Raw genomic sequence first — 57,671 nt, forward strand, 5'->3', positions numbered from 1 at the left:
AAGGGCGAATCGATGCGCAGACGCGCAACGAAATTGACGACGACAGGGACTTCAGACTAACAATGCAAACCTGCGTCGCTGCGCTCCGACTGCCTGGCCGGATGAGCGTGGAAAGGGTGGCCGGATGGCGTGGAATGCGCACAATGTGAATGTCTCGCTGCACCCCATGGACAAAGATGCCCAGATCTAGGCATTGCGCGAACGCCGCCCACCATTGGTTTCAATCGATTGGTCCCGACAAATCCGGATGGGGAACGGGAGCCGGTACGAACGGAACCCCCTCGGTCATCACCGTTCCCTGAAAGCGGGCGACATGCTACGTGTTGCTGGACTGTCGCGTGGCGAAAAGCTACCGATATCCTACGATACTGGAAGGTCCTCGATGTTTGGCCTCGTAATGTAGCTTCGCAGTTGCTCAACCAGCGATGAGCCTTCTCGTGATCAGGGCTTGGCTGGAGTGCCGCGCGCATGGGGGAGATTTGGCGAAAGTCGCCACCTCCGTCGCGATGCTACACGCCATGGATTACGCGGGTTGTCCCGCTGTCGCCAACCTGTCCACGCTTAGCGTACTGGGAAGACGTTTCGTTCCTTGGTTTGGTTGATCGCAGACGCCGACAGGCTGCCGGTTGCCGCCTTCTGGATGTACGCGCTCCACCACGCCATCATCGGGCGCCGACGGTCGATGTAATCCGCTCGGTTGTAAGCGCTCCGAACTTCATCCTTATCGACATGCGCTAACGCGACCTCAACCAGCTCCGGGTCCCAGCCATGCTCATTCAGGATGGTGCTCGCCATCGAGCGCAAGCCGTGGCTGACGAGACGGTCCTGAAAGCCCATGCGTTTCAACGCCATGTTGGCGGTCTGGCTATTAGCGTGGGTGCGCGGGTTCCTGTCTGAAGGGAATACGTATTCCCTGTTCCCGCTGTGGTGCTTAAGTGTCTCCAACAACGAGAGTGCCTGGTCGGTTAGCGGGATTGTGTGCGGCCGGCGCTTCTTCATGCGCTCTGGGGGAATGGTCCAAATGCGCTTGTCGAAGTCGATGTCTGCCCATCGGGTGGTCGCCGCCTCTGCAGGACGAGTCATCGTGTGCAGTTGCCATTCGATCAGGCAGCGAGTCGTGCGCTTGATGCTGGTGTTCGCGATTTCCATCATGAGTTCGGGCAGCTCCTCGGGTGGTAGCGCGGCCATGTTCTCTTTCTTGGGCTTCTTGAACACCGCTCGAATTCCACTGAGAGGGTTCGCGAATATCAGCCCGGAGTTGACCCCGTAGGTCATGATCTCGTTGAGCCGTTGGCTCAATCGCTTCACCGTTTCGAGACTGCCTTTGGCCTCAATTGGACGGAGGATCTTGATAACCATCGGAGCAGTGATTTGCGAGAGCGGCGTCGTTTTCAAGTTGGGGAAAACATGAAGAGTTAGCGAGCGCCAGATGTCTTCGGCGTAGGCCTTGGTTACGGAGTCTTTCTTCAACTCGAACCAGGCCGTGGCCACCTTCTCGAACGTGTGTTTAGTTTCAGCGAGCTTGGCTTGCCGAACCTCATCGCGTTGGGTTTTGGGATCAATGCCCAGAGCGAGCAACTCACGTGCCTCTACGGCTTTCTTTCGGGCGTTGGCTAACGAGAGGTCTGGGTATGGACCGAGCGCCATATTGATACGGCTTCTGGTTAACGGCTCGCGGTAATTAAAATTCCACATCATCGAGCCGCTGGCGCGTACTCGAAGCTGCAAGCCATCGCCGTCGCTGAGGACGAAGTCTTTACCAGTTGCCTTGACTGCCTTGAGCTGGCGATCGGAGAGGCGTGTTGCGTTAGTAGGCATGGGGGCTACCTCCAGCACCGTTTTGGTATCCTGAAAATAGCATTTGGTAACCCGGGATACCACCTGGGATACCAAAGCGCCTGGAACTCATAAATCCTAAAAAGCCCTCAAAAGAGCTGGAATCCCCGTATTCACTGGACTTCAGGCACAAAAAAAGACGTCCGTGGACGTCTTTAGATGATGAAGTGGTGGAGCCGGGGGGATTTGAACCCCCGTCCGCCAGTACTCCGCTGTCGGTACTACATGCGTAGCCGTTTCTATTAAGTTAACCCTCAGCGACCCGAAGGGCAGGGTGCTTTGGGCGAGTTGTGTAAGTTTTAGCCGATTCGTCCACAACGTACTGCACGGCGATTCTGTTCTATATGACAATCACTTTGGGTTTACAGACATCCCCTGGTGATTGCTGGACCCGAAGGTACCAGAAGCTCAGGGCTAAGGCTGCTTACGCAGCGAGAGCGAATTCCTGGCCGTAGTTTTCGTCATTGGCAACTATAAGAAGTTGCAACAGTGGATTTACGAGTTCTGTTACCAACTCGGCATGCACCTAAAGTTTCGCGACCGGCGTCGAATCCTAAACGGCCCCGTGCTTGTAACTCGTTGTTTCTTAGTGAGTGACAAGCCTGTGCAGTGTACGCCAAACCGTCACGGAAGGCCAACCCGAAGGTTAGCCGTCCCTGACCGTGCTGCCTATTGGCCGCCTTTTTCGCTGTTCTGCAGGTCTTGCAGCGCCTTCGAGGTGATCTCAATGCACTTTTTGTCATCGCCGGCGGCGTGGGCTGCTTTAGCCGAAGACACAGCAGTGTCTATCTCGCCACTTTTACCACTGGTGTCGGTGGCGAGCAGCGCTTTACCGTTGTTGATTTTGTCCAGGTTGATCTGGCACAGGTCTTTATCACCTGCCGCGAAAGCAGGGGACGCCAGCATCGCAGCGGTAATGAACAAGCCAGCAAGAGCGGAACGCTTCATAGGGTATCTCCTTGCGCAAAAGGGCTCGACGCTGCTGGCATTGAACGGCTGCCAGCGACATCAGTGATGAGCCTCGTTTGTCGAGGCCTATGCAGATGACTACACCGGCGCGCAGGGGTTCTGTTTTTTTGCAGGCTCATTTTTGCAGGCTCAGTGGGCGCGAGCCTGCGTGACACGGTCCACCAGGTAGACCAGCCCGTGATAATCAATGCCGCCATGCTGGCTCAGGCCGATCTCGCAGGTGCGGCTGGTGGAGATACCCTCGCTGCAATGCTGCACCGCGTCCTTGAGGGTGCGCAGTGAGTGGGCGTTGAGTTCCGGCGTGGTGAAACCCTTATCGCCAGCAAACCCGCAGCAATGAATGCCTTCCGGGATGACCACGGTGTTAGAGCAGCGCCGGGCCAGGTCGATCAGCGCCTGGCTCTCGCCCAGATGCTGGGTGCTGCAGGTGACGTGCACGGCGATGGGGGCTGCCTGTGGTGTGAAATCGAGGCGATCCATCAGGTGAGTGCGGATAAAACGCACCGGATCGTAAAGATCCAGCCGTGTTTCAGCCAGATCCTGCACCAGACGCAAGGTGCACGGGCTGGTGTCGCAGTAAATCGGGTCGAGCCCGCCGCGGCTGGCGTGGAGCAGGGCGCCGATCAGTTCCTGGCGCTTGTGTTCGGCCTGTTCAGCGTAGCCTTTGGAGGCAAAGGGCTGGCCGCAGCACAGGTTGTCCTGATTGTCGGGGAAGACGACTTGGTAACCGGCCTTTTCCAAGAGGCCGCGGGTTTTGTCGTACAACGACATCTGTTCTTTATCTCCCGCCGCCGGGCCCATGGCGCGTGAGACGCAGGCGGCCAAGTAGACCACTCGTGGCCGCTCGTCCGTGACCGCCGGGCTGAAGCGGATGGCTTTCTCCGGCTGCGGCATGGCGTTTGTCCACTGCGGAATCTGCCCCTTGGACAGCTTGGTGACGGTGGCCGATAGCGTCGCCAGGCGCGGTGCGCCCAGCAGCATGCGTGCGCCGTTGGCGACATGCAGGGTAAAGCGCGCGCCCTGCAGCGCAGTGGCGAAATGATTGGCGAGCCATTCGGCCGTTTTCGTACGGTCGGCGTCACGGCTGCGTAGTTTTTTCACCAGGTCGCCGGTATTGATTCCCACCGGGCAGCGTTGAGCGCAAAGGCCGGTGGCGGCGCAGGTGTCGATGCCTTGATAGTGGTAGGCGGCTTCTAGCTCGGTGGTGTCGACGCCCGCTCGTTTCTTCGCCTGGATATCGCGCCAGATCACGATGCGTTGGCGTGGACTCAAGGTCAGGCCTTTCGACGGGCACACCGGCTCGCAGAAGCCGCATTCGATGCACTTATCCACAAGCTCGTCGGCGGCGGGTAGCGGCTTGAGGTGTTTGAGGTGGATTTGCGGGTCTTCGCTGAGCACCACGTCCGGGTTGAGAATGCCATTGGGGTCGAGCAGGCGTTTGAGTTGCCACATCAATTGATAGGCGTCGCTGCCCCACTCCAACTCAACGAACGGCGCCATGTTGCGGCCGGTACCGTGTTCAGCTTTCAACGAACCACCAAACTCCACCGCCACCAGGTGCGCCACGTCGTCCATGAACGCTTGGTAGCGTGCGACTTCTTCCGCGCTGTTGAAGCCTTGGGTGAACACGAAGTGCAGGTTGCCTTCCAGCGCGTGTCCGAAAAGGATTGCTTCGTCGTAGTGATGTTTGTCGAACAGTTCGATCAAGCGATTTACACCGATTGCCAGTTGCTCGACCGCAAAGGTGACGTCTTCGATGATTACCGTGGTGCCGGTTTTGCGTACGGCGCCGACGGCGGGAAAGGTGTCTTTGCGAATGGCCCACAGGCGCGCATTTTCTACCGGGTCTTCGGTGAAATCGACCTGTTTCTCCACAGGGAAATCGGCCAGGGAGGCCATGATCAGCGCCAATTGCTCATGCAACAAAGACGGCGACGCTGCGCGAGATTCGATCAATAGTGCGCAGGCATTTTCCGATAGATGTTGTACGAAGGCGGGCATTCCCGGCTTGTCTTGAACCGAGCGCATGCTGCGTCGATCCAACAGCTCGACGGCCGAGACCGGTTGGGTCTTGAGGACGGTCACCGCGTTGCAGCAGGTCTCGACATCCGGAAACACAATCAAGGCCGAGGCTTTGTTCGGATGATCGACCACCGTGTCATAGGTGACCGCACTGATAAATCCAAGCGTACCCTCGGAGCCCACCAGCAGATGGCTGAGGATATCCAGCGGCTCATCGAAATCCACCAGGGCATTAAGTGACAGCCCGGTGGTATTTTTCAGGCGGTATTTGTGGCGGATTTTTGCCGCCAATTCAGCGTTTGCCCGCGTCTCGCGGCCCAGTGTCGCCAGGCGTTCCAGCAGCGAGCCGTGTCGTTCGCGAAACGCCGCCACGCTGGCCGCGTCTTCGGTGTCCAGTCGGCTGCCGTCAGCCAGTACCAAGCGGATGCCTGCCAGGGTGTGATAGGTGTTCTGCGCTGTGCCGCAGCACATGCCGCTGGCGTTGTTGGCGACGATGCCGCCGATCTTGCAGGCATTGATCGACGCCGGATCCGGCCCGATCTTGCGCCCAAAAGGCGCGAGCCATGCATTGGCCTGGGCGCCGATCACGCCAGGTTGCAGGCGAATTTGGGTGCCCTGCCCACGAATTTCGCGGCCGTTCCAATTGTCCCCCAGCACGATCAGCACTGAGTCGCTGATGGCTTGGCCAGAAAGGCTGGTGCCGGCTGCGCGGAAGGTGACGGCCACACGGTCGCGTTGGGCGAGTTGCAACAGCGCCACCACCTCGTCTTCCGACTCCACGCGGATCACCAACTGTGGGATCAGTCGGTAAAAACTAGCGTCGGTGCCGAAAGCGAGGGTGGAAAGTGGATCGTCGAAACGCCGATCTTTCGGGATCAGTTGTGCGACGTCGCTCAGAAAAGCAGCAGGCAGGCTCATCGGTCCTCCAGAAATAGCAGACGCCGGAATGGGTGTCCGGCGTCGATTCTTACCCTATTACGTACCGGCCTTAATGCACCAGCATTCCGGTTAACCAGTAGGCCTGAGCCAGGGTGATCAACCCGACGATCGTCGCAAAGAACAGGCTGTGCTTGAGGGTAAAGCGGAACAGGTCGGATTCCTTGCCCACCAACCCCGTGGCGGCGCAGGCCACGGCAATCGATTGTGGCGAGATCATTTTGCCGGTCACACCGCCACTGGTGTTCGCGGCGACCAGCAGCGTGTCGTTGACACCGATCTGATGCGCGGTGGTGGCTTGCAGTGAGCTGAACAGCGCGTTGGACGAGGTGTCGGAGCCTGTCAGGAAAACGCCCAGCCACCCGAGGAATGGCGAGAAGAATGGGAAGGCTGCACCTGTGCCGGCCAATACCAGTGCCATGGTCGAAGACATGCCGGAGTAGTTGGTGACAAAAGCGAAGGCTAGCACCATGCCAATGGACAGAATTGGCCAGCGCAGTTCGTAGAAGGTCTCTTTTAAAGTGGTAAGACCAATTTTTAGGTTGATCTTCAGCACCAGCATTGAGATCAGCGCAGAGAAGAAAATCGCTGTGCCGGTCGCCGAGATGGGGTCCAGCTTGAACACTGCCGCAATGGCAGTGGGGGTGGTCACAATCGGCGCAACTTTGATCACCAGTTGGTCCAGGTGCGGGATCGCGAAGTTGAACACCCAGCTATACATCGAGCCGCCGGCGGCGAACATGGCCTTGAACGGCTTGAGGGTCCAGATAGTGACCAGCACGGTCAGAATAAGGAACGGTGACCAGGCCTTGAAAATTTGCCCCAGGCTGTACGGCGAGACAACCGTGTTGCGTGGCAGACCAAAACCGCCGGCGCTGGCGACGACCGCTGCGCTTGACGTCGCACCGGCAATCTGTGCACCTGCTGTGCGCTTGGGTTGCCAGACTTTCAGGAACAGGGTCAGGGAGATCAAGCTGGCGAGCGCCGAGGTGATGTCCGGCAGTTCCGGGCCGATGAAGTTGGAAGTGAAGTACTGGGTGATGGCAAAGCTCAAGCCTGCTACCAGTGCGGCCGGCCAGGTTTCACGCACGCCGCGCAAGCCGTCCATCATGAACACCAGCCAGAACGGCACGAACATCGACAGTAGGGGCAACTGACGGCCAGTCATGGCGCCGATTTTGAACGCATCGATGCCGGTCACTTGGCCTGCAACGATGATCGGGATACCGAGTGCACCGAAGGCCACGGGGGCGGTGTTGGCAATCAGGCACAGGCCAGCGGCGTACAGTGGATTGAAGCCCAGGCCGACGAGCAGTGCCGCGGTGATTGCCACGGGCGCGCCGAAACCGGCGGCACCCTCCAGGAAGGCGCCGAAGCAAAAGCCGATCAGCAGCACTTGCAGGCGTTGGTCGTCGGTGATCGATAGGACTGAGCTGCGAATGACTTCGAACTGGCCGCTTTTGACGGTCAGTTTGTACAGGAACACGGCCGCGACAATGATCCAGGCGATAGGCCACAGGCCATAGGCAAAGCCGTAACCGGCGGCGGCCAGTGCCATGTCCACCGGCATCTGGAAGGCAAAGATCGCTACCAGGATCGACAGCGCCAAGGTGATGCTGCCGGCTACGTGACCTTTGAGGCGGAACACGGCCAGGGCCAGGAAGAAGAATACGATCGGAATAACCGCCGCCAGTGCGGACAGGCCGAGGCTGCCGAGTGGGCTGTAGAGCTGTTGCCAGGTTTGCATATGGGGTGGCCCCTGATTGTTGTTGTTTGGTCAGCTTGGATAATTGGTAATACCAATTTACAATCGCTGTTGGCTAGAGTAAAAGCCTTGGCAGGCGTGTGTCAATTTGCCGCTCGCGAAACTTTGGTCGTAGGTCCGCGGGCAGGTCGTTCTGATCGGTTGAAACGAGGGCGTTCTGATAGGTGCTGCAAGCGCTGCGATAGGCCAGAATAGAGGCCCCGGCGAGTGGTCGGGATGGTGGAGAGTGAGTTATGGGGTTTGATCAGGTGCGTCAGCGCCGTTTGTCTGACGATATCGTCGAGCAGCTTGAGGGCATGATCCTTGAGGGCACGCTAAAGTCCGGCGAGCGCTTGCCGGCCGAGCGCGCCTTGGCTGAGCAATTTGGTGTGTCGCGCCCTTCCTTGCGGGAGGCGATCCAGAAATTGTCCGCCAAAGGCTTGCTCGTCAGCCGCCAGGGCGGGGGGAACTACGTGGCTGAGTCATTGGGTTCTACTTTCAGTGATCCGCTGCTGCACCTGCTGGAAAACAATCCCGAAGCTCAGCGTGATCTGTTGGAGTTTCGCCAGACCCTTGAGGCATCTTGTGCCTATTACGCAGCGCTGCGCGCCACCGAAGTCGATCGTGAGCGTCTTACGGCGGCTTTCGAAGCGCTACAGGATTGCTACACCCGTTCCGATGAAGTAAGTCGTGCGGAAGAGGGGGCGGCGGATGCGCGGTTTCACTTGGCTATCGCCGAGGCCAGCCACAACGCGGTTTTGCTGCACACCATTCGCGGGCTGTTCGACCTGCTCAAGCGCAACGTGGTGACCAACATCGGTGGCATGTACCAGCAGCGTACGGAAACCCGCGACATGCTGATCAGTCAGCACCGGGATCTGTACCTGGCAATCATCGAGGGGCGGGCCGAGCAGGCGCGAGAAGTTTCCACACGTCACCTGCTGTATGTGCAGGAGGTGTTGGAAGAGGTGCGTCAGGAGGTTCAGCGTGTGGCGCGTGCGGAGCGGCGCAAGGGGATGTAGCCGAGGGGAGCTCCCAAGGCTACTTCGCAGCAAGGGTCAGTCTTCCTTGCCCTTGTTACGCACAGCGCGATGCAGCTCGCGATTGGAATCGCGCTCGCGCTCGGTATCACGCTTGTCGTATTCCTTCTTGCCTTTGCCCAAGGCGATCTCGCACTTGACCAGGTGCTTGCTCCAGTACCAGGACAGGCAGATGCAGGCGTAGCCCTTCTGCTGTACGGCGGAGGCGAGCTTTTCCAGTTCGCGAGCGTTGAGCAGCAGTTTGCGCGTGCGTACCGGGTCGGCAATCACGTGGGTGCTCGCGGTGGTCAGCGGGGTGATATGACTGCCTAGCAGCCACGCCTCGCCATCCTTGAGCAGCACATAACTGTCGACCAGTTGTAGCTTGCTGGCACGCAGACTCTTTACTTCCCAGCCGGCCAGGACCAGACCAGCCTCGAACCGATGCTCGATGAAGTAATCGTGTCGCGCCTTTTTATTTTGCGCGATGGTCCCTGTGGGGTGTTTCTTTTGTTTAGCCATAGGGGCGGCATTATAGGGAGTTGCGAGCGTATCGGCTACGGTCAACCTGCGTGCTTGAGCGTGTTGGACGAATCCCGGACAATGCGGGCAGTTCTCTTGTTTTTTTCTTTCGCGGATCGGGCTGTTCTTTCGCGATGTTTGCCGCTCAGCTGTGGAAATAACGCACACATGACGACGCATATTCAACGTTCGGCCCTGCTGCCTTATCCGGCACAAGCGCTTTATGACCTGGTCAACGACGTGGCGCGTTACCCGGAATTCTTGCCGTGGTGCTCGACAGCCGAAGTGCTGGAGGGCAGCGATGAGTACATGGTCGCCAGCGTTGGGGTCGCGAAGGGCGGCCTCAGTCAGCACTTTGTAACGCGTAATGTGCTGGTGCCCGGGCAATCCATCGAAATGAATTTGCAGGAAGGGCCGTTTACCCAGTTGCATGGTGTCTGGGTATTTAAGGCGCTGACCGATAAGGCCTGCAAAATAAGCCTCGATCTTTCCTTTGATTACGCCGGTCCTGTCGTGCGTGCGACGTTGGGGCCTTTATTCAACCAGGCGGCCAATACGTTGGTGGATGCGTTCTGTCAGCGAGCCAAGCAACTGCATGGTTGAGATTGAGGTGGTATATGCCGCCATGGATCGCCAGGTTTTGCTGGTGGTGAGGGTGCCAGCAGGCACCAGCGTGCGCTCGGCGGTTCAGGCGTCAGGTATTGCCGTGCACTTTCCAGAGCTGGATCTGGCTGACTGCCCTTTGGGGGTATTCGGCAAGGTGGTCGCGAACGCGCAAGTGCATGCCGTGCAGGCGGGTGATCGTATTGAGATTTACCGGCCGCTGCTGGCGGACCCGAAAGAGGTGCGCCGGCTGCGCGCAGCCAAGGCTGCTTTGGCCAAGCAGCGGGGCTCGTAAGCCCTCCAAATGGCAGGCAACAAAAAGCCCGGCATACCGGGCTTTTTGTTGGGCGCCGCAAACTTACTGCGGGCTGGTGTCCAGAGGCTGCGGCGTCGGGACGGGAACAGTTTCCACGCCGTCGATGTCTTTCTGGATCTTGTCGAGCAAAGATCCAGGCTTAGCCGGTACTTCAGACTTCGGCTTCTCGCCTTCCTGCGCAGGTGCGGTCACGTTAGTGCCGTTATCCTTGCCGAGCAGGGCTTCATCACGGCTTACGCCAGGCATGAAGTCGCCGGACAGGCTGACAAGCTGGTCATTGCCATTGAAGCTGACACTGACGCGCTCCTGCTGGCGTTCACCGCCACCTGGCTGCAGGCTGTAGAGATAATCCCAGCGATCGGCGTGGAAAGTGTCGGTCAGCAGGGGGTTACCCATAATAAACCGTACTTGCCGTCGGGTCATTCCGGGGCGTAACTGGTCTATCATGTCCTGCGTGACGACATTGCCCTGCTGGATGTCGATTTTGTAAACCCCGGGGAATGAACAACCGGCGAGTGCGAGCAGTCCCACAAAGGTGAAACTGGTTAGCAAGAGCTTGGTGTTTTGCATCGGTGGGCGACTTCCACTATCTTGGCTGGGACAACGTAAACGCCGATCATACCCGTATTAAGAGAAGCTGCGAAGCAGCATCCGCGAGAAAGCTAACCATGGTTGAAAATAGCGAACTACGCAAAGCCGGTCTTAAAGTGACTCTGCCACGAGTCAAGATTCTACAAATGCTCGATTCTGCTGAGCAGCGCCACATGAGTGCCGAGGATGTCTACAAGGCGCTGATGGAGTCTAACGAGGACGTTGGCCTGGCCACGGTTTACCGTGTGCTGACCCAGTTTGAGGCCGCAGGGCTGGTGGTTCGTCATAATTTCGACGGCGGTCATGCGGTGTTCGAATTGGCTGACGGTGGGCATCATGACCACATGGTTGACCTGGATACCAATGAGGTTATCGAGTTCACCAGCCCGGAGATCGAAGCCCTGCAGCATAAGATTGCTGAGGAGCATGGCTTCGATTTGGTTGACCATAATCTGGTTCTGTACATCCGTAAGAAAAAGTAACAAGCGCTGCAGATTGACGTTGCAAAACGATCGAAGGCGACCTTAGGGTCGCCTTCGTGCTTTCTATAATAGAGAAAACTGTCCGCTTAGGCCTTCGCCGCCACGACCATCTTCTTCGCGTGCGCCAAAGACTCCTTGGTCAAATCGATGCCACCGAGCATGCGCGCGACTTCTTCCACGCGCTCCGACTTATTCAGCTTGGACACGGCTGTGTGTGTTGCATCACTGCCGCGTACCTTATGCACAAACAAATGCTGATGCCCTTGGGCCGCGACTTGCGGCAAGTGAGTCACCGTTAGCACTTGGCCTCGGTCCCCCAGGCGCCGCAGCAACTGGCCAACAATTTCCGCCGTCGGTCCGCCAATACCCACATCGACTTCATCGAATACCAGGGTCGGCACCCGAGAGGTTTGCGCGGTAATTACCTGGATCGCCAGGCTGATCCTCGACAGCTCGCCACCAGATGCCACTTTTGCCAGTGCTTTGAGCGGCTGTCCAGGGTTGGCGCTAACCAGTAGTTCCACCTGTTCCAGGCCGTGGGGCTGCAGTTCGTTGCTGGCGTTGGTGCGCAATTCAATGGTGAAGCGTCCGCCCGGCATACCCAGGCGCTGGATTTCCAACTCCACTGCGCTGGCCAGGCCAGTGGCTGCTTGTTGACGCAGGTCGCTCAGTTCGCGCGCTTTCTCTTGGTAATGACGGGCGAAAGAAGCGAGCTCGTCACCCAGGCGCTCGATAGATTCATCGTTGGCGTTCAGGGTCTCGATTTCATCCAGTAGCTTCTGCTGCATCGTCACTACTTCGGTGGGCTGAATTCGATGTTTGCGCGCCAGGGTATAAATGGTGTCCAGGCGTTCTTCTATGTCCTGCAGGCGTGCCGGGTCGGCATCGAAGTGATCCAGGAAACGGTTCAGTTCGCCTACCGCTTCTTCTACTTGAATCTGTGCACTGGTGAGCAGGGTGGTGGCCTCACTTAGCGACCCGGAAGCGTTGTTCACGCTCGACAAGCGATTGAGGCTGGCAGTCAGTGCGTTGAGCACATTGCCGGAATCGCTCTCGCTACATTGCTCCACCACCTGTCGGCAGATACCCAGCAGGGTTTCTGCGTTGGTGAGGTTCTTATGTTCTTGCTCAAGCTGCTCTAGTTCGGTCTCGCCCAGGCCCAGGCTTTCCAGCTCTTCGAGTTGATAACTGAGCAGCTGATGGCGAGCACGTTGTTCATCGCCGGAATTGGAGAGCCGCTCCAGCTCTTGGCGAGTCTGGCGCCAGCGTTGAGCGGCAAGTTGCACCTGGCGGGCAAGGTCTGTCGCGCCAGCGTATTCGTCGAGCAGGCGGCGATGGGTGTCGGTTTTCAGCAGGGACTGGTGTTCGTGTTGGCTGTGGATATCTATCAGCAACTCGCCCAGAGCTTTAAGGTCGCCCAACGGGCAAGGTGTGCCGTTGATATAGCCACGTGAACGGCCTTCCGCCGTGATGACCCGACGCAGGATGCACGGACCTGCATTATTTAGGTCGCGCTCGGCTAGCCAGACTTCCGCCTCGGGTATGTCTGCCAGGTCGAAGGTGGCCAGGATGTCGGCCTTGTCCGCACCGGGGCGAACCACGCCGCTGTCGGCGCGATCACCCAGGGTCAGGCCCAGGGCGTCTAGCATGATCGACTTGCCGGCGCCGGTTTCGCCTGTGATTACGCTCATCCCGCGATCCAATTCAAGATCCAGGTGTTCAACGATGGCGTAGTTATGTACGGACAGGTGCACGAGCATGTTGGCCGCTCCCAGGCTTTAGGTCTGGTTATTTATACAGTGTTTTCTTTGGCGCTGACAATCCTGACGCTTAGCTCGATTTGCTTGATTCAACGTCTTTTTAAGTGCTGCCAGGAATTAATGGGCAGGAATTGATGAAGGTCAGTCGAAAGACTTTTGGTAACGCCTTCGCCCTTGAACCTGGAAATTGTGGCCCCATATACCGGAACAGAAGCGCGAGTTGAGTTCGCGCATGATTTTGAAAGGAGAAAACTATGGCTGACGAACAGACGCAGGATACGCAAACTCCAGACGCTAATTCGGCTGTCGGCGATGAGCTGGCAACTCGTGTGCAAGTGCTCGAAGAGCAATTGGCTGCTGCGCAGGACCAGTCTTTGCGTGTTGCCGCCGATCTGCAGAACGTCCGCCGCCGTGCCGAGCAGGATGTAGAAAAGGCTCACAAATTCGCACTGGAGAAGTTCGCCAGTGACTTGCTGCCGATCATTGACAGCCTGGAGCGTGGCCTTGAGTTGTCCAACCCGGACGACGAAAACATCCGCCCAATGCGCGAAGGGATCGAGCTGACCTTGAAAATGTTCCAGGACACCCTGAAGCGTTATCAGTTGGAAGCCATCGATCCAATGGGCGGTGAACCGTTCAACGCTGAGCACCACCAAGCCATGGCCATGCAGGAAAGCCATGACCTGGAGCCTAATAGCGTGTTGAAAGTGTTCCAGAAGGGATATCAGCTCAACGGTCGCTTGCTGCGCCCGGCGATGGTTGTGGTGAGCAAGGCTCCTGCACCGGTTTCGCCTTCTATTGATGAGCAGGCTTGAAATACGCCGTAAGGCCCCCATCTATAAGTCAAGCGTTTAAGTGCTACCGCAGTTAGCCACAACTGCTGCGGCATCCAAATTCAAGTTTCGGGAGAGTAAATCATGGGCAAAATTATCGGTATCGACCTGGGGACCACCAACTCCTGTGTCTCCGTCATGGAAAACGGCAAAGCTAAAGTCATCGAAAACGCCGAAGGCGCGCGTACTACGCCGTCGATCATTGCTTATGCAAATGATGGCGAGATCCTGGTTGGCCAGTCGGCCAAGCGCCAGGCTGTGACCAACCCGCACAACACTCTGTACGCGGTGAAGCGTCTGATCGGTCGTAAGTTCGATGAAGAAGTCGTACAGAAAGACATCAAGATGGTGCCTTACAAAATCGCCAAGGCTGACAACGGTGACGCCTGGGTTGAAGTAAATGGCAACAAGATGTCTGCACCGCAGATCTCGGCTGAAGTCTTGAAAAAGATGAAAAAGACTGCCGAAGATTACCTCGGTGAGTCAGTGACTGAGGCGGTGATCACTGTTCCGGCCTACTTCAACGACAGCCAGCGTCAGGCGACCAAAGACGCCGGCCGCATCGCGGGCCTGGACGTAAAACGCATCATCAACGAACCCACCGCAGCGGCTCTCGCTTACGGTATGGACAAGGCCAAAGGCGATCACACCGTGATCGTTTATGACCTGGGTGGCGGTACTTTCGACGTTTCGGTCATCGAGATCGCTGAAGTTGACGGCGAGCACCAGTTCGAAGTGTTGGCCACCAACGGTGACACGTTCCTGGGCGGTGAAGACTTCGATATTCGTCTGATCGACTACCTTGTTGACGAATTCAAGAAAGAAAGCGGCATGAACCTCAAGGGTGACCCGCTGGCCATGCAGCGCCTGAAAGAAGCTGCTGAGAAGGCCAAGATCGAGCTGTCCTCGAGCATGTCGACCGACGTTAACCTGCCGTACATCACTGCAGATGCCACCGGTCCTAAGCACTTGAACGTGAAGATTTCTCGCGCCAAGTTGGAAGCTCTGGTTGAAGACCTGGTTCAGCGCACCATCGAACCTTGCCGCATCGCTTTGAAAGATGCCGGTATCGACGTTGGCGCCATCAACGACGTGATCCTGGTGGGCGGTCAGACCCGCATGCCACTGGTTCAGCAGAAAGTCACCGAGTTCTTCGGCAAGGAAGCGCGTAAAGACGTGAACCCTGACGAAGCAGTTGCCATGGGTGCTGCTATCCAGGGTGCGGTATTGGCCGGTGACGTGAAAGACGTACTGCTGCTCGACGTCAGCCCGCTGACCTTGGGTATCGAAACCATGGGCGGCGTGATGACTGCGCTGATCGAGAAAAACACCACGATTCCTACCAAGAAATCCCAGGTGTTCTCGACTGCCGATGACAACCAGGGTGCTGTGACCATTCACGTGCTGCAAGGTGAGCGTAAGCAAGCGGCTCAGAACAAGTCCCTGGGCAAGTTCGACCTGGCTGAGATTCCACCTGCACCCCGTGGCGTGCCACAGATCGAAGTGACCTTCGACATCGATGCCAACGGTATCCTGCACGTTGGCGCGAAAGACAAGGCGACCGGCAAAGAGCAGAAGATCACTATCAAGGCCAACTCCGGTCTGTCTGATGAAGAAATTCAACAGATGATTCGTGATGCTGAAGCCAACGCTGATGCGGATGCCAAGTTTGCTGAGTTGGCTGGCGCCCGCAACCAGGGTGATGCACTGGTTCACTCGACGCGCAAAATGGTCGCTGATGCTGGCGATAAAGTGAGCGCTGAAGAGAAGGCCGCGATCGAAGCTGCCGTAGTTGCCCTGGAAGCCGCCGTTAAAGGCGACGACAAGGCTGCTATCGAAGCCAAGATCGAGGAGCTGTCCAAAGTCTCCGCGCCGGTTGCACAGAAAATGTATGCCGAACAAGGTCAGCCAGCTGACGGTGCAGCGCAACAGGCAGAGCCTGAAGCCAAGCACGACGATGTTGTCGATGCCGAGTTCGAAGAAGTTAAAGAACAGAAGTAACTTGGTCGCCCGGTTGACCGCTTTTAAGCGGTGACTGGTAGGATGTCGCCGCGCGGGAGCTTGCTCCCGCGTTGGCGTGTCTGGGGTAAGCGAATTTTTACAGCATGCGACAGCGTTCGGGTGCTGGCGGTGTGATCGGGAATGCTCCTGCTTTCCGAGCAATAACTACCGTATTTTTGGCCGGGTCCTTGGCTAAAAGTAGTAATGACCAGGATCGTTGAATTGACGTGAGTTGGGTCCGGGCCTGTATTGGGGCTCAACGAGTTTGGCGGGGCTCAGGAGGGTCTGGCCGAACGTCCTTAAGAGTGCAAAGACTTATGGCAAAGCGTGACTATTACGAAGTGTTGGGTGTGGAGCGCGGCTCCAGCGAGGCGGACCTGAAGAAGGCCTACCGTCGCCTGGCGATGAAGCATCACCCGGACCGTAATCCGGATAGCAAAGAATCCGAAGAGATGTTCAAAGAGGCCAATGAGGCCTACGAATGCCTGTCTGATCCCAACAAGCGTGCGGCCTACGACCAGTATGGCCATGCCGGTGTCGACCCGAACATGGGGGGCGGCGGTGCCGGTTTTGGTGGTCAGAACTTCTCCGACATTTTCGGCGATGTATTCAGCGATTTCTTCGGCGGTGCCCGGGGTGGTCAGCGTGGCGGCGCCCAGCGTGGCAGCGATTTGCGCTACACCCTGGAATTGAACCTGGAAGAAGCTGTGCGCGGCACCAGCGTCAACATTCGCGTGCCGACGCTGGTCAACTGCAAGCCGTGCGATGGTTCGGGTGCCAAGAAGGGCTCCTCGCCGATCACCTGCCCGACGTGTGGTGGTATCGGCCAGGTTCGTATGCAGCAGGGCTTCTTTTCGGTGCAGCAGACCTGCCCGCGCTGTCATGGCCAGGGCAAGATCATTTCTGATCCGTGCGATTCCTGCCACGGCGAAGGACGTGTCGAAGAGTACAAGACGCTGTCGGTAAAAGTGCCGGCTGGCGTGGATACCGGTGACCGCATTCGCCTGTCGGGCGAAGGTGAGGCGGGTGCTCAAGGCGGACCTACGGGCGACCTGTACGTTGTAATCAATGTGCGCGAGCACTCGATTTTCCAGCGCGACGGCAAGCACCTGTTCTGTGAAGTGCCGATCAGCTTTGTCGACGCAGCCTTGGGTGGCGAGCTGGAAATCCCGACGCTGGACGGACGGGTCAAGCTCAAGATTCCTGAAGGCACGCAGACCGGCAAGCAGTTCCGTATTCGTGGCAAAGGCGTTGCGCCGGTGCGCGGTGGTGGAGCGGGCGACCTGATGTGCCGTGTGGCAGTTGAAACGCCGGTCAATCTGGGGCGTCGTCAGCGCGAATTGCTTGAAGAGTTCCGTAGTTCGCTGGAAGGCGATGACTCACACTCACCGAAAACCACGGGCTTTTTCGATGGCGTGAAGCGCTTCTTCGGCGACCTGTAAGGAATCGAATATGCGACGTATAGCCGTAATGGGCGCTGCCGGGCGCATGGGCAAGACGCTGGTCGAAGCGGTGCAGCAGCGCTCGCCGGCCTCCGGGCTGACCGCGGCGATTGTGCGTCCGGGTAGCACGTTGATCGGTGCGGATGCCGGTGAGTTGGCTTCTCTGGGGCGTATCGGTGTTTCGTTGTCCGGCCACTTGGAGCAGGTGGCTGATGAGTTCGACGTACTGATCGACTTTACGCTGCCGGACGTGATGCTGAAAAACCTGGCGTTCTGCCGCAGGGCGGGTAAGGCCATGGTGATTGGCACCACCGGTTTGACAGCTGAGCAGAAGCAGTTGTTGGTGGAGGCGGGGAAGGATATTCCGGTCGTCTTCGCGGCGAACTTCAGTGTCGGTGTGAATCTGTCGCTCAAATTGCTGGACCTGGCGGCGCGCGTGCTGGGTGATGAAGCGGATATCGAGATCATCGAGACCCATCATCGCCACAAGATCGACGCGCCGTCGGGTACTGCATTGCGCATGGGTGAAGCCATCGCCGATGCGCTGGGTCGCGATTTATCGAAAGTGGCGGTGTACGGGCGTGAAGGTCACACCGGTGCGCGTGCGCGTGACACCATCGGCTTTGCGACTGTGCGCGGTGGCGACGTGGTCGGTGATCACACTGTGTTGTTCGCCACTGAAGGCGAGCGCCTGGAAATCACGCACAAGGCGTCTAGTCGGATGACCTTTGCCAAAGGTGCGGTACGTGCTGCGCTGTGGTTGGAAGGGCGCGAGCCAGGCCTCTACGACATGCGCGATGTGCTGGATCTGCACTGATCAGTCGCTCAAACAGGGCTTCAAGCTTATGCTTGGGCCCCGTTTTTCCCGCTAAGCGACGTCCTGTCGCATTCCCCTGCCTTTTAGACTCATTAGCGGTGGACCAAAAAAGCCTTTTTCTGTAAGCTACAGCTTTAGTGTGTTCACTAAAAGCGCGCAGAATAATTCAGTGAATGAGCGGGGTGACGTGTCCATACGTCACTCCGCTTTTTTACACCTGCGATCGCCCTTTCAGGCTTTATTTACGGGAGGTCTTCTTGACTAAGCCAGCCATACTCGCCCTTGCTGATGGCAGCATTTTTCGCGGCGAAGCCATTGGAGCCGACGGTCAGACCGTTGGAGAGGTGGTGTTTAACACTGCCATGACCGGCTATCAGGAAATCCTTACCGATCCTTCCTACGCCCAACAGATCGTTACCCTGACCTATCCGCACGTCGGCAACACCGGTACTACACCGGAAGACGTCGAGTCTGATCGTGTCTGGTCGGCTGGTCTGGTGATTCGTGACCTGCCACTGGTTGCGAGCAACTGGCGTAACACGATGTCGCTGTCCGACTACCTCAAAGCCAACAACGTTGTGGCTATCGCGGGTATCGATACGCGCCGCCTGACACGCATCCTGCGTGAAAAAGGCTCGCAGAACGGCTGCATCATGGTCGGTGACAATATCTCCGAAGAGGCGGCGATTGCCGCAGCGCAAGGTTTCCCTGGCCTGAAAGGCATGGACCTGGCGAAAGTCGTCAGCGTTAAAGAGAAGTACGAGTGGCGCTCCACTGTCTGGGACTTGAAGACCGACAGTCACGCGACTATCGATGCCGCTGAGCTGCCGTACCACGTTGTCGCCTATGACTACGGCGTCAAATACAACATCCTGCGCATGTTGGTAGAGCGCGGTTGCCGCGTGACCGTGGTGCCGGCGCAAACTCCGGCCAGCGATGTATTGGCCTTGCAGCCAGACGGCGTGTTCTTGTCCAACGGCCCGGGTGACCCTGAGCCATGCGACTACGCTATCCAGGCCATCAAGGACGTGCTGGAGACCGAGACTCCGGTGTTCGGCATCTGCCTCGGCCACCAGCTGCTGGCACTGGCTTCCGGCGCCAAGACCCTGAAAATGGGCCACGGCCACCACGGTGCCAACCACCCAGTGCAGGACCTGGACACCGGTGTTGTGATGATCACCAGCCAGAACCACGGTTTTGCGGTGGATGAAGCGACCTTACCGGCTAATGTCCGCGCCATTCACAAGTCGCTGTTCGACGGTTCCCTGCAAGGCATCGAGCGCACTGACAAGAGCGCGTTCAGCTTCCAGGGCCACCCTGAAGCCAGCCCGGGCCCGAACGACGTAGCGCCGCTGTTCGACCGTTTCATCAATGAGATGGCCAAGCGACGCTAACTGAGCGGTCTGCGGGCGGCCCCCTACTCCGGCGGCCCCTGCAGGCTCTCTAAAGATTGTTCAAGACGGCTTGCCGACTGACCTGCGGATTTGAGTGACAAACCCATGCCAAAACGTACAGACATAAAAAGCATCCTGATTCTCGGCGCTGGCCCGATCGTGATCGGCCAGGCCTGCGAATTCGACTACTCCGGCGCCCAGGCCTGTAAAGCCCTGCGCGAGGAGGGCTACCGCGTCATCCTGGTGAACTCCAACCCAGCCACCATCATGACCGACCCGGACATGGCCGACGCCACCTATATCGAGCCGATCAAGTGGCAGACCGTTGCCAAGATCATCGAGAAAGAGCGTCCGGACGCGCTGCTGCCGACCATGGGCGGCCAGACTGCTCTGAACTGCGCACTGGACCTGGAGCGCGAAGGCGTCCTGGAAAAGTTCGGCGTAGAGATGATCGGCGCGAATGCCGACACCATCGACAAAGCAGAAGACCGTTCGCGCTTTGACAAGGCAATGAAATCCATCGGCCTGGACTGCCCGCGCTCGGGCATCGCCCACAGCATGGAAGAAGCCAACGCAGTGCTCGAGAAGCTGGGCTTCCCGTGCATCATCCGTCCGTCCTTCACCATGGGTGGCACCGGCGGCGGTATCGCTTACAACCGTGAAGAGTTCGAAGAAATCTGCGCCCGTGGCCTGGACCTGTCGCCGACCAAAGAGCTGCTGATCGACGAATCCCTGATCGGCTGGAAAGAGTATGAGATGGAGGTTGTCCGCGATAAGAAGGACAACTGCATCATCGTCTGCTCTATCGAAAACTTTGACCCAATGGGCGTGCACACCGGTGACTCGATCACTGTTGCGCCGGCACAGACCCTGACGGACAAGGAATACCAGATCATGCGTAACGCCTCCCTGGCGGTACTGCGCGAGATCGGCGTGGAAACCGGCGGCTCCAACGTCCAGTTCGGCATCTGCCCGGACACGGGTCGCATGGTCGTCATCGAGATGAACCCGCGGGTATCCCGTTCCTCGGCTCTGGCCTCGAAAGCCACCGGTTTCCCGATTGCGCGTATCGCTGCCAAGTTGGCGATCGGCTATACCCTTGACGAACTGCAGAACGAAATCACCGGCGGCGCTACTCCAGCGTCCTTCGAGCCGTCGATCGACTACGTCGTGACCAAGTTGCCACGCTTCGCCTTTGAGAAATTCCCGAAAGCCGACGCACGCCTGACCACTCAAATGAAGTCGGTGGGTGAGGTCATGGCTATCGGTCGGACTTTCCAGGAATCCCTGCAGAAAGCTTTGCGCGGTTTGGAAGTGGGCGTTTGCGGCCTGGACGAAAAGCTCGACCTGAGCAACCCGGAAAGCATGAGCATCCTCAAGCGCGAATTGACCGTGCCCGGCGCCGAGCGCATCTGGTACGTGGCTGACGCCTTCCGCGCCGGTCTGTCGGTCGAAGACATCTTCGGCATGAACATGATCGACCCGTGGTTCCTGGTGCAGATCGAAGACCTGATCAAGGAAGAAGAGAAGGTCAAGACCCTGGGGCTGGCCAGCATCGACCGCGACTTGATGTTCAAGCTCAAGCGCAAAGGCTTCTCCGACATGCGTCTGGCCAAGCTGCTGGGCGTGACCGAGAAAGCGCTGCGTCGTCACCGTCACAAGCTGGAGATCTTCCCGGTCTACAAGCGCGTTGACACCTGCGCGGCTGAGTTCGCCACCGACACCGCCTACATGTACTCGACTTACGAGGAAGAGTGCGAAGCCGCGCCTTCGGGCCGCGACAAGATCATGATCCTCGGCGGCGGTCCAAACCGTATCGGCCAGGGTATCGAGTTCGACTACTGCTGCGTACACGCGGCACTGGCCCTACGCGAAGACGGTTACGAGACCATCATGGTCAACTGCAACCCGGAAACTGTTTCCACCGACTACGACACTTCCGATCGCTTGTACTTCGAACCCGTGACCCTGGAAGACGTGCTGGAAATCTGCCGGGTTGAGAAGCCTAAGGGTGTAATCGTCCAGTACGGCGGCCAGACCCCGCTGAAACTGGCGCGTGCACTGGAAGAGGCCGGCGTGCCAATCATCGGCACCAGCCCGGACGCCATCGACCGTGCCGAAGACCGCGAGCGCTTCCAGCAAATGGTTGAGCGCCTGAACCTGCGTCAGCCGCCAAACGCCACCGTGCGCAGCGAAGATGAAGCCATTCGCGCAGCCAGCAAGATCGGCTACCCGCTGGTGGTGCGTCCGTCCTACGTGTTAGGCGGTCGTGCGATGGAAATTGTCTACGAAGAAGAAGAGCTCAAGCGCTACCTGCGTGATGCGGTGAAAGTGTCCAACGACAGCCCGGTGCTGCTCGACCACTTCCTCAACTGCGCCATCGAAATGGATGTGGACGCAGTCTGCGACGGCACCGACGTAGTGATCGGCGCGATCATGCAGCACATCGAACAGGCTGGCGTTCACTCCGGTGACTCCGCTTGCTCGCTGCCGCCGTACTCGCTGCCGGCGCACATCCAGGACGAGATGCGCGAACAGGTCAAGAAAATGGCCCTGGAACTGGGCGTGGTCGGTCTGATGAACGTACAGTTGGCGCTGCAAGGCGAAGACATCTACGTCATCGAAGTCAACCCGCGCGCGTCGCGTACTGTACCGTTTGTTTCCAAGTGCATCGGTGTGTCCCTGGCTATGATCGCTGCCCGCGTGATGGCCGGTAAGACCCTGAAGGAAATCGGCTTCACCAAGGAAATCATTCCGAACTTCTACAGCGTGAAAGAGGCGGTGTTCCCATTTGCCAAATTCCCTGGTGTGGACCCGATCCTGGGCCCAGAGATGAAGTCCACCGGTGAAGTGATGGGCGTGGGCGATACCTTCGGCGAGGCGTTTGCTAAAGCCCAAATGGGTGCCAGCGAAGTGCTGCCGACCGGCGGTACTGCGTTCATCAGCGTGCGCGATGACGATAAGCCGCTGGTTGCGGGCGTGGCCCGTGATTTGATCAACTTGGGCTTCGAGGTCGTGGCCACCGCCGGGACCGCCAAACTGATCGAAGCCGCCGGCCTGAAAGTGCGTCGCGTGAATAAAGTGACGGAAGGCCGTCCGCACGTGGTCGACATGATCAAGAATGACGAAGTCACCCTGATCATCAACACCACCGAAGGTCGCCAGTCGATCGCGGACTCCTATTCCATTCGTCGTAACGCTTTGCAGCACAAGATCTACTGCACCACCACCATTGCTGCTGGCGAAGCCATCTGTGAAGCGCTCAAGTTCGGTCCGGAAAAGACCGTGCGTCGCTTGCAAGATCTACACGCAGGATTGAAGGCATGACCAAATACCCAATGACCGTCCAGGGCGCCAAGGCCCTGGAAGAGGAACACGCCCATCTGACCAAAGTCGTCCGCCCGAAGCTGAGCCAGGATATCGGCACCGCTCGCGAGCTGGGTGACTTGAAGGAAAATGCCGAATACCACGCTGCTCGCGAGCAGCAAGGTATGGTCGAGGCGCGGATCCGTGACATCGAAGGCCGTATGCAGAATGCGGTAATCATCGATGTGACGACCATTCCACATACCGGCAAGGTGATTTTCGGCACCACCGTGGAAATCGCCAACGTCGAGACAGATGAGCGCGTCGTCTACCACATCGTGGGCGAAGACGAAGCTGACTTCAAACTCGGCAAGATCTCCGTTGGTTCTCCGCTTGCCCGCGCCTTGATTGCCAAGGAAGAGGGTGATGTGGTGGCTGTGAAAACGCCAAGCGGCGTGATCGAGTACGAGATTGTTGAAGTTCGTCACATCTGAAAGACGGCGCCCGCTCTATGCGGGCGCCATGCTTTGGCAGCTCTCCCAGATGCTTTGGGTGGGAGGCCTGTGGTTGTTGCACATCGGTGTGTTGCCGGCGCTGGGCCTGGTTGGCCTGGCACCGTTGCTGATCGATGAAATCGATGGATTACTCAGTGCGTTGCTGGTGGGTTTCGCGGCGGCGTGCGTGACGCTCCAGGCGTTGGTGCTGGTCAAGGCCGAAGGCTTGGGGAGTTTATGGCGGGATATTCGCGGCCAACTGCTGTTGATGGCGCTGTATGCGTGCGCAATGTTTTGCGTGGTGCATGTGTGGCTGCCGGAAGCGTTGCGCTGGCAGCTGTTCAGCTATCTTGTGCTAGGGTTCTCCGGTCTGGTGCTGGTTATACAGCCGGCACCGGGATGGAGTGGCGGGGCGCGCGAAGCACGCCCGTAACCCTTGATATCATTTGAAACGATGAACGTTCGACAGTTGCTTGTTGACGCTGAAGTTCTTGCGATACAGCAGCGCCATCTTGCCGATGACCTGAACCAGGTCCGCTTTGCCCACCTTGCACAGTTCTGCAATGGCGGCCAGGCGCGCTTCGCGGTCAAGGATGTTGACCTTGATCTTGATCAGTTCGTGATCGCCCAATGCGCGTTCAAGTTCGGCTAGCACACCTTCAGTCAAACCGTTGTCTGCCACAATCAGAACTGGTTTCAGATGGTGGCCAATGGATTTGTACTGTTTCTTCTGCTCTTGAGTGAGCGGCATAATCTGACCCCTGCGTCTGATCTTGTAAAAAGCGGCGGCCAGTTTACCCGAGCGAGTCCGGGACCGCCCAGTTAATCACGACCCGTTTTATTTTCGAGGTGGCCCGTGGCCCGTTCCAAAACTAGCCTTAAGTGGCTGCAAGAGCATTTCAACGACCCTTACGTCAAAAAGGCGCAAAAGGACGGCTACCGTTCACGGGCCAGTTACAAGCTGCTGGAGATCCAGGACAAGGACAAGTTGATCCGTCCAGGCATGAGCGTTATCGACCTTGGCGCGGCGCCGGGTGGGTGGTCGCAGGTGACCAGTCGTCTGATTGGTGGTCAAGGTCGCTTGATCGCTTCCGACATCCTGGAAATGGACAGTATCCCGGATGTGACCTTTGTTCATGGGGACTTCACCCAGGACGCCGTGCTCGCACAGATCCTTGAGGCTGTGGGAAATTCGCAGGTGGACCTTGTGATTTCCGACATGGCCCCCAATATGAGTGGATTACCGGCCGTCGATATGCCGCGAGCCATGTTCCTGTGTGAACTGGCCCTGGATTTGGCGGGTCGGGTGTTGCGTCCTGGTGGTGACTTCCTGGTGAAGGTCTTCCAGGGCGAAGGGTTTGACGAGTACCACAAGAACATCCGCAAGTTGTTCGACAAGGTGCAGACGCGCAAGCCTGACTCTTCCCGGGACAGGTCCCGGGAGCAGTATCTGTTGTGCCGCGGCTTCCGCGGTGTTGAAGGCGCTGCGAGCGAAGAGCGTTTTTGAGGATTTGGAGGAGGGCGATAGGTTTTTTTATATCGCTTTCGTCACGAAGCTTTACGAATATTGTGTAGTCAAAGTTTCACAAAGGGTTACAGACGGCGCCTGCCAGAGTTGTAGGTAATGTAGTAAGTTAGGCCGGTGAATATCATGCGAAGCGCGCGCCAGTAGCGGAGCTTGCTTCAGAGGGTAGTTAATTGAACGATATGGCAAAGAATCTGATCCTGTGGTTGATCATCGCGGCTGTCCTTGTGACGGTGATGAACAACTTCTCCAGCCCTAATGAGCCGCAGACCCTCAACTATTCCGACTTCATCCAGCAAGTTAAGGATGGCAAAGTCGAGCGCGTAGCGGTTGATGGCTACGTGATTACCGGTAAGCGCGTCGATGGCGACAGCTTCAAGACCATTCGTCCGGCTATTCAGGACAACGGTCTGATCGGCGATCTGGTGGATAACAAGGTCGTTGTTGAGGGTAAGCTGCCTGAGCAGCAAAGCATCTGGACCCAGCTTCTGGTGGCGAGCTTCCCGATTCTGGTAATCATCGCCGTGTTCATGTTCTTCATGCGCCAGATGCAAGGCGGTGCGGGAGGCAAGGGCGGGCCGATGAGCTTCGGCAAGAGCAAGGCGCGCCTGCTCTCCGAAGACCAGGTGAAAACCACCCTGGCTGATGTTGCCGGTTGCGACGAGGCCAAGGAAGAAGTGGGCGAGCTGGTCGAGTTCCTGCGCGATCCAGGCAAGTTCCAGCGCCTGGGTGGTCGTATTCCGCGCGGCGTGCTGATGGTCGGTCCTCCGGGTACTGGTAAAACCTTGCTGGCCAAGGCGATTGCCGGCGAAGCCAAGGTGCCTTTCTTCACTATTTCCGGTTCCGACTTCGTAGAAATGTTTGTCGGTGTCGGTGCAAGCCGTGTTCGCGACATGTTCGAACAAGCCAAGAAGCACGCGCCCTGCATCATCTTCATCGATGAAATCGACGCCGTTGGTCGCCATCGTGGTGCCGGCATGGGCGGTGGTCATGATGAGCGTGAGCAGACCCTCAACCAGTTGCTGGTTGAGATGGACGGCTTTGAAATGAATGACGGCATCATCGTCATCGCTGCAACCAACCGTCCTGACGTGCTGGACCCTGCGCTGCTGCGTCCTGGTCGTTTCGACCGTCAGGTCGTGGTTGGCTTGCCGGATATCCGTGGCCGCGAACAGATCCTGAAAGTACACATGCGCAAAGTACCTATGGGTGACGATGTGGCTCCGGCCGTGATTGCCCGTGGTACTCCAGGTTTCTCCGGTGCTGACTTGGCTAACCTGGTCAACGAGGCTTCGCTGTTCGCTGCCCGTACCGGCAAGCGTATCGTTGAAATGAAAGAGTTCGAACTGGCGAAAGACAAGATCATGATGGGCGCTGAGCGCAAATCCATGGTCATGTCCGAGAAAGAGAAGCAGAACACTGCTTATCATGAAGCCGGTCACGCCATTGTGGGGCGCGTTGTGCCTGAGCACGATCCGGTCTACAAAGTGTCGATCATTCCTCGTGGTCGGGCGCTGGGTGTCACCATGTTCCTGCCGGAAGAGGATCGTTACAGCCTCTCCAAGCGCGCACTGATCAGCCAGATCTGCTCGCTGTACGGCGGTCGAATTGCTGAAGAGATGACGCTGGGCTTCGACGGTGTGACCACTGGCGCATCCAACGACATCATGCGTGCCAGCCAGATTGCGCGGAACATGGTCACCAAATGGGGGTTGTCGGAAAAACTCGGTCCTTTGATGTATGCCGAGGAAGAGGGCGAAGTATTCTTGGGGCGTGGCGGTGGCGGTCAAGGCGCCAGCTTCTCCGGTGAGACGGCCAAGCTGATCGACTCCGAGGTGCGCAGCATCATTGACCAGTGCTACGGCACGGCTAAGCAGATCCTGACCGACAACCGCGACAAGTTGGATGCAATGGCCGACGCGCTGATGAAGTACGAGACCATTGATGCCGACCAGATTGACGACATCATGGCGGGGCGCACACCGCGCGAGCCTCGCGATTGGGAAGGTGGTTCGGGCACTTCGGGCACGCCGCCTGTGGTTCAGAACGAACGCCCTGAAAATCCGATCGGCGGTCCGGCAGCTGACGTCTAAGGTTTGAAATGACTTCTGCGTTGTCCTCCACCCGGTTGCCTTGCGGCAGCCGGGTTCTTGATTTGGCCCATACACATGTCATGGGCATTCTTAATGTAACCCCCGACTCTTTTTCCGATGGTGGCCGCTTCAGCCAGCTTGATGCCGCGCTGCGTCATGCCGAGGCAATGGCGGCGTCGGGGGCGACCCTTATTGATGTCGGCGGTGAGTCGACTCGCCCTGGTGCTCGCGTAGTTTCTCCCCTGGAGGAGCTGGAGAGGGTGGCGCCGATAGTTGAGCGTATCTCCCGAGAATTGGATGTGATCATTTCGGTTGATACGTCGACTCCCGCCGTGATGCGCGAGACTGCGCGCCTGGGAGCCGGGCTGATCAACGATGTACGCTCTCTTCAGCGAGATGGCGCGCTGGATGCGGCCGCGGCTACCGGTTTGCCGGTGTGCCTGATGCATATGCTGGGTGAGCCCGGCAACATGCAGGACAACCCTCACTATGATGATCTTGTTGGTGAAGTGAGTGGTTTTCTCGCTGAGCGGATTGCTCAATGCGCTGCCGTAGGGATTGCGGCTGAAAAGATCATCCTCGATCCCGGCTTCGGCTTCGCCAAGACCCTGCAACACAATTTAAGCCTTTTCAAACATATGGAATCCCTGCACGCACTTGGTCGGCCGCTGTTGGTCGGTGTTTCGCGCAAGAGCATGATCGGGCTGGCGCTGAATCGTCCGGTGGGTGAGCGGCTGTACGGTGGTCTTGCACTGGCAGCGCTCGCGGTAACGAAGGGCGCACGCATCTTGCGTGTGCACGATGTCGCCCAGACGGTGGATGTGGTGCGTATGATTGCTGCGGTAGAATCAGCCGAATAAGAATGATGGAGCACTTATGACTAAAAAATACTTTGGCACCGACGGTATCCGTGGTCGGGTCGGCGAATTTCCAATTACCCCTGACTTCATGCTCAAGCTGGGTTGGGCGGCGGGTATGGCGTTCCGCAGTATGGGCGCGTGCCGCATCCTGGTCGGCAAGGACACCCGTATTTCGGGTTACATGTTTGAGTCCGCACTGGAAGCAGGCCTGTCCGCTGCGGGTGCCGATGTAATGCTGCTGGGGCCTATGCCGACACCGGCGATCGCCTACCTGACGCGTACCTTTCACGCTGAAGCCGGTATCGTGATCAGTGCCTCGCACAACCCCCATGATGATAACGGTATCAAGTTCTTCTCGGGCCAAGGCACCAAGCTGCCGGACGAGATCGAGTTGATGATTGAAGAGCTGCTGGATGCGCCGATGACGGTGGTTGATTCCAGCAAGCTGGGCAAGGTGTCGCGAATCAATGACGCGTCTGGCCGCTATATCGAATTCTGCAAGAGCAGTGTGCCGAGCAGTACCAGTTTCGCCGGCCTCAAAATTGTGGTCGACTGCGCTCATGGTGCTACCTACAAAGTAGCGCCCAGCGTATTCAAGGAATTGGGCGCGGACGTGACGGTGCTGTCGGCTCAGCCGAACGGCTTGAACATCAATGATAACTGCGGCTCCACTCACATGGGGCAGTTGCAGGCGGCCGTCCTTGCCGAGCATGCCGACTTGGGTATTGCCTTCGATGGTGATGGCGACCGCGTTTTGATGGTGGATCACACCGGCGCCATTGTGGATGGTGATGATCTGTTGTTCATCATTGCACGCGACCTGCATGAGCGTAACAAGCTGCAAGGCGGCGTTGTCGGCACGCTGATGAGTAATCTGGGGCTTGAGCTGGCCTTGGCAGACCTGGGTATCCCGTTCGTGCGCGCCAATGTTGGTGACCGCTATGTGATCGCCGAACTGCTTGAACGCAACTGGCTAGTGGGTGGCGAGAATTCCGGGCACGTTGTCTGCTTCCAGCACACCACCACAGGCGATGCGATTATTGCTGCGCTGCAGGTGCTGCTGTCATTGCGTCGTCGCGAAGAGAGCCTCGCCCAGGCGCGTCAGGCGCTGCGTAAATGTCCTCAAGTGCTGGTCAATGTGCGGTTTGCCGGTGGCGAAAATCCGATCGATCACCCTGCTGTCAAGGAGGCGTGCGAGCGCGCGACCCTGGCAATGGCGGGGCGTGGCCGTGTGTTATTGCGCAAGTCCGGCACAGAGCCTCTGGTGCGCGTCATGGTCGAAGGTGACGACGAAACACAGGTTCGCGGCCATGCCGAAGACCTGGCAAAACTGGTAACTGAAGTTTGCGCCTGAATTCGGCTTGCCAGTGATGATGTGGTTGGGTAACATCTGCGCCCACTTTGACCGACGAGGTACAGCATGCGTCGCACTATGGTAGCTGGTAACTGGAAGATGCACGGTACCCGCGCCAGTGTCGCTGAGCTGATCAATGGCCTTCGTCATCTGGCCTTGCATAGCGGTGTTGACGTTGCGGTTTTCCCACCCTGCTTGCATATCAACCAAGTGGTTGATGGCTTGAAAGGTAAGTCGATCCAGGTCGGCGCGCAGAATTCTGCGGTGGAGCCGATGCAAGGTGCGTTGACCGGTGAAATTTCGCCGAGTCAGTTGGTCGATGCGGGTTGTTCCTATGTGCTTGTTGGGCACTCCGAGCGCCGCCAGATGATGGGCGAGCGTGATGGGACACTCAATCGCAAGTTCGCCGCAGCGCAGGCTTGTGGCTTGATTCCAGTGTTGTGCATAGGGGAAACCCTGGAGCAGCGTGAATCGGGCAAGACTCTTGAAGTTGTCTCGCGTCAGCTAGGCAGCATCATCGAGGAGCTGGGTGTTGGTGCGTTTGCAAAAGCAGTAATTGCTTATGAGCCGGTCTGGGCTATTGGTACCGGGCTGACTGCTACACCGCAACAGGCGCAGGATGTGCACGCAGCCATCCGCGCGCAGTTGGCGGCAGAGAATTCTGAAGTCGCACAAGGTGTGCGTCTTCTATACGGCGGCAGCGTGAAGGCGGCCAATGCGGTCGAACTGTTCGGCATGCCGGATATCGATGGGGGGCTCATTGGTGGAGCTTCCCTGAATGCAGATGAGTTCGGTGCGATCTGTCGCGCCGCGGGAAACTGAAAAAATGCTGGAAACAGTCGTAGTCGTTTTTCATCTGTTGGCTGCCCTGGGCGTAGTTGCCCTGGTTTTGCTGCAACAGGGTAAAGGTGCGGATGCTGGTGCGTCTTTCGGTGCAGGTGCTTCAAATACTGTGTTCGGAAGCCAAGGTTCCTCTACCTTTCTTAGTAAGTTTACTGCTATACTTGCCGCCGGTTTCTTCATAACCAGCTTGGGGTTAGGTTACTTTGCTAAAGAGAAAGCTCATGTGCTGACTCAAGCAGGGTTGCCAAACCCAGCAGTGTTGGAAGTACCAAAAGCAAAACCGGCTTCTGATGATGTCCCGGTGCTTCAAGAGCAAAAGTCGGCTACTCCAGCGACTGACGTGCCTCCAGCTCAAGAGCAGAAGTAAGAAGGTTGTAAATGCTGTATTGCCGAGGTGGTGGAATTGGTAGACACGCAACCTTGAGGTGGTTGTGCCCATAGGGTGTAGGGGTTCGAGTCCCCTTCTCGGTACCAATTATCAGGAAAGCCCGCTGTTGCGGGCTTTCTTGTAGGTGGAAGGTTACATTGACCCTGTAAGGGATCAGTCGTATACTTCCGCCCCAGCTTTGTCGCGGGGTGGAGCAGTCTGGTAGCTCGTCGGGCTCATAACCCGAAGGTCGTCGGTTCAAATCCGGCCCCCGCAACCAGTTTTAGCGGAGCCCCTTTTAAGGGGCTTTTTGTTAGCTGGACACTTTCAACGCCGCTGTTCGACGGCGTTTCAAGGATGGGCGTTTCGCCCATTTTTTTATTTTGCACAGCATGCACATACATGCACGAGGGGGTTCAGGTGTCGAGCAAGCTAGAAGAGTTGCAGGCCTTGCTGGCCCCGGTGGTCGTGGCCCTAGGCTATGAATGCTGGGGTATTGAGTTTTCGGCTCAAGGTCGCCACTCAATGTTGCGCGTTTATATCGATAAAGAGGGCGGCGTGCTGGTGGACGATTGTGCCATTGTCAGCCGTCAGATCAGCGGTGTGCTGGATGTTGAAGATCCAATTGCTGTTGAATACACCCTCGAAGTTTCCTCGCCAGGCATGGAGCGCCCACTGTTCACTATTGATCAGTTTGCAAAGTTTGCCGGTGAACAAGTGAAGATCAAGCTGCGATCCCCGTTCGAAGGGCGACGCAATTTTCAGGGCCTTCTGCGCGGTGTAGAAGAGCAGGACGTTGTGGTGCAAGTGGAAGACCATGAGTTCCTGTTGCCGATCGATATGATCGACAAGGCCAACATTATTCCCAGTTTTGGCTGAGACGCGGATCCCGCGGATCCAATGGCTTGCGAAAGGCGAGGCGTACGATGAGCAAAGAAGTACTGCTGGTTGTTGAGTCGGTATCCAATGAAAAGGGCGTACCGGCAAACGTGATTTTTGAAGCGCTGGAGCTGGCCCTGGCCACTGCTACCAAAAAGCGTTTTGAAGACGAAGTAGATCTGCGTGTGGAAATCAACCGCCACACCGGTGCCTATGAGACTTTCCGTCGCTGGACGGTCGTCGAAGAAGCCGATCTTGATGATCCGGCCATCGAAACCTGGCCGAGCAAGGTTGCCGAAACGCACCCTGGCGCCAATGTCGGTGATGTCGTAGAAGAAAAGATCGAATCGATCGAGTTCGGCCGTATTGCTGCACAGACCGCCAAGCAGGTCATCGTGCAGAAGGTTCGCGAAGCCGAGCGCGCTCAAGTCGTTGACGCTTATCGCGAGCGCCTGGGTGAAATCATCTCCGGTACCGTGAAAAAAGTCACCCGCGACAACGTGATCGTTGACCTGGGCAACAACGCTGAAGCGTTGCTGGCCCGTGAAGACATCATCTCTCGCGAAACCTTCCGTGTCGGCGTGCGTCTGCGTGCGCTGCTCAAGGAAATCCGCACCGAGAACCGCGGCCCTCAGTTGATCCTGTCGCGTACCGCGCCGGAAATGCTGATCGAACTGTTCCGTATCGAGGTGCCGGAAATTGCCGAAGGCCTGATCGAAGTCATGGCTGCGTCCCGCGACCCGGGTTCGCGCGCCAAGATCGCGGTCCGTTCCAAGGACAAGCGTATTGATCCGCAAGGTGCTTGCATTGGTATGCGCGGTTCGCGCGTCCAGGCAGTGTCTGGCGAATTGGGCGGTGAGCGTGTGGATATCGTGCTGTGGGACGATAACCCGGCTCAGTTCGTGATCAACGCGATGTCGCCGGCTGAAGTGGCGGCAATTATCGTTGACGAGGATGCCCATGCAATGGACATCGCCGTTGGCGCAGACAACCTGGCTCAGGCCATTGGTCGTGGTGGTCAGAACGTGCGTCTGGCCAGCCAACTGACCGGTTGGACCCTGAATGTGATGACCGAATCGGACATCCAGGCTAAGCAGCAAGCAGAAACCGGTGACATCCTGCGCAACTTTATCGAAGAGCTCGAAGTCGATGAAGACCTGGCACAGGTGCTGGTAGATGAAGGCTTCACCAGCCTGGAAGAGATTGCCTACGTACCGTTGGAAGAAATGCTCAACATCGACGGCTTTGACGAAGACACCGTCAACGAGCTTCGCGCTCGGGCCAAGGATCGTTTGTTGACTAAAGCCATCGCTACTGAGGAAAAGCTGGCAGACGCCCATCCGGCCGAAGACCTGCTCTCGCTTGAGGGTATGGACAAGGATTTGGCGATGGAACTGGCGGTGCGCGGCGTAATTACCCGCGAAGACCTGGCCGAGCAGTCTATTGACGATCTGCTCGACATCGACGGCATTGACGAAGATCGTGCCGGCAAGTTGATCATGGCCGCCCGAGCCCATTGGTTCGAGTAACTAGGCGCGGCCTGAGGAGAGAAGTGCATGACGCAAGTCACGGTGAAACAACTGGCCGATGAGGTCAAAACACCGGTAGAGCGCCTGTTGCAGCAGATGCGTGAGGCAGGTCTGCCGCACACCGCCGCCGATGAAGGTGTGAGCGATAGTGAGAAGCAGTCTTTGCTGACTCACTTGAAGAGCAGCCACAAGGCGAAAGTGGAAGAACCGCGCAAGATTACATTGCAGCGCAAAACCACCAGCACACTGCGTGTTGCGGGTAGCAAGAGCATCAGCGTTGAAGTACGTAAGAAGAAAGTCTTCGTACAACGCAGCCCGGAAGAAATCGAAGCCGAGCGCAAACGCGATCTGGAAGAACGTCGCGCAGTAGAAAATGCTGCTCGTCAGAAGGCTGAAGAAGAAGCCAAGCGTCGCACCGAAGAAGAAGCGCGTCGCCAGCCTGCGACTACTGAATCGGTCTCCGCGCCTAGCGCGCCAGTAGAAGCTGTGCGTGAGGCCGCTCCGGTTGCCGCGGCACCAGCACCTGCTGCTGATGCCCGCAAGCGCGAAGAACCTCGCCGTCCGGACAAACCACGTGCTGACGATAACAATCGTCGCGGCGGCGGCGGTGATGGCGAGCGCAAAAATGCTCCGCATCGTGCCTCGGTCAAAGAGAAAGCGCCTGCGCCACGCGTTGCCCCACGTACTACCGACGAAGAAAGCGATAGCTTCCGTCGTGGTGGTCGCGGCAAGGCCAAGCTGAAAAAACGCAACGCCCACGGTTTCCAGAGCCCAACCGGCCCTGTCGTGCGTGATGTGCAGATCGGCGAGACCATCTCTGTTGGCGATCTCGCCAATCAGATGTCGGTCAAGGCTGCTGAAATCATCAAGTTCATGTTCAAACTGGGCACCCCAGCGACCATCAACCAGGTGCTTGATCAGGAAACTGCTCAGCTGGTAGCCGAAGAACTGGGCCACAAAGTGACCCTGGTCAGCGACACCGCCTTGGAAGATTCCCTGGCCGAGTCCCTGAAGTTTGAAGGTGAGACGTTCTCCCGTGCGCCAGTTGTGACCGTAATGGGCCACGTTGACCATGGTAAAACTTCCCTGCTCGACTATATCCGTCGTGCCAAGGTAGCTGCTGGCGAAGCCGGTGGTATCACCCAGCACATCGGTGCGTACCACGTTGAAACCGAACGCGGCATGGTCACCTTCCTCGACACCCCAGGTCACGCCGCGTTTACCGCAATGCGTGCCCGTGGTGCCAAGGCGACTGACATCGTGATCCTGGTAGTTGCAGCGGACGACGGCGTGATGCCGCAGACCATTGAAGCTGTCCAGCACGCCAAGGCTGCGGGTGTTCCACTGGTTGTTGCAGTGAACAAAATCGACAAGCCGGGCGCCGATCTCGATCGCATCCGTAGCGAACTGTCGGTTCACGGCGTGACTTCCGAAGAGTGGGGCGGTGATACGCCGTTCGTTTCGGTCTCGGCGAAAGTCGGTACTGGTGTAGACGAACTGCTCGAAGCAGTCCTGCTGCAAGCCGAAGTACTCGAACTGAAAGCAACGCCATCGGCTCCAGGTCGCGGTGTTGTGGTTGAATCGCGTCTCGACAAAGGTCGTGGCCCGGTTGCAACTGTTCTGGTTCAAGACGGTACCCTGCGCCAAGGCGACATGGTGCTGGTCGGTTCGAACTATGGCCGTGTACGTGCCATGCTCGACGAGAACGGCAAGCCAATCAAAGAAGCCGGTCCTTCCATCCCTGTCGAGATCCTCGGCCTTGATGGTACTCCGGACGCTGGCGACGAGATGAGCGTGCTGTCGGACGAGAAGAAAGCCCGTGAAGTGGCTCTGTTCCGTCAAGGCAAGTTCCGCGAAGTCAAACTGGCTCGTGCTCACGCCGGCAAGCTGGAAAACATCTTCGAAAACATGGGCCAGGCAGAGAAGAAGACGCTCAACATCGTCCTCAAATCTGACGTCCGTGGTTCTCTCGAAGCGTTGAACGGCGCCTTGAACGGCCTGGGTAACGACGAAGTGCAAGTGCGTGTTGTCGGTGGCGGTGTCGGTGGTATCACTGAATCCGACGCCAACCTGGCACTGGCTTCCAACGCTGTACTGTTCGGTTTCAACGTGCGTGCCGATGCTGGCGCTCGCAAGATCGTCGAGCAGGAAGGCCTGGACATGCGTTACTACAACGTCATCTACGACATCATCGAAGACGTCAAGAAAGCCCTTACCGGCATGCTTGGCAGCGATGTCCGGGAGAACATCCTGGGTGTGGCCGAGGTGCGTGATGTGTTCCGCTCGCCGAAATTCGGCGCGATCGCCGGTTGCATGGTTATCGAAGGTGTTGTGCACCGTAACCGTCCAATCCGTGTACTGCGTGAAGACATCGTTATCTTTGAAGGCGAGCTGGAATCCCTGCGCCGCTTCAAGGATGACGCTTCCGAAGTGCGTGCCGGCATGGAATGCGGTATCGGCGTCAAGAGCTACAACGACGTTAAGCCTGGCGACAAGATCGAAGTCTACGAGAAGGTCCAGGTTGCTCGCAGCCTCTAACTCGCGCACTTCAGGAGCCACACGGCGTGTGGGCATGCAAATGCCTCGCGCTGTGTCCGGACTCTAAACGCAACGCCCGGTCTGGCTTTTGTCAGGCCGGGCGTTTGCCGCTTTCAGACCCCACGGGTTTCACCGTGTGGCAGTAACAGGTAACAAGACATGGCAAAAGAATACAGCCGTACCCAGCGTATCGGCGATCAGATGCAGCGTGAGCTGGCCCAACTGATCCGTCGCGAAGTCAAAGACCCCCGCGTTGGCCTGGTCACCATCACCGCCGTTGAAGTGAGCCGTGACGTGGGTCACGCCAAGATCTTTATCACCGTGATGGGGCAGGACAACAGCGAAGAAATCGCACAAAGCATCAAGGTGCTCAACTCGGCAGCGGGTTTCCTGCGCATGCAGTTGGCCCGTGAGATGAAGCTGCGCAGCGTTCCTCAGTTGCACTTCCACTACGACGAAAGTGTCGTGCGTGGTGCGCACCTGTCGGCTCTGATCGAGCGCGCCGTGGCTGAAGACAGCCAGCGCCCGTCCACACCTGAAGACGCCAAGGAGTAAGCGGTGGCTCAGGTCAAACGTATACGTCGCAACGTCAGCGGCATCATTCTGCTCGACAAACCCATTGGCTTTACCTCCAATGCCGCGTTGCAGAAGGTCCGCTGGCTGCTCAATGCCGAGAAGGCCGGGCACACCGGCAGCCTCGACCCCTTGGCCACTGGCGTGTTGCCGCTGTGCTTTGGCGAGGCGACCAAGTTCTCGCAATACCTGCTCGATTCCGACAAGGGTTATGAAACCCTGATGCAACTGGGCAAGACCACTACCACGGCCGACGCCGAAGGTGATGTTTTGCAGGTTCGCGACGTGACCGTTGGTCGTGCTGATATCGAAGCTGCTTTACCCGGTTTTCGTGGGAAAATCAGTCAGATACCGCCGATGTACTCGGCGCTCAAGCGCGATGGGCAGCCTCTTTACAAGCTGGCACGTGCGGGCGAAGTAGTGGAGCGCGAACCGCGTTCTGTTACTATTGCGCGCTTGGAATTGCTCGCCTGTGAAGGCGACACCGCCCGCTTGGCCGTTGACTGCAGCAAAGGCACCTATATCCGTACTCTGGTGGAAGATATTGGTGAAAAGCTCGGTTGCGGTGCGTACGTTGCAGAACTGCGACGCACCCAGGCCGGTCCTTTCAGCCTGGCCCAGACGGTCACGCTGGAAGAGTTGGAAGCGGTACATGCCGAAGGTGGCAACGAAGCGGTTGATCGCTTCCTGATGCCTTCAGACAGCGGCTTGCTGGATTGGCCGTTGTTGCACTTCTCGGAGCACAGCGCGTTCTACTGGCTCAACGGCCAACCGGTGCGTGCCCCGGATGCTCCGAAGTTCGGTATGGTGCGGGTACAGGATCATAACGGTCGCTTTATCGGTATCGGTGAAGTGAGCGAAGACGGGCGCATCGCGCCGCGTCGACTGATTCGGTCAGAATGACCGGAACCAGTTTGTGGTAAAAGCGCAGTAGCTTTTACGCAAACTGGAACGAGTGTGGCTGTTAACAGGCACGGTCAACACTCATTTTTAGATACAGGGATTTATCCCTGGCCTGTTGAAACTGCCCTTTGGGTGGTTTCCTGAAAAAAGGATTGCCTCATGGCTCTCGACGTTCAAGAAAAAGCACAAATCGTAGCTGACTATCAGCAAGCTGTTGGTGACACTGGTTCGCCAGAAGTGCAAGTTGCACTGCTGACCCACAACATCAACAAGCTGCAAGGTCACTTCAAGGCCAACGGTAAAGACCACCACTCCCGTCGTGGTCTGATCCGCATGGTAAACCAGCGCCGTAAGCTGCTGGACTACCTGAAAGGCAAGGATCTGGGTCGCTATCAGGCTCTGATCGGTCGCCTGGGTCTGCGTCGCTAATAAGCGATTGCGCTAGAGGTTGGTTGTCTGCCGTGTGTCAGTGGGATTCCCGCTGGCCCATGGCAGGCTCCCAGCCTCAAGTTTTATCTGGATACACGTTTTACCCTGGACGAGGGTCGGGCCGATTCCCGACATTGCCCAAGAATTTCGCAAGAAGACAAGTTCCCCAAGAGCCACAAAGAAGGTAGGACACCGTGAACCCGGTTATCAAAAAATTCCAGTTCGGTCAGTCGACCGTTACTCTCGAGACAGGCCGTATCGCCCGTCAAGCCTCCGGCGCAGTGCTGGTTACCGTTGACGACGACGTTACCGTTCTGGTGACCGTTGTTGGCGCCAAGACCGCTGACCCGAGCAAAGGCTTCTTCCCTCTTTCCGTTCACTACCAGGAAAAGACTTACGCTGCCGGTAAGATCCCTGGCGGTTTCTTCAAGCGTGAAGGCCGTCCTTCCGAGAAAGAAACCCTGACTTCCCGACTGATCGACCGTCCGATCCGTCCGCTGTTCCCAGAAGGCTTCATGAACGAAGTGCAGGTTGTCTGCACCGTCGTTTCCACCAGCAAGAAGACCGATCCGGACATCGCTGCGATGATCGGTACCTCGGCTGCCCTGGCTATTTCCGGTATTCCTTTCGATGGCCCGATCGGCGCTGCCCGCGTTGCCTTCCACGAAAGCACCGGTTACCTGCTGAACCCGACTTACGAGCAACAGAAAGCTTCGAGCCTGGACATGGTCGTAGCCGGTACCTCGGAAGCCGTGTTGATGGTTGAATCGGAAGCCAAAGAGCTGACCGAAGACCAGATGCTGGGCGCCGTGCTGTTTGCTCACGACGAGTTCCAGGTTGTGATCAACGCTGTTAAAGAATTGGCTGCCGAAGCTGCCAAACCAACCTGGACTTGGGCTCCACAGCCTGAAGCCACCGCACTGCTGGGCGCTATCCGTGCCGAATTCGGCGACGCGATCTCCCAGGCCTACGCCATTACCGTCAAGGCCGACCGTTACGCTCGTCTGGGTGAGTTGAAGGATCAGGTTGTTGCCAAGCTGTCCGGTGAAGAAGGCCAGCCTTCTTCCAGCGAAGTCAAAGCTGCTTTCGGTGAAATCGAATACCGCACCGTTCGCGAAAACATCGTTAACGGCAAGCCACGTATCGACGGTCGCGACACCCGCACTGTACGTCCGCTGAACATCGAAGTCGGCGTTCTGCCGAAGACTCACGGTTCGGCCCTGTTCACCCGTGGTGAAACCCAGGCTTTGGTCGTTGCAACACTGGGCACCGCCCGTGACGCACAACTGCTGGACACCCTGGAAGGCGAGAAAAAAGACCCATTCATGCTGCACTACAACTTCCCTCCGTTCTCGGTGGGTGAGTGTGGTCGCATGGGCGGCGCTGGTCGTCGCGAAATCGGTCACGGTCGTCTGGCGCGTCGTTCGATCGCCGCCATGCTGCCGGCTGCTGACGTGTTCCCGTACACCATCCGTGTTGTGTCGGAAATCACTGAGTCCAACGGTTCCAGCTCCATGGCTTCGGTCTGCGGTGCTTCCTTGGCGCTGATGGACGCTGGTGTGCCGATGAAGGCACCGGTTGCCGGTATCGCCATGGGCCTGGTTAAAGAAGGCGAGAAGTTCGCCATCCTGACCGACATCCTGGGTGACGAAGACCACCTGGGCGACATGGACTTCAAAGTGGCCGGTACCGCCAAAGGTGTTACCGCGCTGCAGATGGACATCAAGATCAAGGGCATCACCGAAGAAATCATGGAAATCGCTCTGGGCCAAGCCCTGGAAGCGCGCCTGAACATCCTCGGCCAGATGAACCAGATCATTGGTCATTCCCGTACCGAACTGTCGGAAAATGCTCCGACCATGATCGCGATGAAAATCGACACCGACAAAATCCGTGATGTTATCGGTAAAGGTGGCGCGACCATTCGTGCGATCTGCGAAGAGACCAAGGCTTCGATCGACATCGAAGACGACGGCTCGATCAAGATCTTCGGCGAAACCAAGGAAGCTGCAGAAGCGGCGCGTCAGCGCGTTCTGGGCATCACCGCGGAAGCCGAGATCGGCAAGATCTACGTCGGTAAGGTTGAGCGCATCGTCGACTTCGGCGCATTCGTCAACATCCTGCCGGGCAAAGACGGTCTGGTTCACATCTCCATGCTGAGCGACGCTCGCGTTGAGAAAGTGACCGACATTCTGAAAGAAGGCCAGGAAGTGGAAGTACTGGTACTGGACGTGGACAACCGCGGCCGTATCAAGCTCTCCATCAAGGACGTAGCAGCAGCCAAGGCTTCGGGCGTTTAATTACCCGCCGCTGTAGGCTGAAAAAAAGGACTCTTCGGAGTCCTTTTTTTATGCCTATAAGAAAATCTCTAGAAATCAGTCGCTTAGTTATACCTAAAACCCGCAACTTGCATGCAGGCAAGTTCCTCTTCATGCAAGTTGCACGATTTCGAAGAAAGAAGATTTTATTAAGCTATTGATTTATAAGGATTTATTTTGTGAGAGTGAGTTGGCACAGTGCCTGCAACAACCCTGTTAGCGCTGCAGCATCAAGGTTCACACACTGCAGTCTTTTAATAAAACAGGAGTTACTCGTATGAAGAAGTTCGCTCTCGCTACTGCTACCGCTCTGACCCTTGCCATGGGTGCTAACGTGGCCTTTGCCCAGACTTCCCAAGCGCCAATGACCCTGGCTGCTGGTGAAGTGACCAAGGCTAAAGAAGCCACCTCGGACACTTGGATCACTACCAAAGTCAAAGCTGACCTGCTGACTGAAAAAGGCATCCCGGGCTCGGACATCGAGGTTGAAACCAACAAAGGCGTGGTTTCCCTGTCTTCCGAAGTCGCTGTCTCGGACGCTCAGAAAGCTACTGCTGTGGCGATCACCAAGAAAATCAAAGGTGTGACTGCGGTTTCTGCTGATGGCCTGATGGCTGGCGGTGCAACTAAAGCCGATAACATGGACAAAACCAAGGCCGCTGCTGCTGACGCCAAAGGCGCTACCTCGGATACTTGGATCACCACCAAAGTGAAAGCTGACTTGGTAACCGAGAAAGGCATTCCTGGCACCGACATCAAAGTCGAAACCAACAAAGGCGTGGTTTCCCTGTCGTCCTCTACTGCCGTGACTGAATCGCAGAAGTCCACTGCCGTGGCAATCACCAAAAAAATCAAAGGCGTTAAAGCTGTATCGGCTGATGGCCTGAAAGCAGAGTAACGCTCCAGAGTTCGCCTGAACTAAACGTCGGCGGCGGCGAGTGAGCTAGATATACACTCAACGCACCTCCACCAGTTCATGCGACCGACCACACGGATGTGGTCATTACAGGCCCCGGCACTTGTGTCGGGGCCTGTTCTATTCTGGCTCGGAATACGTTTTGTAGGCTTATGAAGATAAAATGTGGGAGCGAGCAAGCCCGCTTCCCCATTCAGGTGTGCGTAGAGGTCGGGTTACTCAGCATCCAGATGCATCGGTGTCACCACTCGACCATCCTTCTCTGCCTGCCCGAGGTTGGCATCGATGAAGTACACCCGGTCATCTTCCAACTGTCCTTTGTCTACCAGGTAATCCTTGATAGTGCTTGCGCGGTCTTGGCCCAACTGGCGCAGCAACACATCACTGCCACTCCAGAATTTGATAACGCCGTCCTTCAGCTTGGCGGTACGTTCATCGCGGCTGAGGTCTTTCCACTCCGCCGGCGGCTGCTGTTTCAGACGGGTGCGGTAGATGCCTTCCAGCAACGGTGCTTTTTCACTTTCCGGTACTTCCAGCAAGGAAGCCTGGGCCGGAACCTTGTCACCACGGCGTTGCAGCATCTTGTAGTAGTTGTATTGGTATTCGCGTTCCAGGCGCTGCGCGGCGAGGAACGGCCCGTCGCTGCTGGCAGCGGCCGTGCCTTCGATTTCCAGGCGCAGCGCAGGGCGCTCTTTAAGCGCCTTGGCCAGCGTGTTCAAGGCGCCCTCGGCGTCTTTGTTCAGCTCGCTGGAACCCGGTCCGAACGAGACATTACCGAGGTCTTCCGAGCCCCCACCGGTCACCAGCCCACCGATGAACGTGAAGGGCGCCGTCGCCGCGCGGACCACGAGATTGCGCAGGGTCTGCCAAACGATCGGCATTACGCTGAATTGGGGATTGTTCAAATCGCCCGTTACTGGCAACTCGATGGTGATTTTGCCGTTAGTGTCTTTGAGTAGCGCAATCGCCAGGCGAATCGGCAAGTCCACCGCATCAGTGCTGTCGACCTTCTCGCCCAGTTGCAATTGTTCGACGACCACTTTGTTTTCGGCCTTCAATTGGCCCTTGGTGATCACGTAGTGCAGGTCAAGGTTGAGTCGGCCCTTGCGGATACGGAAGCCGGCGAACTTGCCGGAGTAGGGCGTCAGGTTAGTCAGTTCGACGCGCTTGAAGCTGGTGGCGATGTCCAGCGCCGCCATTGGATCAAACGGATTCACGCTGCCTTTGATGGTGACGGGCGCGTAACGGTCTACCTTACCCTTGATGTCGACGCTGGCCGGTTTGGCCTGGCGGCTGTCGATAGTGCCGATTTTTCCGTTGAGTTGTTGAATCGCAGTGGCGAAATTAGGTGTGAGGCTGAAGTCGGCAAAGTTGGCGGAGCCGTCGTTGATCGCAATCTGGCCGATACGAATGCCCAGGGGCTTATCTTTGCTGGCCGGTTTGGCTGCTGACTTAGTACCACTGTCGGCCGGCTGTGGAATCAGCAGGTCGTCGATGTTGGTGGTGCGGTCATCATTGATCATGAAGCGCGCATACGGTTGCAGCAGGTTGACCTTGTCGATCGACAGGCTGTCGCCGTGCTGATAGTTCACGCCTTCGAGTACCAGGCGCTGCCATTTGAGGAAATCGCGCGTTTTGAGGGTGTCCAGGGTGTGCAACTGGTCGACCTGCGCCCGACCGGTGACCTGCAACTTCAGAGGGTCGGTGCCTTTCAGGTTCACATCAAGATTGCTGCCGAGCATGCCGCTACGCAGTTCCAGGCGAATGAACGGACTGATGTAGGACTGGGCGACCCGCAGGTCGATGTCTTGGGTATTTACCTTCAGCTTGGCGCTGACTGGGTTGAGGTTGACCTCTCCGGTCGCCTGGATTTTGCCTTGCTTGCCCAGCCCCGTGTCGAGCTTCAAGGTGAACGGGTTCTGGTTGAGGCTATCGAAGTTCTGCACATCGACGTTCAACGGGCCCAGTTCCAGCGCAACCGCCGGCTTGGCCTGACGGTCGGCCAGGTGCACTTGATAGTTGCGTAGTTGCACATCCTTGAGCAGGACCTGCCACGGTTTGCTCGGCGCCGCAGGTTCGGCTTTTGGCGAGTCGGCAGTGGCCGGAGCGCTGACAGGCTCCGGCGCCTTGGCGGGTTTACTGGGTTGACTGGCGAACAGTTTCTGCCAGTCCAGTTGCCCATCGGCCTCAAGGGCCGCCCAGGTTTCCAGCTTGTTGCTGCGGATCTTACCGACAATTACCTGCTGCTTGGCCAGGTCCACCGTGGTCTCGCTGACGTCCAAGCGCTCCAGGCGCACCAACGGCCGTCCGTCCGGTGCTTTGATGGCAAATGGCGCGATGCTGGCGGCGGTGTTGGTCAGGTTCAGTTCTGTCTCTTTGGCCAGGCTGAACGTGTATTCGGTGCTGAAGTTGAGCACACCGTCTTCCAGCACCAGGGGCAACGCATCACGTACATAGGGCCACCAGGCTTTCATCTTGCCATCGGTGACCTTCAGCGTACCTTCGGAGGTAATCGGCACCAGGCTGAAATTACCTTTCCAATCGATTCTCCCACCGTCAGGCCCCGCCGCGACCAGCGTCATGTCGGCATTATCTTCAGGCAGGGTGCTGAGGTTTTTCAGCTCGAAGTCGAGTGAGTCGTATAGAAATTCGATAGGTTCGCTGGGGCGCAAGTCTTGAAAATGCACATAGCCGCTCGACAGTTTGATGCCATCGACACGTAACGGGAAAGGCTTGGCATTCGGATCGGCGGGGGCGGGCTCGCTGGCGGGCAGCTTGAACAACTGCGCCAGATTCAACTTGCCGGACTTGTCGAACAGCAACTCGGTCTTGGGCTTGTCCAATTGCACATCAGCCAGGTGCAGGGCTCGGGTCCATAGACTGTCGATTTGCAGGTTGGCGTAGAGGCGTTCGAAACCCACTTGTTCATTGCCAGGCTCGCCTATTTTGAGCCCCCATGCCGTCACTTCCAGGCTGAACGGGTTGAGCTCTATTCGCTCGATCCGCGCTGGCACCGTCGCGTAATTGGCCAGTTGCTGGTTGGCAATGCGAAGCGCGATACCTGGGAGAATCAAAAAGCCCAGCAAGCTGTAAAGGGCAAGGGCGGTCAACAAAGCGCCAGCGGCGCGAATCAATCCTTTGGGCATGGGGCGGCGCCATCTATATCAAACAAGAGTGCCTTGGAGTATGGCACGGGTTTTCGGTTCCGAAGCGCGGGGCCTTTGGGAAACGCCTTACAGTTGGAGTATCAGGGTTTTCAGCGGGGGCTGTTGATCCTGTGAGGGAAAGTCCGCACCGGGCGTCATGATTGTCCAGTCGCGCACCGGGCGCCCGGCCTTTTGCGCACAACGCAGCACCTGTTCGCGCCAATCCTCCATGCTGACCTTTGCCAGGTTGTTGCAGCAGATCAGCACGCCGTTGTCAGCGGTGGCAAGCAACGCGGGTTTGAGCAGGCTTTGATAGTCGCGCAGCAGGTCGACGGTGCCGAACGCGCTCTTGGCCCAGGCCGGAGGGTCCAGCAATACCAAGTCGTATTGACGTTGCTCCAGGCGCGGATAGCTTGGCAGTTTCTGCCCGCGACGCTGGGTGATCGGCAGGCCCGCCAGTTGGCGGATCGCCGGGAAGTAGTCGGATTGCACGAATTGCAGGGTCGGCAATTGTGGGTTCAGCAGGCTATTTTCGCGCCCGACTGCGAGGTTGCCCTCGGCGAAGTCCAGGTTACATACCTCGCGGGCACCACCGGCGGCCGCGCTCAGGCCGACGCCGCAGGTATAGGCGAACAGGTTCAGCACGCTTTTACCGGCGCTGTGCTCCTTGACCCAGCCCCGGGTGTTGCGCAGGTCGAGGAACAGCAGTGGATCCTGCCCAGCATGCCGCCCGCGTACGCGGTAATTGAGCCCCCACTCGTGACCCACCAGGTCTTCCAGTGCAGCAGGTTCGGCACGATACACCGTGTCTTCGCGGTCAACGCGCGAATTGCCACGGGAACGGTCGTTGTAGACCAGTAGCAATTCCAGGCCCAAGTACTGGTTGATCTGTTGATGCAGGTCCAGCAGGTCTGCCGTTTCCAGGGACTGGTGAAAGCTCTGCACCAGCAGTTGAGGGCCGTAGCGGTCGATGGTCAGGCCGCCAGCGCCTTCCTGGCTGCCGTGGAACAGCCGGTAGCAGTCGGTGTCTTGGGCGTGCAGTTCGCTGATCAGGTCTTGGCGATGATCGAGGGCGGCGCGCAGCGCCTGATTCAAGGAAGACATGGAGCGCGCCTTGCTGGGGAAATGAGGGCGCGAAGTTTAACAGTTATGCGCCGTCGCCTACATCAACCCCATCCGCCGATGGGCCCGTTGCACCGAACCATTGCGCATCGCCCAACGCAGCATCGGCGCACTGCGTTTGACCCCGGCACGGATCATCTGGCGTTGCAGCGGACTCTGGCGCTGACCGAGCATGGCGCTGGCCCAGTCAGGCAGCAGGTCGATCCCGGCTCGCATCATCAAGGCGCCAAAGGGCTTGGCAAGGGCACTGGGGGAGGGCGCATTCAGCAGCAGGCGCAACACTTCCCGGCTGCGGTCATCGCACAGCAACTGCGGACGTATGCGTGCCAGATAATCCGACACTTCCTGCCGGGAATGCGGAACACCCTGCGCGCCCAGACGCTCGGCCACCAAGGCAATTTCACTGTAGTAACGGTCCTGGTCTCGACCTGAAAGGTGCGGGTTGCGGTAGCGAAGGTGGGCGGCCAAGAAGTTACTGACCTCCGCGACATGCACCCAAGTCAGCAGCTCCGGGTCGCTGGCCGCATAAGGTCGCCCGTCCGGCGCATGGCCGACCACCTGCAGGTGAATGGTGCGGACTTTCTCGATCAGCCATTCGGCATCTTTTCGCGCGCCAAAGGTGGTGCCCGAGATGAACTGCGAGGTACGCCGCAACCGCCCGAGCATGTCCTGGCGAAAATTAGAATGGTCCCACACACCCGCCAGGGCCAGTGGGTGCAAAGCTTGCAGCATCAAGGCACTGATGCCGCCGATAAGCATACTGCTGAAATCGCCATGTACTTGCCAACTCACCGAGTCGGGCCCGAACAGACCTGGGTCGCCCTTGGGGTTTTCCAGGTCCAACTGGCCCAGCGACAAGCCGGTCAGGCTCATCAGCTGGTTTTCGATACGGCTGCGGATAAATTCCATGGCGACTCGGGGCTTCCTATCGGTTCAGGCGTTTGTCGATCAAACTCTCTACGACGCTCGGGTCGGCCAGGGTCGAGGTATCACCGAGGCTGTCGAGTTCGTTGCAGGCGATCTTGCGCAAAATCCTGCGCATGATCTTGCCGGAACGGGTTTTCGGCAAGGCCGGGGCCCATTGGATCAGCTCCGGCTTGGCAAAGCTGCCGATTTCCTTGCTGACCAACGCCAGCAGGTGCTCTTTCAGCGCGTCGTCGGGTTCCACCCCATTCATGGGCGTGACAAACGCATAGACGCCCTGGCCTTTGACGTCGTGGGGGTAACCCACTACGGCGGCTTCGGCCACCAAGTCATGCAGGACCAGCGCGCTCTCCACCTCGGCGGTGCCGATGCGGTGGCCGGACACGTTGATCACATCGTCGATGCGCCCAGTGATCCAATAATCGCCGTCTTCGTCGCGTCGCGCGCCGTCGCCGGTGAAGTAGTAACCGGGGTAGGGTTTGAAATAGGTGTCGATCATGCGCTGCGGATCGCCGTACACACTGCGGATCTGCCCGGGCCAGCTGGCTTTGATCGCCAGCACGCCGCTGCCGGCGCCACTGAGTTCCTTACCTTGTTCATTCAGTAATACCGGCTGTACACCGAACATTGGCTGGGTCGCGCAACCGGGCTTGATCCGCTGGGCGCTGACCAGTGGGCTGAGCATGATGCCGCCGGTTTCGGTCTGCCACCAGGTATCCACAATCGGGCAGCGCTGTTCGCCCACCGCGTTGAAGTACCAGTCCCAGGCTTCCGGGTTGATCGGTTCGCCGACGCTGCCCAGCAAGCGCAGGCTGGCGCGGGACGTGTTCTCCAGCGGGCCGTGGCCTTCGCGCATCAACGCGCGCAAGGCAGTGGGCGCGGTGTAGAAGATGTTGACCTTGTGCTTGTCGATGACCTGCCAGAAGCGCGAGCTGTCCGGGTAGCTTGGTACGCCTTCGAACATCAGCGAGGTCGCGCCATTGGCCAGCGGGCCGTACACGATGTAACTGTGGCCGGTGACCCAGCCCACATCGGCTGTGCACCAGAACACTTCGCCGTCGCGGTAGTCGAGCACGTATTTGAAGGTCATCGCCGCTTGCAGCAGGTAACCGCCCGTGGTGTGCAGGACGCCCTTGGGTTTACCGGTGCTGCCGGAGGTGTAGAGGATGAACAGCGGGTCTTCGGCGTCCATCGGCTCTGGCGGGCAGTCGTCGCTTGCGGCATCCAGAGCCTGTTGATACTTGAGGTCGCGGCCTTCGGTCCAGTTAACGGTCGCACGCGTGCGTTCCACCACCAGCACCGTACTGACGTTCGGGCAGTTGGTCAGGGCTTTGTCGACATTCTGTTTCAGCGCCACTGGCTTACCGCCGCGCACGCCTTCGTCAGCGGTGATCACGGTGCGGCAGTCTGCGTCGAGAATACGGTCGCGCAGGGCGTCCGGCGAGAAGCCACCAAACACCACGGAATGCACCGCGCCAATCCGCGTGCAGGCGAGCATGGCGTAGGCTGCTTCCGGGATCATCGGCATGTAGATGCACACCCGGTCGCCTTTCTTCACGCCGCGGCTTTTCAGCACATTGGCCAGGCGGCTGACGTTCTGGTGCAGTTGGCGGTACGTGATTTTGGAAGAATTTTTCGGATCATCGCCTTCCCAGATGAAGGCCGGCTGATCGGCGCGTTGCGCCAGGTGGCGGTCGATGCAGTTGTAGCTGACGTTCAATTGGCCGCCGGCGAACCACTGCGCAGCACCGGTCTTGATGTCTGAGGTTTGAACGGTGTGCCAAGGGGTTATCCAGTCGAGAAAGCCTTTGGCCTGTTCAGCCCAGAACGTGTCCGGATGATCGATGGATTGGCGATAGAGGCGTTGATAGTCCTCTTGACTGAGTTGCGCAGCCCGGCGGACGGCATCGGCGGTGGGGAACGTGCTGATATCGAACATGAGCGATCCTTATTCTTGTTTTAGCCACAAGTCATAAAGATGCACCCTGCAGGGGGAGGGTTCAAGGCCAACCTCCAAACGGACGTTGGCCCTGCAATACCTGAATCAGCCGCGGTGACGACCACGGAAGTAGTTGATCAGGCCCTGAGTCGACGCATCGTCAGCCAGGGTTTCCTCGGCACCGGTCAGGCGGTTGTAGACGCCCTTGCCCAGCTCTTTGCCAAGTTCCACGCCCCATTGGTCGAAGGCGTTGATACCCCAGATCACGCTCTGCACGAACACTTTGTGTTCATACATGGCAACCAGCGCGCCCAAGCGACGCGGGCTGATACGCTCGACCACAAGGGTGTTGCTCGGACGGTTGCCCGGGATCACCTTGTGCGGGGCAAGCTTCTGCACTTCTTCTTCCGAGATGCCCTTGTCGCGCAACTCGGCTTCGGCTTCGCTGCGGGTCTTGCCGAGCATCAGCGCCTGGCTCTGGGACAAGCAGTTGGCATACAGCCACTGATGGTGGTCGGACACCGGATTGAAGCTGACGATTGGCACGATGAAGTCGGCCGGGATCAGTTGGGTCCCTTGGTGCAGCAACTGGTGGTAAGCATGCTGACCGTTGCAGCCCACGCCGCCCCAGATCACCGGGCCGGTATCGGTAGACACTGGCGTGCCGTCCTGCCGCACGCTTTTGCCGTTGGATTCCATGTCCAACTGCTGCAAGTGTTTGGTGATGTTACGCAGGTAGTGGTCGTACGGCAGGATCGCATGGCTTTGCGCACCCCAGAAGTTGCCATACCACACGCCCAGTAAGCCCAGCAGCACCGGCATGTTGGCTTCGAATGGCGCGTTCTGGAAATGCTGGTCCATGGTGTAGGCACCGGACAGCAGTTCCTTGAAGTTGGACATGCCGATGGCCAAGGCGATGGGCAAACCGATGGCTGACCACAGCGAGTAACGGCCGCCGACCCAGTCCCACATCGGGAAGATGTTTTCTTCGCGGATACCGAAAGCCACGGCGGCCGCGTTGTTGCTCGACACGGCGATGAAGTGGCGATACAGCTCGGCTTCCGAGCCACCCTGGGCCAGGTACCAGGCGCGGGCGGCCTGGGCGTTTTTCAGGGTTTCCAGGGTGTTGAAGGATTTCGACGAGACGATAAACAGGGTGGTCTCGGCGCGCAGCTTCATGGTCAGCTCGTGGAACTCGCTGCCGTCAATGTTTGCCAGGTAATGGCAGCGCACGCCTTTATGCGCGTAGGACAACAGCGCCTCGGAAACCAGCTCCGGGCCGAGGAACGAGCCGCCGATACCGATGTTCACTACGTCGGTGATCGGCTTCTCGGTGTAGCCACGCCACAAACCGTCGTGGATGCGGCCGACCAGGTCAGTGATCTGGTTCAGCACCTTGTGCACGTCCGGCATGATGTTCACGCCGTTGACCGACAGCTTGTCACCCACCGGGCGGCGCAAGGCGGTGTGCAGGGCAGGGCGGCCTTCGGAGGAGTTGACTGGCTCGCCTGCGTACAGCGCATCGATCGCGCCTTTGAGATTCACTTCCTTTGCCAGGGCCACCAGCAGGTCGCGGGTTTCGCTGGTGATCAGATTTTTCGAGTAATCGAGGAAAAGTCCGCAGCTGCTCAAGGTGAACTGGGAAAAGCGCTGAGGATCGGCATTGAACGCTTCGCGCATGCTGAAATCCTGCATGGCTTGGCGGTGTTGATTGAGCGCTTGCCAGGCGGGCAGAGCGGTAACGTCATGAGGAGTGCGGTAGTACGCCATCGCTGCGGGTTTCCTTTTATTACGGGGACTGCCTTTAGGACACTTCTGAGCCCGGAACGTCCAGTCTTTCATCAAGGAATGGGTTCGGGACAGCGCTAACCATAGCGCAGGGCAATTACATTAAACCTAGCGTGTCGATATGTCTTGGTTTTGTCTGCGCTTATGCCGGTACTTTTTTGCACCGGCACTTTTTATTGACGCAGCGAGAAGGGCAACTGCAAGGGGTCAGTCGAGGGTCAGATGCAGGTTGTCGATGAGGCGAGTGGCGCCCAGGTAGGCGGCTACCAGAATGACGATATCCCGATCCTCGGCAGTGGCCGGGCGCAGATGCACACCCTGGCGTACTTCGAGGTAGTCCAGGCGCAACCCGGCGGCTTCGATTTGCTGGACCTGTTCGGCGCGCAACGTCGCGAAGTCGTGGTCACCGGCTTTGATCGCAGCAGCGATCTGGCTGAGGCAGCGGTACAGCACCGGCGCAATAGCGCGTTGCTCGTCGGTGAGGTAGCCGTTGCGTGACGACAGCGCAAGGCCGTCGTCGGCGCGCACGGTGGGTTCGCCGATGATCTGGATCGGCATATTCAGGTCATGGACCATGGCGCGGATCACGGCCAGTTGCTGGTAATCCTTCTGGCCAAACACGGCCGTGTCCGGCTGGACCATGTTGAACAGTTTGCTGACCACCGTTGCCACACCTTCGAAATGCCCCGGGCGGCTGGCGCCGCACAGGCCTTCGGACAGTTGCGGCACGCTGACGCGAGTTTGGCCGGTCATGCCCCCGGGGTACATTTCTTCGACAGTAGGTGCGAACAATAGACTGCAACCGGCTTGCAGCAGCTTTTCCTGGTCGGCAGCCAAGGTGCGCGGGTATTTGTCCAGGTCTTCACCGGCGCCGAATTGCAGCGGGTTGACGAAGATGCTGGCGACGACGAAGTCCGCCTGCTGGGCTGCCTTGGTCACCAGTGTGGCGTGACCGCTGTGCAAGTTACCCATGGTCGGCACAAAGCCTATGCGCTTGCCGGCGCTGCGGGCGTGAGTCACGGCAGCACGCAATTCGCGTACGGTTTTTACGGTGTTCATGCAGAGAATCCGTGTTCGGCGCCAGGGAACGTTACGCCTTTGACTTCAGCAACATAGGCGCTCAATGCGTCGTGGATGCTGGCCTGGCCAATCATGAAATTCTTAACGAATTTTGGCACGCGGCCGGTGATCGACAGGCCGAGCATGTCGTGTAACACCAGCACCTGGCCATCGGTTGCGGAACCCGCGCCGATACCGATGACTGGCACTTTGACGGCCTGGGTGATTTCGGCGGCCAGTTCGCTCGGCACGCACTCGAGCAGGATCATTGCAGCGCCTGCTTGTTCCAGGGCGATTGCATCGGCACGCATCTGCCGTGCCTGCGCCTCATTGCGGCCCTGTACCTTGTAGCCGCCGAGGAGGTTCACCGACTGTGGCGTCAGGCCCATGTGTGCGCACACCGGCACACCACGTTCCGCCAGTAGGCGTATCGATTCGGCAAGCCACACCGCGCCTTCAACTTTGATCATGTGCGCACCGGCTTGCATCAACTTGCCGGCATTCTGGAAAGTCTGTTCGAGCGTCGCGTAACCCATGAACGGCAGGTCGGCGATGATAAACGCGCCGTCGTTGCCGCGCTTGACGCTGGCCGTGTGGTAGGCCAATTCATCGGTGGTGACGGGCAGGGTGCTGTCATTCCCTTGAAGAACCATGCCCAGGGAGTCGCCCACCAGCAACACTTCAACCCCGGCCTGGCAGCTGGCGTGGGCGAACGTGGCGTCATAGCAGGTCAGCATGGTGATTTTTTCACCCTTGAGCTTGAGGCTCTGCAAGGTGGTCAGGGTAATGTCTGGCATGAAAAGGGTCCTCGTTCAGGCGCTTGGAAACAGCGAGTAACGCGCGTGAGTCTTCGTTTATTCAGGCGCACTGTCTTGAGAGCAGTGCTTATAAGGCCTGGATTGCGCCCTTTAGCGCCGGGTTGGCGGCAGCGGGACGCCTATAGTCGTGAGGAGGGCACGGGAAGTCAATTGGATGTGTTACCGCATTGTTACGATGGCTGTGTTACCGCTGTTACTGACGCGATTCAGCAAGTGGGAAAGCGATTTTAAGTGCGCAGGCTCCCACATTGACCCAGTCAGTCTTGGGGCAAGCGTTCCAGGCCGAGAAACGGGCAGGCGGCCAGCAAGTCGCTGAGCATTTGACCGTTGGGCAGTTGCAGCGCTGCGGGCGCTAGCTCGGCCAGTGGATACAGCACAAACGCCCGCAGGTGCATTTGATAGTGCGGCACCTTGAGGCGCGGCTCGTCGATCAGGCGATCGCCAAACAGCAGGATGTCCAGGTCGAGAGTGCGCGGGCCCCAACGCTCAAGGCGTTCGCGGCCTTGATCGTTCTCGATGGCTTGCAGCGCATCCAGCAGTTCAAGGGGCGCAAGGCTACTGTCCAAGGCAGCAACCGCATTGGTGTAGCGCGGTTGGCCTGGGAGCAGGGAGTCACTTTGATAAAAGGCGGAGACGCCAGCAACGGTGGTGCCTGGCAATTGTGCCAGCGCTTCGATAGCGCTGCGCAATTGCTGATCCGGGGCAGCCAGATTGCTGCCCATGCCGATGTAGATACGCTCCACGTTTATTCGCCTGCAGCGCCCGAGGCGTCAGCCGAACTGCGCTTGCGTTTGGTGCTGCTGCGGCGGCGCTTCTTAGGGCCAGCGCCTTCGCCATCGCCTTTGCTGCCGAGGTCACGAATCATGTCGCGGCGCTCGCTGTCATTGGCGTCCTGGTAGTCGGTCCACCATTCGCCCAGGCCGTCGGTCTGCTCGCCGGCGCTTTCGCGCAGCAGCAGGAAGTCGTAGCCGGCGCGGAAGCGCGGGTTATCCAGCAACAGATCGGCGCGTTTGCCGCTGCGACGTGGCAGGCGCTCCTGCATGTCCCAGATCTCGCGGATCGGCAGGGTGAAGCGTTTGGGAATGGCGATGCGTTGGCACTGCTCGACGATCAACTCATGCGCGGCTTCTTGCATGGCTGGAATCGGCGGCATGCCACGATCCTGCAGGCGCAGTACGCGTTTTGGCAGGGCTGGCCACAACAAAGCGGCAAACAGGAACGCCGGGGTGACCGGCTTGTTCTGTTTGATGCGCAGGTCGGTATTGATCAGCGCTTCGCTGATCAAGGTGTGGGTGTACGTCGGGTTGTGTTCCAAAGCCTCGGCGCTGGCCGGGAACAGTGGGTCGAACAACTGCAGGTCCACCAGCATTTCAAAGGTGTCGGCGGCGTAGCCCGAAAGGAACAGCTTGAGCACTTCCTCGAACAGGCGTGCCGAGGGAATCTCCCGCAGCATCGGTGCCAGTTCGCGAATCGGCGCGGCGGTGTGCTTCTCGATGCCGAAGTTCAGCTTGGCGGCGAAACGCACGGCCCGCAGCATGCGCACCGGGTCTTCCTGGTAGCGTTGTACCGGGTCGCCGATCAGGCGGATCAGGTTATTACGAATATCGTGTACGCCATTGGCGTAATCGAGGATGCGCTCGCTGACCGGGTCGTAATACAGGGCGTTGATGGTGAAGTCGCGTCGCTGCGCGTCTTCTTCCAGGGTGCCATAGACGTTGTCGCGCAAGATGCGCCCGCTTTCGTTGCGGGAAGATTGATTGGTGTCTTCCTCTTCATCGTTTTGCGGGTGGCCTGCACGGAACGTCGCCACTTCGATGATTTCGCGACCGAAGTGGATATGCACCAGCTTAAAGCGCCGGCCGATGATCCGCGCATTGCGGAATTCGGCACGCACTTGCTCAGGCGTGGCGCTGGTGGCGACGTCGAAGTCTTTCGGCGTGATATTGAGCAGCATGTCACGTACGCAGCCACCCACCAGATAAGCCTGGTAGCCGGCGTTCTGCAAACGTTCGACGATGTTCACCGCATAACGGCTGAATTGAGCGCGCTGCAATGAATGCTGATTGCTGTTAAGCACTTCAGGCGTGCTGCGAATGTGTTGCGTACGACGCAAGGGAGAACGGAATGACTGGAACAACTTCTTCAGCATGGGATGCACTGTTTGAAGGAATGTTCGGCCATAACGAAGAATGACCGCATGATGGGCGGGGATTCTAGCATTTAGTCAGGGGATGGTGTAGGAACAAGCTGCAAGCCCCAAGCCAAAAGCTTCAAGAGGTTGCTGGAAGGCCAATTCGCAGAAACTACAAGGGGAGCCGAAGCTCCCCCAGAAGTAGTTGCGTGCTCTATTTTTATTATTGGTTGCGGGCTTCTTGTTTTTGTTGATCGCCCTCGCCATGAAGCTTCACCTTCATGACACTCCCAATCGGGAGTCAAGAGCAAACGGATTGCTTTGGTTGCTGTGTTGCTGATCTACGATCCAACCAGTTCAGGCTCTGCCTTAGGGCAGTTTTTGTTGTTCTCGGCCTGGTTGCGGGGTAAGCCCCAAATGCAACGCCTCTCCAAAAGAATCAGTTAGCTGCGCCTCCGCCGTGTTGTTTTTGTTATGCGTGAGTCGATTCGTCTTATTTTTATTGTCTTGTACTAAGCTTGTTATTGTTTTTGTACTAAGCATATAGCAGGGTGCGTGCCAACTTTTGCGCCGTCCAGCAAATCCGGGGTGTTGAGGTGCTTTCGGGTGTTTGATGGACCAAAAAAAGCCGGGGCTTCGTTACCGTAAGCCCCGGCTTTTGTTACGCGAAATATCCGCGGTAACAGTTTTTTCACATCTGTGGGTGTTACCTGTGGGGGCGCACCCTCAACTCTCGCTGGCCACACCGGTCTTGCGCCGTGGAATGCCCAGGCGCTGGCGGCGTTCCCACAGGCACTTGCGGCTCACGCCCAGTTTGCGTGCCAGCTCGGTCTCGGTCATATGGTCCTGATGCTCAAGGACAAAATGCTGGAAGTAATCTTCCAGCGACAAATCTTCCGTCGGCTCATGGCTGGTATTGCTACCGCCGCCCTGTTGTGGGGCCAGGCCGATGAAGTCGTCGTCGTCCAAGTCGCTCAGTTCGATATCGATGCCCAGCAGCTCGGCGGAAATCTCCGGGCTTTCCGACAGAATTACCGCGCGCTCGACCGCATTTTCCAGTTCCCGCACGTTACCCGGCCACGAGTAATGCCGAATCGCCTGCTCGGCATCCGGCGCAAACTTCAGGTCGGTACGGTTGATGCGTGCGCTCTGGCGCAGCAGGAACGCGCTGGCGATCTCGTTGACGTCGGCGCCGCGTTCACGCAGGGCCGGCAGCTTGAGGGCGATCACGTGCAGGCGGTAATACAGGTCTTCACGGAACTGCCCGATCTTGGCCAGGCTTTTCAGGTCACGGTGGGTGGCCGCAATCAGGCGCACGTCGACCTTTTGCGATTGCACCGAACCGACACGGCGAATCTCACCTTCCTGCAGCACGCGCAGCAAACGCGCCTGGGCTTCCAATGGCAGTTCGCCGATTTCATCGAGGAACAAGGTGCCACCGTCCGCCGCTTCCACCAGGCCCGCACGCCCGGCGCTGGCGCCGGTGAACGCGCCTTTCTCGTGACCGAACAGTTCGGACTCGATCAGGGATTCAGGGATGGCCGCGCAGTTCACCGAAATCATCGGCGCCTTGGCGCGCTTGGACAGATTGTGCAGGGCGCGGGCCACCAGTTCTTTACCGGTGCCTGATTCGCCTTGGATCAATACATTGGAGTCAGTCGGCGCGACTTTGCGGATCTTGCTGTACAGATCCTGCATGGGCGGGCACGAACCGATGATGCCGATTTCGCCATTGCTGTTATCAACCCCTGGCTTGTCGGCAGCTTTGCTGGCGGGACGCTGTTCGGCAGGCGCGCTGCTGACCGACTGACGGTCGCGCAAAATACGCGCCACCGCCTGGAGCATTTCGTCATGGTCGAAAGGCTTGGCGATGTAGTCCACCGCGCCCATCTTCATGGAGTCCACCGCCGAACGCAGGCTGGCGTAGCTGGTCATGATCAGCACCGGGGTGCCTTGGCCGAGCTTGATCAACTCGGTGCCAGGTGCGCCAGGCAGGCGCAGGTCACTGACAATCAGGTCGAACGTGGGAATGCTGAATCGCTCCTGGGCTTCCTGCACAGAGCCGGCTTCGCTGACCTGGTACTGATTTCGTTCAAGCAGGCGACGCAAGGCAGAGCGGATAATGGTTTCGTCTTCGACGATCAAAATGTGCGGCATTGATTCAATTCTCTCGACGGTCTCAGTTCACAGCGGACGTCGCTTCGACATGACGCGGCAAGGTCACCCGAATACGGGTGCCGCGTTGGCTTTCTGTGTCAGCCGGGCTGTCGATGGTGATTTGTCCATAATGCTCTTCAACGATGGAATAGACCAGTGCAAGGCCCAGACCGGTACCTTCACCTGGGTCCTTGGTGGTGAAGAAGGGTTCGAACAATCGGTCCATGATGTTCTGTGGAATACCGCTACCTTCATCTTCGACGATCAGATCGACCGTATGTTCGAAAGCCTCGGTCTTGACGCGTACCGCGCTGCCGGCGGGGGTCGCATCGCGGGCGTTGGACAGCAGGTTGATCAGCACTTGGGCCAGGCGTTGTGAGTCGCCATCTACCCAGTGGTCCGGGTCGCACAAGTTGAAAAACTGTACTTCGAAATTACGCCGGTTCAAGGCGAGCAAGCCTATGGCATCCTGCGCCACTTCGGCCAGGCACACGGCTTCGTCCTGGTTCTGATGGCCGCCTGCGTGGGCGAAGCTCATCAGCGACTGCACGATCCGCGAGACGCGCTTGGTCTGTTCGAGGATTTGCCCGCTGATCTCGGTAATTTCGCCGTCTTCTTCTCGCTCTTCCCTTAGATTCTGCGCCAGGCACGCGATACCGGTGATCGGATTACCGATTTCATGGGCCACCCCCGCTGCCAGTCGACCGATACTTGCCAGGCGCTCGGAGTGCACCAGCTTGTCTTCGAGCATCTGGGTTTCGGTCAGGTCTTCCACCAGCAACACCAGGCCGCTGTTGCCGGGGGCGAGGGGTTCATCGATGGCGGCCTTGTGCAGGTTGAGCCAGCGTGTCTGGCCGTCGAGGGCCAGATGCTGCTTGTGCAAGTGCTCGTCGGGCAAGTTGATAAAACCTTGCAGCAATTCTTTCCACGGCTCGCCCAGGGTATTGAGGCGTGAACCGACGACGCGTTGTGCGGGGATGCCCGTGAGCTCTTCCATGGCCTTGTTCCACATCAGGATCTCTTGATCCTTGGCCAGGGAACACACGCCCATGGGCAGTTCCTGCAGGGTCTGGCGATGGTAGCGGCGCAGGGCGTCGAGTTCGGCGGCGAGACCGGTGAGGCGGGAGTGGTAATCCTCCAGCCGGCTCTCGATGAAATGGATGTCTTCGGTGACATAGTTTTCGCCGCCAGCCTTATAGGGCAGGAACGTTTCCACCATGTCCTGGGCCACGCTCGGCCCCATCAGCCCCGACAGGTTGGCTTCGATACGATCACGTAAACGACGCAGCGCGTAGGGGCGGCGTTCGTCGAACGGCAGGTACAGATCGCGCAGCGCCTGTTCGACTTCCTTTTGCGCCGCCTTGGCGCCCAAAGGCTTGGCCAGTTGCGTGGCGAACTCCTGGGGCGAGGCCGCATGCAATTCACGCCGTTGCGGGCGACGCACGTTATCCACCGCACAGGCTTCGGCGGCGCTGGTTTCTTCCGCGCTTGCGTTGGTGAACAGCGAGATCAGGGTGAACATCAAGACGTTGGCGGCCAAGGACGCAATCGCCGCCATGTGCCAACTGGTGTCATCCAGCACGTAAATCATGTTCAGCAACGGGATGTAGAAGCCCTGCAGGTTGCCCACCAGCGGTAGCAGCATGGTCACGACCCACACCAGGATCCCCGCCAGCAAGCCGGCGATAAACCCACGGCGATTGGCGGTCGGCCAGTACAGTACCGACAACACACCCGGCAGGAACTGCAAGGTGGCGACAAAGGCAACGATACCCAGGTTGGCCAGGTCTTGCCCGGCGCCCAGCAGCAGGTAGAAACCGTATCCGGCCATGATGATCGCAACAATCAGCGCGCGGCGCGTCCATTTCAGCCAGCGGTAGATGTTGCCTTCAGCCGGCGGCTGGTAAAGCGGCAATACCAAATGGTTGAGTGCCATGCCCGAAAGCGCCAGGGTCGTGACGATGATCAACCCGCTGGCCGCTGACAAACCGCCGACGTAAGCCAGCAGTGCCAACGCGGGGCTGTTGGCGGCAATGCCGATGCCGAGGGTGAAGTATTCCGGGTTGGTGGTTGCCCCCAGTTTCAGGCCCGCCCACAGGATCAGCGGCACAGCCAGGCTCATCAACAGCAGGAACAGCGGCAAACCCCAGCTGGCGCTGACCAGCGAGCGCGGGTTGAGGTTTTCGGTGAAGGTCATGTGGTACATGTGCGGCATCACGATCGCCGAGGCGAAGAACACCAGCAGCAGCGTGCGCCATGGGCCTTCCTGCAGGGGCGTGTGCAGGGCGGCGAGGGCGGTCTGGTTTTGCAGCAGCCACAACTCCAACTGTTGCGGGCCGTCGAACACACCGTACAGCGCATAGAGGCCGACGC

46 protein-coding genes, 2 tRNA genes and 1 other RNA gene (1 of these 49 running past the window's edge) are annotated in these 57,671 nt (G+C 58.2%); 28 read left to right on the forward strand and 21 right to left on the reverse strand.

Annotated elements, in window-relative coordinates; genetic code table 11:
* Window positions 1–561: 561 nt before the first annotated feature.
* The 5 genes from AACY52_RS20490 to AACY52_RS20510 all read right to left on the reverse strand — a co-directional run bounded on the left by AACY52_RS20490 (window position 562) and on the right by AACY52_RS20510 (window position 7,510).
* The gene (locus AACY52_RS20490) at window positions 562–1,818 is read right to left on the reverse strand and encodes an integrase domain-containing protein (protein WP_339560739.1); all 1,257 of its coding nucleotides are present in this window, start codon (window positions 1,816–1,818) and stop codon (window positions 562–564) included.
* Window positions 1,819–2,004: 186 nt separating this feature from the next.
* Window positions 2,005–2,401, reverse strand: a transfer-messenger RNA (tmRNA) gene (ssrA, locus tag AACY52_RS20495).
* A 104-nt stretch (window positions 2,402–2,505) separates the two neighbouring features.
* A complete protein-coding gene (locus tag AACY52_RS20500) occupies window positions 2,506–2,784 on the reverse strand; it encodes a hypothetical protein (RefSeq protein WP_033898249.1) in 279 nt (92 codons plus the stop codon).
* A gap of 150 nt (window positions 2,785–2,934) precedes the next feature.
* Entirely contained in the window at window positions 2,935–5,745 is a 2,811-nt protein-coding gene (locus tag AACY52_RS20505) for an FAD-binding and (Fe-S)-binding domain-containing protein (protein ID WP_339530824.1), read from the reverse strand.
* 70 nt (window positions 5,746–5,815) lie between these two features.
* The gene (locus tag AACY52_RS20510; RefSeq protein ID WP_339560740.1) at window positions 5,816–7,510 is read right to left on the reverse strand and encodes a lactate permease LctP family transporter; all 1,695 of its coding nucleotides are present in this window, start codon (window positions 7,508–7,510) and stop codon (window positions 5,816–5,818) included.
* 251 nt (window positions 7,511–7,761) lie between these two features.
* Here AACY52_RS20510 and AACY52_RS20515 point away from each other — a divergent pair, with 251 nt between their 5' ends.
* On the forward strand, window positions 7,762–8,529 hold the full coding sequence (locus AACY52_RS20515) for an FCD domain-containing protein (RefSeq protein WP_028617983.1): 768 nt from the start codon (window positions 7,762–7,764) through the stop codon (window positions 8,527–8,529).
* A 36-nt stretch (window positions 8,530–8,565) separates the two neighbouring features.
* Here AACY52_RS20515 and smpB read toward each other — a convergent pair whose 3' ends face one another.
* Entirely contained in the window at window positions 8,566–9,048 is a 483-nt protein-coding gene (smpB, locus tag AACY52_RS20520; RefSeq protein ID WP_049711476.1) for an SsrA-binding protein SmpB, read from the reverse strand.
* A gap of 168 nt (window positions 9,049–9,216) precedes the next feature.
* Between smpB and AACY52_RS20525 the strand changes: the two genes are divergently transcribed.
* Both AACY52_RS20525 and AACY52_RS20530 read left to right on the forward strand, forming a co-directional pair.
* The gene (locus AACY52_RS20525) at window positions 9,217–9,651 is read left to right on the forward strand and encodes a type II toxin-antitoxin system RatA family toxin (RefSeq protein ID WP_339420272.1); all 435 of its coding nucleotides are present in this window, start codon (window positions 9,217–9,219) and stop codon (window positions 9,649–9,651) included.
* Window positions 9,644–9,946, forward strand: a complete 303-nt coding sequence (locus AACY52_RS20530) for an RnfH family protein (RefSeq protein ID WP_339560741.1) — start codon at window positions 9,644–9,646, stop codon at window positions 9,944–9,946. Before AACY52_RS20525 ends, AACY52_RS20530 begins: the two co-directional genes overlap by 8 nt.
* A 63-nt stretch (window positions 9,947–10,009) precedes the next feature.
* Here AACY52_RS20530 and AACY52_RS20535 read toward each other — a convergent pair whose 3' ends face one another.
* Window positions 10,010–10,537, reverse strand: coding sequence for an outer membrane protein assembly factor BamE (locus AACY52_RS20535; RefSeq protein ID WP_339420276.1), 528 nt, complete (start codon window positions 10,535–10,537; stop codon window positions 10,010–10,012).
* Window positions 10,538–10,635: 98 nt separating this feature from the next.
* Here AACY52_RS20535 and fur point away from each other — a divergent pair, with 98 nt between their 5' ends.
* Window positions 10,636–11,040 carry a ferric iron uptake transcriptional regulator gene (gene fur / locus AACY52_RS20540; RefSeq protein ID WP_003194220.1) on the forward strand — a complete coding sequence of 135 codons (405 nt, stop codon included), beginning with the start codon at window positions 10,636–10,638 and terminating at the stop codon, window positions 11,038–11,040.
* Window positions 11,041–11,126: 86 nt separating this feature from the next.
* Here fur and recN read toward each other — a convergent pair whose 3' ends face one another.
* Window positions 11,127–12,800: a DNA repair protein RecN gene (gene recN, locus AACY52_RS20545; RefSeq protein WP_339439268.1), complete on the reverse strand. Its 1,674-nt coding sequence runs from the start codon at window positions 12,798–12,800 to the stop codon at window positions 11,127–11,129.
* A gap of 254 nt (window positions 12,801–13,054) precedes the next feature.
* Here recN and grpE point away from each other — a divergent pair, with 254 nt between their 5' ends.
* The 8 genes from grpE to AACY52_RS20585 all read left to right on the forward strand — a co-directional run bounded on the left by grpE (window position 13,055) and on the right by AACY52_RS20585 (window position 23,520).
* On the forward strand, window positions 13,055–13,615 hold the full coding sequence (gene grpE / locus AACY52_RS20550) for a nucleotide exchange factor GrpE (RefSeq protein ID WP_049711480.1): 561 nt from the start codon (window positions 13,055–13,057) through the stop codon (window positions 13,613–13,615).
* 102 nt (window positions 13,616–13,717) lie between these two features.
* On the forward strand, window positions 13,718–15,634 hold the full coding sequence (gene dnaK / locus AACY52_RS20555) for a molecular chaperone DnaK (RefSeq protein WP_339420280.1): 1,917 nt from the start codon (window positions 13,718–13,720) through the stop codon (window positions 15,632–15,634).
* Window positions 15,635–15,951: 317 nt separating this feature from the next.
* Window positions 15,952–17,076 carry a molecular chaperone DnaJ gene (gene dnaJ, locus AACY52_RS20560; protein ID WP_339420282.1) on the forward strand — a complete coding sequence of 375 codons (1,125 nt, stop codon included), beginning with the start codon at window positions 15,952–15,954 and terminating at the stop codon, window positions 17,074–17,076.
* Between the two features lie 10 nt (window positions 17,077–17,086).
* Entirely contained in the window at window positions 17,087–17,893 is an 807-nt protein-coding gene (dapB, locus tag AACY52_RS20565; RefSeq protein WP_339420284.1) for a 4-hydroxy-tetrahydrodipicolinate reductase, read from the forward strand.
* 257 nt (window positions 17,894–18,150) lie between these two features.
* The gene (gene carA / locus AACY52_RS20570; RefSeq protein ID WP_339420286.1) at window positions 18,151–19,287 is read left to right on the forward strand and encodes a glutamine-hydrolyzing carbamoyl-phosphate synthase small subunit; all 1,137 of its coding nucleotides are present in this window, start codon (window positions 18,151–18,153) and stop codon (window positions 19,285–19,287) included.
* Between the two features lie 105 nt (window positions 19,288–19,392).
* Window positions 19,393–22,614, forward strand: a complete 3,222-nt coding sequence (carB, locus tag AACY52_RS20575; RefSeq protein ID WP_045060049.1) for a carbamoyl-phosphate synthase large subunit — start codon at window positions 19,393–19,395, stop codon at window positions 22,612–22,614.
* A complete protein-coding gene (greA, locus tag AACY52_RS20580; protein WP_049711485.1) occupies window positions 22,611–23,087 on the forward strand; it encodes a transcription elongation factor GreA in 477 nt (158 codons plus the stop codon). The genes carB and greA overlap by 4 nt, the downstream gene beginning before the upstream one ends.
* 28 nt (window positions 23,088–23,115) lie before the next feature.
* The gene (locus AACY52_RS20585; RefSeq protein WP_339420289.1) at window positions 23,116–23,520 is read left to right on the forward strand and encodes an MFS transporter; all 405 of its coding nucleotides are present in this window, start codon (window positions 23,116–23,118) and stop codon (window positions 23,518–23,520) included.
* A 9-nt stretch (window positions 23,521–23,529) separates the two neighbouring features.
* On the opposite strand, the gene AACY52_RS20590 is transcribed toward AACY52_RS20585, so the two are convergent.
* Window positions 23,530–23,838, reverse strand: a complete 309-nt coding sequence (locus tag AACY52_RS20590) for a YhbY family RNA-binding protein (RefSeq protein WP_017139256.1) — start codon at window positions 23,836–23,838, stop codon at window positions 23,530–23,532.
* A gap of 105 nt (window positions 23,839–23,943) precedes the next feature.
* On the opposite strand from AACY52_RS20590, the gene rlmE reads away from it, so the two are divergent.
* From rlmE to AACY52_RS20670, 16 genes are all read left to right on the forward strand, one after another.
* The gene (gene rlmE, locus AACY52_RS20595; protein WP_032862906.1) at window positions 23,944–24,594 is read left to right on the forward strand and encodes a 23S rRNA (uridine(2552)-2'-O)-methyltransferase RlmE; all 651 of its coding nucleotides are present in this window, start codon (window positions 23,944–23,946) and stop codon (window positions 24,592–24,594) included.
* Between the two features lie 200 nt (window positions 24,595–24,794).
* Window positions 24,795–26,705: an ATP-dependent zinc metalloprotease FtsH gene (gene ftsH / locus AACY52_RS20600; protein ID WP_339420291.1), complete on the forward strand. Its 1,911-nt coding sequence runs from the start codon at window positions 24,795–24,797 to the stop codon at window positions 26,703–26,705.
* Window positions 26,706–26,713: 8 nt separating this feature from the next.
* Window positions 26,714–27,565 carry a dihydropteroate synthase gene (gene folP / locus AACY52_RS20605; protein WP_339420292.1) on the forward strand — a complete coding sequence of 284 codons (852 nt, stop codon included), beginning with the start codon at window positions 26,714–26,716 and terminating at the stop codon, window positions 27,563–27,565.
* A 16-nt stretch (window positions 27,566–27,581) separates the two neighbouring features.
* Window positions 27,582–28,919 carry a phosphoglucosamine mutase gene (gene glmM, locus AACY52_RS20610; RefSeq protein WP_339420293.1) on the forward strand — a complete coding sequence of 446 codons (1,338 nt, stop codon included), beginning with the start codon at window positions 27,582–27,584 and terminating at the stop codon, window positions 28,917–28,919.
* Between the two features lie 66 nt (window positions 28,920–28,985).
* Entirely contained in the window at window positions 28,986–29,741 is a 756-nt protein-coding gene (gene tpiA, locus AACY52_RS20615) for a triose-phosphate isomerase (protein WP_339420294.1), read from the forward strand.
* 4 nt (window positions 29,742–29,745) lie between these two features.
* Entirely contained in the window at window positions 29,746–30,129 is a 384-nt protein-coding gene (gene secG / locus AACY52_RS20620) for a preprotein translocase subunit SecG (protein ID WP_003235031.1), read from the forward strand.
* Window positions 30,130–30,150: 21 nt separating this feature from the next.
* Window positions 30,151–30,236, forward strand: a tRNA-Leu gene (locus tag AACY52_RS20625).
* Between the two features lie 96 nt (window positions 30,237–30,332).
* Window positions 30,333–30,409: transfer RNA gene (locus tag AACY52_RS20630), tRNA-Met, on the forward strand.
* Between the two features lie 140 nt (window positions 30,410–30,549).
* The gene (gene rimP, locus AACY52_RS20635) at window positions 30,550–31,008 is read left to right on the forward strand and encodes a ribosome maturation factor RimP (RefSeq protein ID WP_049713475.1); all 459 of its coding nucleotides are present in this window, start codon (window positions 30,550–30,552) and stop codon (window positions 31,006–31,008) included.
* Window positions 31,009–31,055: 47 nt separating this feature from the next.
* Window positions 31,056–32,537 carry a transcription termination factor NusA gene (gene nusA / locus AACY52_RS20640; protein WP_049711491.1) on the forward strand — a complete coding sequence of 494 codons (1,482 nt, stop codon included), beginning with the start codon at window positions 31,056–31,058 and terminating at the stop codon, window positions 32,535–32,537.
* A gap of 27 nt (window positions 32,538–32,564) precedes the next feature.
* Entirely contained in the window at window positions 32,565–35,075 is a 2,511-nt protein-coding gene (gene infB / locus AACY52_RS20645) for a translation initiation factor IF-2 (RefSeq protein ID WP_339420295.1), read from the forward strand.
* 159 nt (window positions 35,076–35,234) lie between these two features.
* Entirely contained in the window at window positions 35,235–35,630 is a 396-nt protein-coding gene (rbfA, locus tag AACY52_RS20650; protein ID WP_065875288.1) for a 30S ribosome-binding factor RbfA, read from the forward strand.
* A gap of 3 nt (window positions 35,631–35,633) precedes the next feature.
* The gene (gene truB / locus AACY52_RS20655; RefSeq protein WP_339420296.1) at window positions 35,634–36,551 is read left to right on the forward strand and encodes a tRNA pseudouridine(55) synthase TruB; all 918 of its coding nucleotides are present in this window, start codon (window positions 35,634–35,636) and stop codon (window positions 36,549–36,551) included.
* Between the two features lie 159 nt (window positions 36,552–36,710).
* On the forward strand, window positions 36,711–36,980 hold the full coding sequence (rpsO, locus tag AACY52_RS20660) for a 30S ribosomal protein S15 (RefSeq protein WP_003176135.1): 270 nt from the start codon (window positions 36,711–36,713) through the stop codon (window positions 36,978–36,980).
* 194 nt (window positions 36,981–37,174) lie between these two features.
* Window positions 37,175–39,280, forward strand: a complete 2,106-nt coding sequence (pnp, locus tag AACY52_RS20665) for a polyribonucleotide nucleotidyltransferase (RefSeq protein ID WP_339439270.1) — start codon at window positions 37,175–37,177, stop codon at window positions 39,278–39,280.
* Window positions 39,281–39,575: 295 nt separating this feature from the next.
* Window positions 39,576–40,196: a BON domain-containing protein gene (locus tag AACY52_RS20670; RefSeq protein ID WP_339420298.1), complete on the forward strand. Its 621-nt coding sequence runs from the start codon at window positions 39,576–39,578 to the stop codon at window positions 40,194–40,196.
* A 233-nt stretch (window positions 40,197–40,429) separates the two neighbouring features.
* Here the strand turns inward: AACY52_RS20670 and AACY52_RS20675 are convergent, their stop codons facing one another.
* The 12 genes from AACY52_RS20675 to AACY52_RS20730 form a co-directional block, all read right to left on the reverse strand.
* Window positions 40,430–43,360: a DUF748 domain-containing protein gene (locus AACY52_RS20675; RefSeq protein ID WP_339428319.1), complete on the reverse strand. Its 2,931-nt coding sequence runs from the start codon at window positions 43,358–43,360 to the stop codon at window positions 40,430–40,432.
* An 87-nt stretch (window positions 43,361–43,447) separates the two neighbouring features.
* The gene (locus AACY52_RS20680; protein ID WP_339420300.1) at window positions 43,448–44,464 is read right to left on the reverse strand and encodes a class I SAM-dependent methyltransferase; all 1,017 of its coding nucleotides are present in this window, start codon (window positions 44,462–44,464) and stop codon (window positions 43,448–43,450) included.
* Between the two features lie 57 nt (window positions 44,465–44,521).
* Window positions 44,522–45,391, reverse strand: coding sequence for an oxygenase MpaB family protein (locus AACY52_RS20685; protein ID WP_339420301.1), 870 nt, complete (start codon window positions 45,389–45,391; stop codon window positions 44,522–44,524).
* A 16-nt stretch (window positions 45,392–45,407) separates the two neighbouring features.
* Complete coding sequence (gene acs, locus AACY52_RS20690; RefSeq protein ID WP_339420302.1) at window positions 45,408–47,345, reverse strand: acetate--CoA ligase; 1,938 nt, start codon at window positions 47,343–47,345, stop codon at window positions 45,408–45,410.
* A gap of 105 nt (window positions 47,346–47,450) precedes the next feature.
* A complete protein-coding gene (gene pgi / locus AACY52_RS20695) occupies window positions 47,451–49,115 on the reverse strand; it encodes a glucose-6-phosphate isomerase (protein ID WP_339420303.1) in 1,665 nt (554 codons plus the stop codon).
* Window positions 49,116–49,340: 225 nt separating this feature from the next.
* A complete protein-coding gene (panC, locus tag AACY52_RS20700; protein ID WP_339420304.1) occupies window positions 49,341–50,192 on the reverse strand; it encodes a pantoate--beta-alanine ligase in 852 nt (283 codons plus the stop codon).
* The gene (panB, locus tag AACY52_RS20705) at window positions 50,189–50,989 is read right to left on the reverse strand and encodes a 3-methyl-2-oxobutanoate hydroxymethyltransferase (RefSeq protein WP_049711503.1); all 801 of its coding nucleotides are present in this window, start codon (window positions 50,987–50,989) and stop codon (window positions 50,189–50,191) included. The genes panC and panB overlap by 4 nt, the downstream gene beginning before the upstream one ends.
* A gap of 278 nt (window positions 50,990–51,267) precedes the next feature.
* Window positions 51,268–51,753 carry a 2-amino-4-hydroxy-6-hydroxymethyldihydropteridine diphosphokinase gene (gene folK / locus AACY52_RS20710; protein ID WP_339420305.1) on the reverse strand — a complete coding sequence of 162 codons (486 nt, stop codon included), beginning with the start codon at window positions 51,751–51,753 and terminating at the stop codon, window positions 51,268–51,270.
* 2 nt (window positions 51,754–51,755) lie between these two features.
* On the reverse strand, window positions 51,756–53,159 hold the full coding sequence (locus tag AACY52_RS20715) for a polynucleotide adenylyltransferase PcnB (RefSeq protein ID WP_065875682.1): 1,404 nt from the start codon (window positions 53,157–53,159) through the stop codon (window positions 51,756–51,758).
* A 75-nt stretch (window positions 53,160–53,234) separates the two neighbouring features.
* Window positions 53,235–53,408 carry a hypothetical protein gene (locus AACY52_RS20720; RefSeq protein WP_186753118.1) on the reverse strand — a complete coding sequence of 58 codons (174 nt, stop codon included), beginning with the start codon at window positions 53,406–53,408 and terminating at the stop codon, window positions 53,235–53,237.
* 459 nt (window positions 53,409–53,867) lie between these two features.
* Complete coding sequence (locus AACY52_RS20725) at window positions 53,868–55,298, reverse strand: sigma-54 dependent transcriptional regulator (protein WP_339420306.1); 1,431 nt, start codon at window positions 55,296–55,298, stop codon at window positions 53,868–53,870.
* A 22-nt stretch (window positions 55,299–55,320) separates the two neighbouring features.
* Window positions 55,321–57,671, reverse strand: partial view of an ATP-binding protein gene (locus AACY52_RS20730; RefSeq protein WP_339420307.1) — the 3' portion only. The gene runs 604 nt beyond the window's last position; the window shows 2,351 of its 2,955 coding nt (coding positions 605–2,955); its start codon lies off the right edge, out of view; it ends in the stop codon at window positions 55,321–55,323.

This window comes from Pseudomonas sp. EA_65y_Pfl1_P113, from assembly GCF_963970525.1.
Taxonomy (GTDB): Bacteria; Pseudomonadota; Gammaproteobacteria; order Pseudomonadales; family Pseudomonadaceae; genus Aquipseudomonas; species Aquipseudomonas tritici.

Bases quoted from the DNA above. Each gene is read 5' to 3' on its own strand.
- AACY52_RS20490 (WP_339560739.1), bottom strand. From the start codon at position 1,818: ATGCCTACTAACGCAACACGCCTCTCCGATCGCCAGCTCAAGGCAGTC.
- AACY52_RS20500 (WP_033898249.1), bottom strand. From the start codon at position 2,784: ATGAAGCGTTCCGCTCTTGCTGGCTTGTTCATTACCGCTGCGATGCTG.
- AACY52_RS20505 (WP_339530824.1), bottom strand. From the start codon at position 5,745: ATGAGCCTGCCTGCTGCTTTTCTGAGCGACGTCGCACAACTGATCCCG.
- AACY52_RS20510 (WP_339560740.1), bottom strand. From the start codon at position 7,510: ATGCAAACCTGGCAACAGCTCTACAGCCCACTCGGCAGCCTCGGCCTG.
- AACY52_RS20515 (WP_028617983.1), top strand. From the start codon at position 7,762: ATGGGGTTTGATCAGGTGCGTCAGCGCCGTTTGTCTGACGATATCGTC.
- smpB (WP_049711476.1), bottom strand. From the start codon at position 9,048: ATGGCTAAACAAAAGAAACACCCCACAGGGACCATCGCGCAAAATAAA.
- AACY52_RS20525 (WP_339420272.1), top strand. From the start codon at position 9,217: ATGACGACGCATATTCAACGTTCGGCCCTGCTGCCTTATCCGGCACAA.
- AACY52_RS20530 (WP_339560741.1), top strand. From the start codon at position 9,644: ATGGTTGAGATTGAGGTGGTATATGCCGCCATGGATCGCCAGGTTTTG.
- AACY52_RS20535 (WP_339420276.1), bottom strand. From the start codon at position 10,537: ATGCAAAACACCAAGCTCTTGCTAACCAGTTTCACCTTTGTGGGACTG.
- fur (WP_003194220.1), top strand. From the start codon at position 10,636: ATGGTTGAAAATAGCGAACTACGCAAAGCCGGTCTTAAAGTGACTCTG.
- recN (WP_339439268.1), bottom strand. From the start codon at position 12,800: ATGCTCGTGCACCTGTCCGTACATAACTACGCCATCGTTGAACACCTG.
- grpE (WP_049711480.1), top strand. From the start codon at position 13,055: ATGGCTGACGAACAGACGCAGGATACGCAAACTCCAGACGCTAATTCG.
- dnaK (WP_339420280.1), top strand. From the start codon at position 13,718: ATGGGCAAAATTATCGGTATCGACCTGGGGACCACCAACTCCTGTGTC.
- dnaJ (WP_339420282.1), top strand. From the start codon at position 15,952: ATGGCAAAGCGTGACTATTACGAAGTGTTGGGTGTGGAGCGCGGCTCC.
- dapB (WP_339420284.1), top strand. From the start codon at position 17,087: ATGCGACGTATAGCCGTAATGGGCGCTGCCGGGCGCATGGGCAAGACG.
- carB (WP_045060049.1), top strand. From the start codon at position 19,393: ATGCCAAAACGTACAGACATAAAAAGCATCCTGATTCTCGGCGCTGGC.
- greA (WP_049711485.1), top strand. From the start codon at position 22,611: ATGACCAAATACCCAATGACCGTCCAGGGCGCCAAGGCCCTGGAAGAG.
- AACY52_RS20585 (WP_339420289.1), top strand. From the start codon at position 23,116: ATGCTTTGGCAGCTCTCCCAGATGCTTTGGGTGGGAGGCCTGTGGTTG.
- AACY52_RS20590 (WP_017139256.1), bottom strand. From the start codon at position 23,838: ATGCCGCTCACTCAAGAGCAGAAGAAACAGTACAAATCCATTGGCCAC.
- ftsH (WP_339420291.1), top strand. From the start codon at position 24,795: ATGGCAAAGAATCTGATCCTGTGGTTGATCATCGCGGCTGTCCTTGTG.
- folP (WP_339420292.1), top strand. From the start codon at position 26,714: ATGACTTCTGCGTTGTCCTCCACCCGGTTGCCTTGCGGCAGCCGGGTT.
- glmM (WP_339420293.1), top strand. From the start codon at position 27,582: ATGACTAAAAAATACTTTGGCACCGACGGTATCCGTGGTCGGGTCGGC.
- tpiA (WP_339420294.1), top strand. From the start codon at position 28,986: ATGCGTCGCACTATGGTAGCTGGTAACTGGAAGATGCACGGTACCCGC.
- secG (WP_003235031.1), top strand. From the start codon at position 29,746: ATGCTGGAAACAGTCGTAGTCGTTTTTCATCTGTTGGCTGCCCTGGGC.
- nusA (WP_049711491.1), top strand. From the start codon at position 31,056: ATGAGCAAAGAAGTACTGCTGGTTGTTGAGTCGGTATCCAATGAAAAG.
- infB (WP_339420295.1), top strand. From the start codon at position 32,565: ATGACGCAAGTCACGGTGAAACAACTGGCCGATGAGGTCAAAACACCG.
- rbfA (WP_065875288.1), top strand. From the start codon at position 35,235: ATGGCAAAAGAATACAGCCGTACCCAGCGTATCGGCGATCAGATGCAG.
- rpsO (WP_003176135.1), top strand. From the start codon at position 36,711: ATGGCTCTCGACGTTCAAGAAAAAGCACAAATCGTAGCTGACTATCAG.
- AACY52_RS20670 (WP_339420298.1), top strand. From the start codon at position 39,576: ATGAAGAAGTTCGCTCTCGCTACTGCTACCGCTCTGACCCTTGCCATG.
- AACY52_RS20675 (WP_339428319.1), bottom strand. From the start codon at position 43,360: ATGCCCAAAGGATTGATTCGCGCCGCTGGCGCTTTGTTGACCGCCCTT.
- AACY52_RS20680 (WP_339420300.1), bottom strand. From the start codon at position 44,464: ATGTCTTCCTTGAATCAGGCGCTGCGCGCCGCCCTCGATCATCGCCAA.
- AACY52_RS20685 (WP_339420301.1), bottom strand. From the start codon at position 45,391: ATGGAATTTATCCGCAGCCGTATCGAAAACCAGCTGATGAGCCTGACC.
- acs (WP_339420302.1), bottom strand. From the start codon at position 47,345: ATGTTCGATATCAGCACGTTCCCCACCGCCGATGCCGTCCGCCGGGCT.
- pgi (WP_339420303.1), bottom strand. From the start codon at position 49,115: ATGGCGTACTACCGCACTCCTCATGACGTTACCGCTCTGCCCGCCTGG.
- panC (WP_339420304.1), bottom strand. From the start codon at position 50,192: ATGAACACCGTAAAAACCGTACGCGAATTGCGTGCTGCCGTGACTCAC.
- panB (WP_049711503.1), bottom strand. From the start codon at position 50,989: ATGCCAGACATTACCCTGACCACCTTGCAGAGCCTCAAGCTCAAGGGT.
- AACY52_RS20715 (WP_065875682.1), bottom strand. From the start codon at position 53,159: ATGCTGAAGAAGTTGTTCCAGTCATTCCGTTCTCCCTTGCGTCGTACG.
- AACY52_RS20720 (WP_186753118.1), bottom strand. From the start codon at position 53,408: ATGGCGAGGGCGATCAACAAAAACAAGAAGCCCGCAACCAATAATAAA.
- AACY52_RS20725 (WP_339420306.1), bottom strand. From the start codon at position 55,298: ATGCCGCACATTTTGATCGTCGAAGACGAAACCATTATCCGCTCTGCC.